This is a genomic window from Acinetobacter celticus (assembly GCF_001707755.1).
Classification (GTDB): Bacteria; Pseudomonadota; Gammaproteobacteria; order Pseudomonadales; family Moraxellaceae; genus Acinetobacter; species Acinetobacter celticus.
In genome coordinates this window covers 1-57671 of record NZ_MBDL01000011.1, presented here as the reverse complement: position 1 = coordinate 57671, position 57671 = coordinate 1, and the positions used below count along the sequence as shown (strand labels likewise).

Sequence of the window (57671 nt, the reverse complement as noted above, 5' to 3'; positions counted from 1 at the left end):
TTATGAGTGGAGCAATCTGTTTGCTAAACAACCTGAAATTCTCAATTATCTTGAAAAAGTTGTGCAGATATTTCAACTACAAGAAAAAATTCTTCTGAACCATGAATTACTCGATGCCACATGGCAAGAAAAGCAACAGTGTTGGAAGCTTCAGACATCTCAAGGGGATTTTTGGGCTAAAACCGTGGTGTTTGGCACTGGGCCAATTACTGAACCTTCAATGCCAAAACTCAAAGGTATTGAAAGCTTTCAGGGTGAAATATTTCATTCTGCACGTTGGAATCATGACTATGATTTAACAGGTAAGCGAGTGGCTGTCATTGGTACAGGTGCATCGGCAATTCAGTTTGTGCCACAAATTCAGCCCTTGGTAAAACAACTTTATGTCTTTCAGCGCACAGCACCGTGGGTGTTGCCAAAAGCAGATATGACACTCAACAGTTCAGCAAAAAGTTTGATTACGCAATTTCCACAGATTCAAAGGTTATGGCGCGGTACGGTCGCGCAAATATTGAATGGGATAAATTTCGGTTTACGTCATCCTCAGGCTTTAGCACCCATTAATTTCTTGGGGAAACAGCTTTTAAAACTACAGATTCAAGATCACGTATTACGTGAAGCGGTCACGCCCAATTTTGATATAGGTTGTAAGCGTTTATTATTTGCCAATAATTATTATCCTGCACTACAACAGTCAAATACAGACTTAATTCCACATGGTTTGGTGGAGGTACAGGGCAATACACTCATTGCATCGAATGGTCAGCAACATGAGGTGGATGTGATTATTTGGGGGACAGGCTTTGAAGTGTCGCATCCACCTATTGGTAAGCGAGTGCGTAATAACAAAGGACAGTTGCTGTCGGAGCTGTGGAAAAATAGTTCTCCAGAAGCTTATTTAGGGGCAAGTATTGCAGATGTGCCGAATGCATTTTTAATTTTGGGCCCGAGTATTTTGGTATACGATTCATTTATTGGAATTGCAGAAGCACAGGTCGACTATATTGTAAGTGGTCTTTTACAGATGAAAGAGTATCAATTTACCAAGTTTAATGTGAAACCCAAAGTCATCAAACAACACAATGAGCAAGTGCAAAAGCATTTACAGACCACAGTATTTAACAGTGGCGGTTGTAAAAGTTATTATTTAGATGAAAATGGCAAAAATTTTGCTGCTTGGCCATGGTCTTTAGCTACATTAAAAAGTCGCTTAAAACAACTCAATTTAAAAGATTATGATTTAGAGTTTTGATGAAAATTTGAGATATAAAAAAACCGCCATAAAGGCGGTTTTTTTATATCGGATCATTCTTTCGAATTAACGACCTTGGATATCGCGCTGCGTTTCGCCAGTGTAAAGCTGACGAGGACGGCCGATTTTGTAAGGACCGCTGTGCATTTCTAACCAGTGGCTGATCCAACCAACAGTACGTGCAAGCGCGAAAATAACAGTAAACATTTCTGTTGGGATACCAATCGCTTTAAGGATGATACCTGAGTAGAAGTCTACGTTAGGATATAGGTTACGTTTGATGAAGTATTCATCAGACAACGCAATGCGTTCAAGTTCCATTGCAAGCGCAAGTTGAGGATCGTTGATACCAAGCGCGCTAAGCACTTCGTCGCAAGTCTCTTTCATTACTTTTGCACGTGGATCGAAGTTTTTGTAAACACGATGACCGAAGCCCATCAGTTTAACTTCTTTAGTTTTCACTTTTTCCATGAAGCCAGCAACGTTTTCTACAGTGCCGATTTCATCAAGCATCTTAAGAACAGCTTCGTTCGCGCCACCGTGAGCAGGGCCCCAAAGTGCAGAGATACCAGCAGCGATACATGCATAAGGGTTAGCGCCAGTAGAACCAGCTAAACGTACTGTAGACGTTGACGCATTTTGTTCATGGTCAGCATGAAGCGTAAAGATACGATCCATTGCTTTTGCAAGAATAGGGTTAACTTTGTAGTCTTTGTCTGCAGGTGTAGCAAACATCATGTACAAGAAGTTTTCAGCGTAGCTTAAGTCGTTACGCGGATACATGAATGGTTGGCCAACAGTATATTTGTAGCTCCACGCAGCAAGCGTAGGAACTTTAGCAATTAAACGAATTGCTGTAATTTCACGGTGATCAACATTTTCAATGTCTAAGTTGTTGTGATAGAACGCAGAAAGCGCACCAACTACACCAACCATAATCGCCATTGGGTGAGCATCACGGCGGAAACCGTTGAAGAAACGGCTAACTTGATCGTGAACCATGGTGTGGTTACGAACTTTAGCATCAAACTCTTCTTTTTGTTCAGGAGTAGGAAGCTCGCCATTTAGCAATAAATAGCAAGTTTCTAAGTAATCTGCTTTAGTCGCTAACTGGTCAATTGGGTAACCACGGTGTAAAAGAACACCTTTGTTGCCGTCAATGAAAGTGATTTTAGACTCGCATGCTGCAGTAGCCATAAAACCAGGATCAAAAGTGAAGTGACCTGCGGCCAATACATCTTTAACGTCGATTACATCTGGGCCCAATGTGCCGCTGTAAATTGGTAAGTCAATTTCTTTGCCATCAAGCTGTAAAACGGCTTTCTTGCCAGTTGCTTCAGACATGCAATAGATCTCCTGTCCTGGTGAATGTTTTTCTGACTCGCAGTGCTAATCTTTTAATACACGAATCAGACGGATCAAAAATTTGCTCTAAGATTAGAGAGAACTGAAATTTTGTCAATTATACTTATGGATAAAGTGACTTTTACACAGATGTGGAGTCGAAAATTATTCCGGTAAAAACTGAATAAAATCACAGCACCGGATCAGTATAATAAGTTAAATTGTTCACTAGGTGCAGTAGGGGGATGCTTTGCTGCTTCAATTGTAAGCAATTTTTAATTGATAAAACCTATGAGTGCCTAGCAGATACTAAGAGGGTTTGTTGCTTAAATTGTTATAAATTTCGTAACTTACAGTGCTTTGGCTTTTGTGAGTGATGTATTCTTATTCATATTAAAAAGCGATAAGTCCCTGTTGTTTAAAAGTCTGTTTGGTTAAAAAATGACTCATTGAGGTGTGGGTTTTGATTGTTTTTTAATCTGTGTTGGTTGTTGAATGGTGATTTTTGCTGTTTATCTATGCAGGTTTTTCATGTTTAAGAAAGTTATGCACAAACTAAGTGTTTATTTCGCTTCATGATATTAAATAATTATTATTTTAAATAAATACTGAACATTTATTTTTTAAATAAGAGATTGGTAAATATTCTATGCGGTTATAAAATAAAAAGGGATTTAAAGGGTTGTCTTTGTTCATCTTTAGTCTAAATTTTAAAAAAACATTCTAATACGAAAAACCATTCAGCACATTTTAATTTAATATTGTAAAACCAATAACATAGTCTATTTTTGATAGAGTTTTTTTGTCTTGTGAAGCGCAATATTGTTGTTAATGATTCTTATTTAAGGCTTTTTTGTGATATTAAGCAAATGCCATTGTTTGTATTTTGATAGTTCACGTTTTATAATTCAGTGTCGTTAAACGTTTGACCACTATTTTTGGTATATATTGGTCGGACAATGCCAGCTTTCCTTCGAATTAATTCCAACAAACTCCGGATGGAGTTTTTACTTACAGGATGCCCGCTGTGAAAAGCAACAGACCTGTCAATTTGTCCATGGGTCAAGTTTTAGAAGTAAACTTAAAATCCCCTGTGGCTATTGCATCAATTCTACACCGTCTTTCTGGTGTCATCGTATTTTTACTCGTACCGGTACTTTTGTGGCTTTTAGACAAATCATTGTCTTCACCAGAAGGTTTTGCTCAAGTTCAAGCAATCCTTGGTGGCTTCATTGTGCGCTTTGTCGTATGGGTATTTGTAGCTGGCTTAATTTTCCACTTTATTGCAGGTATTAAGCATTTACTTGCTGACCAAGGGATTGCCGAAGAACTGCAAAGTGGCCGAGTAGCATCTACTATCGCATTAATTTTGTCTGCAATCGGTATTGTTGCAGCATTTGTATGGATCGTACTCTAATGAAAAGTGCTACTGGTTTTTCGGGTTCAGGTTCTCGCGATTGGTTTATCCAGCGTTTGAGTGCTGTGGTATTAGCTGTTTATACCGTTGTGGTATTTGGTTGGATCCTTTGTAATGGCGGATTTAACTTTGAACAGTGGTATGGCTTTATGATGACATTACCAATGAAGATTTTATCTTTGTTGGCAGTCTTATCTCTAGTTGCGCATGCATGGATCGGTATGTGGCAAGTTTTCACAGATTATGTGACGACTCGCGCAATGGGTCCTGTTGCTTCAGGTTTACGCTTGGTGCTGACTTCAGCAGTGATTATTGCTGTATTTGCATACGCAATCTGGGCGATCCAGATTTTTTGGGCAAATTGATAGGAAAATATCATGGGCGCTATATCCCCTAAAGAAGATTACACAAATATTCCGCACCAAACTTTCGATGCAGTTATCGTAGGTGGTGGTGGTTCAGGTATGCGTGCTTCGTACCAACTTGCTCAAGCTGGTTTGAAAGTTGCTGTTCTGACTAAAGTTTTCCCAACACGTTCACATACTGTTGCTGCGCAAGGTGGTATTGGTGCATCTCTTGGTAATATGCAAGAAGATAATTGGCACTACCATTTTTATGACACAGTTAAAGGTTCGGATTGGTTAGGTGACCAAGACGCGATTGAATTTATGTGTCGTGAAGCACCTCAAGTGGTTTATGAATTAGAACACTTGGGTATGCCTTTTGACCGTAACGCAGATGGTACGATTTACCAACGCCCATTCGGCGGTCACTCTGCAAACTACGGTGAAAAAGCGGTTCCACGTGCATGTGCTGCTGCTGACCGTACAGGTCACGCGCTTCTTCATACGCTTTATCAAAGTAACGTGAAAATGGGTACTCAATTCTTCGTAGAATGGATCGCACTTGATTTAATTCGTAACGAAGCAGGCGACGTGCTCGGTGTTACAGCAATTGACCAAGAAACGGGTAAAATTGCAGTATTCCAAGGTAAAGCGACATTGTTCGCAACAGGTGGTGCGGGTCGTGTTTACCGTGCATCTACCAATGCTTATATCAATACTGGTGACGGTCTTGGTATGGCTGCTCGTGCAGGTATTCCATTACAAGATATGGAATTCTGGCAGTTCCACCCAACGGGTGTAGCGGGCGCAGGCGTATTGTTAACCGAAGGTTGTCGTGGTGAAGGTGCAATCCTTCGTAACGATTCGGGTGAGCCGTTCATGGAACGCTATGCACCAACTTTGAAAGACTTGGCACCGCGTGACTTCGTATCACGTTCTATGGACCAAGAAATTAAAGAAGGTCGTGGTTGTGGTCCGAAAAAAGACTACATCTTGCTTGATATGACGCACTTAGGTGCCGAAACCATCATGAAGCGTTTACCATCTGTATTTGAAATTGGTAAAAAATTCGCAAACGTGGATATTACCAAAGAGCCAATTCCAGTAGTACCAACAATCCATTATCAAATGGGTGGTATTCCGACGAATATTCATGGCCAAGTTGTTGTTCCTGAAGGTGTTGCAGATACAAACTTTGAAGCGGGTTATAGCCCAGCGTCAGATGTTTATTCTACAAACGGTGGCGACCGCAACTATACCAAACCAATTAAAGGTTTTTATGCCATTGGTGAATGTTCTTGCGTGTCTGTACATGGTGCAAACCGTTTAGGTACAAACTCACTGCTTGACTTGGTTGTATTTGGTAAAGCTGCTGGCGAACACATCATCGACTATGTGACTAAACATCATGGTGATGAGTATCAACCGCTTCCAACAACTGTACTTGAAAGCACCTACAAGCGTGTTGCGTTACTAGATGACTCAACATCAGGTGAAAATGCACAAGAAGTTGCAGATGCAATCCGTGACATCGTTCAAGACCATGCTGGTGTATTCCGTACATCTGCGCTTCTTGATGAAGGTGTGAAACAGATTCTTGCAATCGAACCTCGCGTACGTAACATTCATTTGAAAGACAAATCTAAAGTGTTCAATACAGCACGTGTTGAAGCATTAGAAGTTGAAAACTTGTATGAAGTTGCAAAAGCAACGTTAATCTCTGCAGCAGCTCGTAAAGAATGTCGTGGTGCACATACAGTGGTAGATTTTGAATTACCACCTGATCACCCAACTTACTCTTACGGTCGTCGTGATGATGAGTGGATGAAACACACGTTATGGTTCTCTTCAGACAACCGTCTAGAGTATAAACCTGTGCGCTACAAACCGTTATCGGTTGATGCAATTCCACCTAAACCACGTACATTCTAATTGGGAGAAGTAAGATGAGTAGAGGCATTCGTACATTTAATATCTACCGCTACGATCCTGATAAGGATAAAGCACCATACATGCAAACGTTCAAGCTTGAATTGACGGATAAGCATCGTATGTTGCTTGATGCGCTTCTTGCGTTGAAAGTAGAGGATGAAACGTTAACGTTCCGTCGTTCATGCCGCGAAGGTATTTGTGGTTCTGATGGTGTAAACATCAATGGTAAAAATGGTTTAGCGTGTCTTTGGAACCTAAACGATTTACCTGAAGTGATTACAGTTCGTCCTTTACCTGGTTTACCTGTTGTAAAAGACTTAATTGTGGATATGAATCAGTTTTACGATCAGTATGACAAAATTCATCCATTCTTGATCAATAACCAACCAGCGCCAGCAAAAGAGCGTTTACAGTCTCCAGAAGAGCGTGAACACTTAGATGGTTTGTATGAATGTATCCTGTGTGCATGTTGTTCAACTGCATGCCCATCGTTCTGGTGGAATCCGGATAAATTCTTAGGTCCATCAGCATTGTTGAATGCATACCGTTTCATTATTGATTCGCGTGATACAGCAACTCAAGAGCGTTTGGCTCGTCTTGATGACCCATTCTCTTTGTTCCGTTGTAAAGGCATCATGAACTGTGTGTCTGTTTGCCCTAAAGGTTTGAACCCGACAAAAGCAATTGGTCACATCCGTAGTATGATGTTTGATCACGCAGGTTAATCTGCTTGACAGAAAAAAGCGCATCTTCGGGTGCGCTTTTTTTATATCTGATTCATTTTTAAGTGGGGCAGGTGGCTTGCCAAGTTTTTATAAGTAATGGTTGTTTCGCAGTGAGATGTGGTGGAGAAAATCAACTATTGAATGTTGTTTGGGTTTTTGATGGATGAATTAAGTATTAATTTTAAGAAATAGAAGTTGGCTGGTTAATAATTGTTGCAAGTTGACCTTTTGCCCTGTCAATAGACGGTGAAAATGTTATCATATAACGTCTGTTGGTTGTTAGAAAGAGAGAATGCTCTCTTTGGTGTAAAGGGTTTTTGTCAGTTTAGACCTTTGTCTAAATTGAAAGATACTTTTTTATACAGCACCATAGGTTAGAGGAAAATATTGATATTGTATTTCGCTAATTTATGGAAGGTATGTGTCAAAAAAATCAATTGAAAATAGCAGAACGTGTTAGCATTTACGGCATTCCTGTAGGTGAAATTTGGGTGATGAGAATGTACATATTTTCAACATTTAAGGTTTTCTAGGCAATCTATACATGTAATGAAAGTCGATTTAGACAAAGTAAGGCGCTTGAATTATTTTTTCTAAGACGATTTGCAAAAAATTGCCTGGTTTTGGCTAGGTATAATAATGAGTAATGGTGCCGCTGAGGGGCCTTATTGTTCATTGATCACATTGGGAAATCCTAATGTAGTGATAACGCGCCTCATGGCTGACGCCTAATGGGGACTAATGTCATATTACCAATTTGACGTTATTAATCATGGGTTCGCTTAAAAAGCATCCTGAAATGTTTTTGCAATAGGAAATGGGTCCACAAATGCAAGAAGTTGCTGACGCACTGCGTCTTGACACTGAACTTTCCGCTGACAGTGCAGCGTATATTGAAGAACTTTATGAGCAGTATTTGATAGCTCCAGACTCAGTAGAAGCTGACTGGTGTGCATACTTCGATAAATTCCCTAAAGGTGATCAACCACACAGCAATGTACGTGAGCAATTCCTATTATTGGGTCGTAATTCAAATCGTGTTCAAGCTGTTGTGCAAAGTGCAGTAAGTTCAGAGCACGGTCAACGTCAAATTGGCGTGTTACAACTCATTGCTGCTTACCGTAACCGTGGTCATCAAAAAGCAAAGCTTGATCCATTAGGTTTGGCTAAGCGTGAAATCGTGCCTGATTTAGATCTTGCAACGCATGGTTTAACGCAGTCTGATTTAGACACACCGTTTAATACAGGCAACTTGGCGATTGGTAAGTCTGAAGCTACATTAGGTGAAATGGTTAAGGCCATGGAAGAAATTTATTGTTCTTCTATTGGCGTTGAATACATGCACATTGTAGACACCAAAGAGAAACGTTGGATTCAGCAACGCCTTGAAGGTGCACGTGGTCAATTTGGTTTCAATGCAGAACAGAAAAAACATGTTTTAGAACGTTTGACTGCAGCTGAAGGCCTTGAGAAATATTTAGGTAATAAATTCGTTGGTGCAAAACGTTTTGGTGTAGAAGGTGGCGAATCATTCATTCCTATGGTGAATGAGCTTATTCAGCGCGCAGGTACTGTGGGCTGTAAAGAAGTTGTCATTGGTATGCCTCACCGTGGCCGTTTAAATTTACTTGTAAACATTATGGGTAAAAACCCTGCTGATTTATTTGGTGAGTTTGAAGGTAAATCAATTCATAAGAAAGGTTCTGGTGACGTTAAGTACCACCAAGGTTTTTCTTCAAATGTAATGACTCCAGGTGGCGAAGTTCACTTGGCATTGGCATTTAACCCATCGCATTTAGAAATTGTTGGGCCAGTTGTTGAAGGTTCTGTTCGTGCACGTCAAGTTCGTCGTAAAGATATCGGCGGTGATGACGTATTACCAGTGATTGTACATGGTGATGCTGCATTTTCGGGCCAAGGTGTAAACCAAGAAACCTTCCAAATGTCACAAACTCGCGGTTATACCGTGGGTGGTACTGTGCATATTGTGGTAAACAACCAAGTTGGTTTTACAACATCTGATCCACGCGATGCACGTTCTACAGAATACTGTACCGACATTGCAAAAATGATTCAGGCACCAATCTTCCATGTAAATGGTGATAATCCTGAAGCTGTGATGTTTATTGCTCAATTGGCACATGATTTCCGTCATACGTTCCGTAAAGACGTTGTGATTGACATGTTCTGTTACCGTCGTCGTGGCCATAACGAAGCAGATGAGCCAGCTGCAACACAACCAATGATGTATCAAGTGATTAACAAAAAAGCGACTACACGTACGCTTTATGCTGATCAATTGGTACAAGAGGGTGTGCTTGACCGTGCTGCTGCAGACCAAATGGTTGAACAGTACCGTTCAGACCTTGAAGCAGGCAAACATGTTGCAAATGCTTTAGTCCTTGAACCAAATACTAAAATGTTTGTAGATTGGGCACCGTATTTAGGTCATGACTATACAGACGATTGGGATACATCTTACCCAATTGAACGCTTGAAAGAACTTGGCGCAAAAATGCGCGAGCTTCCAGAAGGCTTTGTCATGCAACGTCAAGTTTCTAAAGTGATTGACGACCGTCTTAAAATGCAAACTGGCGAAATTCCATTAAACTGGGGTGCTGCTGAAACTTTAGCTTATGCAACTGTTTTGGATGAAGGTTACTTATTCCGTTTAACGGGTGAAGACGTTGGTCGTGGTACATTCTCACATCGTCATGCAAAACTGCATAACCAAGTTGATGGTTCAACTTACATTCCATTATGTAACTTGAAAGAAAATCAACCACGTACTGCAATTTATGACTCACTCTTGTCAGAAATGGCAGTGTTGGCCTTCGAATACGGTTATTCAACGACTTTACCGAAAAGCTTGATCATTTGGGAAGCACAATTTGGTGACTTCGCAAACTGTGCGCAAGTGGTGATTGACCAATTTATCTCATCGGGTGAAACCAAATGGGAACGTGTTTGTGGCTTAACATTATTGCTTCCACACGGTTATGAAGGTCAAGGTCCAGAGCATTCATCTGCACGTTTAGAGCGTTTCTTACAGCTTTGTGCAGAAGACAACATGCAAGTGATTACACCGACTACACCTGCACAGATTTACCATGCAATGCGTCGTCAAGCGGTTCGTCCAATTCGTAAACCAATGATTATCACTTCTCCGAAATCATTGCTTCGTCATAAGCTTGCAACGTCTACTTTGGAAGAACTCGCAACAGGTCGATTCCAAACTGTGATTGATGAAATTGATCAAATCAACAAAGCGGATGTAACACGTCTGGTGCTTTGTGGTGGTAAGGTTTACTACGATTTGCTTGAAAAACGTCGTGAGCAAGAATTAACGAACACTGCAATTGTGCGTATTGAACAATTGTATCCGTACCCAGAACAGCGTATTGCTGAAGTATTTGCTTCTTATCCAAACGTGACTGAAATTGTTTGGGCTCAAGAAGAACCGAAAAACCAAGGTGCTTGGTTATTCATCGCGCCTCGTTTATATGATGATGTGATGAAATTAGGTAAACAAGTACGTATTAGCTTCGCAGGCCGTCCAGCTTCAGCTGCGCCAGCGTGCGGTTCACCATATTTGCATGCAAAACAACAAGCTCAGCTCGTAAATGATGCTTTAGCGATCGTAGCTGAATAACAGGAGATTCTTAGTAATGGCAACCGAAATTAAAGCACCGGTATTCCCAGAGTCAGTTGCTGACGGAACAGTTGCAACTTGGCACAAACAACCTGGTGAAGCAGTATCACGTGATGAAGTGATTTGTGATATTGAAACTGACAAAGTTGTATTGGAAGTTGTAGCTCCTGCAGACGGTACGATTGTATCTATTGTTAAAAATGAAGGCGATACAGTGCTTTCTGCTGAAGTTATTGCTCAGTTTGCTGAAGGCGCACTTTCTGGTGCAGCTGCAACTCAAGCTGTTCAATCTGAAGCAAAAGTAGAGCAAGCGGCTGCGCAAACTGAAGCTGGCGCATCGCCAGTGGTAGAACGTGCTCAACCTGTTGCTGATCAAGCACCTGCGGTTCGTAAAGCATTAACTGAAACTGGTATTGCAGCTTCTGACGTATCTGGTACTGGCCGTGGCGGTCGCATCACGAAAGAAGATGTTGCGAACCATCAAGCTAAACCAGCTGTTGCACCTTTAAGTGTTGCTGTTGGCGAGCGTATCGAAAAACGTGTTCCTATGACGCGTTTACGTAAGCGTGTTGCTGAACGTTTACTTGCTGCAACGCAAGAAACAGCAATGTTGACAACGTTCAACGAAGTGAACATGAAACCAATCATGGACATGCGTAACCAATATAAAGATGCTTTTGAAAAGCGTCATGGTGCACGTTTAGGCTTTATGTCTTTCTTCGTAAAAGCAGCAACAGAAGCACTTAAGCGTTATCCTGCTGTAAATGCATCTATTGATGGCAACGACATCGTATATCACGGTTTCTATGACATTGGTGTGGCTGTTTCTTCTGAGCGTGGTCTAGTTGTTCCAGTTCTTCGTGATACTGACCGTATGAACTATGCTGAAGTTGAAAACGGTATTCGTGCATACGCTGGTAAAGCGCGTGACGGTAAATTAGGTATTGAAGATATGACTGGCGGTACATTCACTATTACTAATGGTGGTACTTTCGGTTCATTGCTTTCTACGCCAATTTTGAATACACCACAGACAGCAATCTTGGGTATGCATAAAATCCAAGAGCGTCCTATGGCTGTGAATGGTCAAGTTGAAATTTTACCAATGATGTATTTAGCGCTTTCTTATGATCACCGTTTAATCGATGGTAAAGAAGCTGTAGGTTTCCTTGTAACAATCAAAGAATTGTTAGAAGAGCCAGCTCGACTCATCCTTGATCTTTAATACTTCAGAATAAATCTATGGGCTTAGAGCGATCCTCTAAGCCTGTTTTTGGAGATACACATGTCTCAACAGTTTGATCTTGTTGTAATTGGTGGTGGCCCAGGCGGTTATGAAGCTGCTATCCGCGCTGCTCAGTTAGGCTTTAAAGTTGCCTGCATCGAAAAACGTATTCATAAGGGTAAACCTTCACTAGGCGGTACATGCCTAAACGTGGGTTGTATCCCTTCTAAAGCATTACTTGATTCTTCACATCGTTATGAAGATACAGTGCATCACTTAGATGATCACGGTATTACCACAGGTGACGTGAAGTTTGATCTTGCAAAATTACTTGCGCGTAAAGACAAAATCGTTGACCAATTAACGATGGGTATCGATGGCCTTTTAAAAGGTAACGGTATCGAGTGGTTAAAAGGTACGGGTAAGTTGCTTGCGGGTAAAAAAGTTGAGTTTGTATCTCACGAAGGTGAAACTCAAGTTTTAGAACCGAAATTTGTCATTCTTGCGACTGGTTCTGTACCAATCAATATTCCATCAGCACCTGTTGATCAAAATATCATTGTTGATTCAACGGGCGCACTTGAATTCCAAGAAGTACCTAAGCGTTTAGGTGTGATTGGTGCAGGTGTGATTGGTCTTGAACTTGGTTCAGTTTGGCGTCGTTTAGGTGCGGAAGTTGTTGTATTTGAAGCAATGGATGCATTCTTACCAATGGCTGATAAAGCCTTGGCAAAAGACTACCAAAAACTGTTGACTAAACAGGGTCTTGATATCCGTGTAGGCGCGAAAGTTGCTGGCACAGAAGTGAATGGCTCTGAAGTTACTGTTCAGTACACCCAAGGTGGCGAAGATAAAACTCAAACTTTCGATAAATTGATTGTTTGTGTGGGTCGTCGTGCATACGCTGAAGGTCTATTGGCTGATGATTGTGGTATCAAACTGACTGAACGTGGTTTGGTTGAAGTGAACGATTGGTGTGCAACTTCAGTTGAAGGCGTATATGCAATTGGTGACTTGGTACGTGGTCCAATGCTTGCACATAAAGCAATGGAAGAAGGCGTAATGGCTGTTGAACGTATGCACGGTCATGCAGCACAAGTGAACTACGACACAATCATTTCAGTAATTTACACACACCCAGAAGCGGCGTGGGTTGGTTTAACTGAACAGCAAGCTATTGATAAAGGCCATGAAGTGAAAACTGGTCAATTCGGTTTTGCTGCCAATGGTCGTGCCATGGCTGCTGGTGAAAATGCTGGTTTTGTGAAGTTTGTTGCTGATGCGAAAACAGATCGTTTACTCGGCATGCACGTGATTGGGCCTGCTGCGTCTGATATTGTACACCAAGGTATGATTGCGCTTGAGTTTGTATCTTCTGTAGAGGATTTACAATTGATGACTTTTGGTCATCCAACATTCTCTGAAGTGGTTCATGAAGCAGCACTTGCTGTCGATGGACGTGCGATTCACGCGATTCAGCGTAAACGCAAATAAGATGAAAAAAAGAGCGGCTAAGGTCGCTCTTTTTACATTTGATGGTTGTATTTATGGGAACAATCATCTAAAAATAAAGATAAGAAATATTTTGAGATTTAAAAAAGGTTAAAGCTGCTTTGACGGATGTCTGGGCTTTAATGGGTCATAACAAAGCGAAAAAACAGTAAAAAGGTAAAAAATGAACTTACACGAATATCAAGCGAAAGCGCTATTAAAAAAATATGGTATGCCTGTTCAAGAAGGTATCCTTGCAACCAATGCAGAAGAAACAGTCCAGGCTTTTGAACAACTTGGTGGTAAATTTGCAGTATTAAAAGCGCAAGTTCATGCAGGTGGTCGCGGTAAAGCGGGCGGTGTGAAAGTAGTTAAAACGGCTCAGGAAGCAGCCGACTATGCCAACAGTATTATTGGTACACGATTAGTCACATATCAAACAGATGCCAATGGTCAACCGGTTAACAGTATTTTGGTTGCAGAAGACGTTTATCCTGTAGAGCGCGAATTGTACTTGGGTGCAGTGGTGGATCGTTCAAGCCGTCGTGTCACTTTTATGGCGTCGACTGAGGGTGGTGTCGAAATTGAAAAAGTCGCTGAAGAAACCCCAGAAAAAATTATTAAAGTTGAAGTAGACCCATTGGTTGGTTTATTGCCATTTCAAGCACGTGAAGTTGCATTTCAGTTGAACTTAAAAGATGGGCAAGTCAATCAATTTGTAAAAATCATGTCTGCAGCCTATCAAGCGTTCATTGAAAATGACTTTGCTTTATTTGAAATCAACCCACTTTCTGTGCGTGAAAATGGCGATATTTTATGTGTCGATGCCAAAGTGGGAATTGACTCAAATGCGTTGTATCGCTTACCTGAAATTGCTGCACTACGTGACAAGTCACAAGAAAATGAACGTGAGCTCAAAGCCTCTGAATTTGATTTGAACTACGTTGCCCTTGAAGGCAATATTGGTTGTATGGTCAATGGTGCGGGTCTTGCAATGGCAACCATGGACATCATTAAACTGTATGGTGGTCAGCCTGCCAACTTCCTTGATGTTGGTGGCGGTGCAACCAAAGGCCGTGTGATTGAAGCCTTTAAAATTATTTTGGCAGATAGCTCTGTACAAGGTGTATTGATTAATATCTTCGGTGGAATTGTACGTTGTGACATGATTGCTGAAGCAATTATTGCAGCGGTTCAAGAAGTAAATGTGACCGTACCTGTGGTTGTGCGTTTGGAAGGAAATAATGCAGAACTGGGTGCTAAATTACTTGATGAATCAGGTCTAAAACTTATTTCTGCAAATGGTTTGTCAGATGCCGCAGAAAAAATTGTTGCTGCAGTAAAAGCGTAAGGAGTATCAATATGAGCGTATTAATTAATAAAGACACCAAAGTATTGGTACAAGGTTTTACAGGTAAAAATGGTACATTCCATTCAGCACAAGCACTGGATTATGGTACAAAAGTCGTCGGTGGTGTGACACCGGGTAAGGGGGGCACAACGCATCTAGATTTACCTGTATTTAACACTATGCAAGAAGCTGTGAATTCGACCGGTGCAGATGCGACAGTGATTTATGTACCTGCACCGTTTATATTGGATTCAATTATTGAAGCGGTAGATTCAGGTGTTGGGCTTATTGTGGTCATCACTGAAGGTGTACCAACTTTAGATATGCTTAAAGCCAAGCGTTACCTTGAAACCAATGGTAATGGTGCACGTCTGATTGGCCCAAACTGTCCAGGTATCATTACACCGGGTGAATGTAAGATTGGTATTATGCCAGGTCATATCCATCAAGCGGGTAAAATTGGGATTATTTCACGTTCAGGCACCTTGACCTATGAAGCGGTTGCACAAACCACCAAACTGGGTTTGGGTCAGTCAACGTGTATTGGTATTGGTGGTGACCCAATTCCGGGTATGAACCAAATTGATTGCTTGAAACTGTTCCAAGAAGATCCACAAACTGAAGCCATTATTATGATTGGTGAAATTGGTGGGACAGCAGAAGAAGAAGCTGCCGAATATATTCAATCCAACGTGACTAAGCCAGTTGTGGGTTATATTGCAGGTGTGACTGCCCCGAAAGGCAAGCGTATGGGGCATGCAGGCGCTATTATTTCTGGCGGTAAAGGAACCGCTGAGGAAAAGTTTTTAGCCTTTGAAAAAGCAGGTATGGCGTATACGCGTAGCCCTGCAGAGTTGGGATCGACGATGTTCCAGTTGCTCAAGGATAAAGGTTTGGCCTAAATTGTTATTTAGATAAAAAGAGGGAACCTTTGGGTTCTCTTTTTTTGCCTAATTTTAAGATGATTATTTACTAAATCATGCGAATATTTAGCATAATCATAAAGACAGTAGGTAATTATGTTTTGATGATGAGAGCAAAAAAGGCAACCTTCTGGTTGCCTTTTAATTTTTTTGGGATGGAATTAGTTGGGTGATTTTGGCTTTAAACTTTGTGTAAAGCCATTAATATCGCCACCATGAATACCTAACTCACTCATTAAGCTGTCAATTAATGGCGCTTGTGAGCGATAGCGCAGGGCACTATTTACCACTTGGTCAGACAACGCCACATTGTTGCTATCATGTTGTGCATCACCTTGGCACGATGCTGTATGGCTACCATGCAGGCCATTTACTTGCAGAATTTTAATATCGTCAATATTTTCCATTGGTTTTACGCTTTCACGGATAATTTCTGGCAAGTATTTCAACATGGCCAAGCGAATTTGCATTTCAATTTGTTCAGCTGAAAGAACATTATTGGCTTCATTGACGGCACGTGTACCTTCTGCATCAACTTGATATTGTTTTTCCATGGCTTGCGCTAGAAGTATTTTAGCATCAGCTTCACCTTTGGCTTTTAAGCGTGCTTGTTCAGCAGAGGCTTCAGCAGCAATACGGACAGCTTCTGCATCATCGGCAGCGGCTTGTTTACCTGCTTCGGCAGCGACTGTAATGGCAATTGCCTCTTTTTCAGCAGCTTGTTTAGCAGCTACTAGTTCAACGGCTTTTTGACGTTCTGCTTGCTGAATTTGACGCACGGTAATGACTTCTTCTTCGGCTTTTACAGCTTCTGCACGGGCACGGTCAGCCGATGCTTTGGCCTCGGATTCTTCACGTGATTTTTCTGCAACAGCAATGGCGCGAATTTGTTCAGCCAATTCAATGGTTTTTTTCTGTTCGACTTGCGCCTGTTCAATAATTTGTGCTTTTTGAATATTTTGATTTTCAACATCGCGGGCAGCAGTAATGCGTTTTAGGTCAACTTCACGTTCTGCTGCAATTTGTGCTTCTTCCGCTTCACGTTTTTTGGCTGCTTCTTGCGCTGCTATTTCTGCCAATTGCTCAGCACGACGAATGGAAATTTCACGCTCTTGCTGTAGCTTGGCATATTCTTCTTCGCGCACAATTTGCATACGTGCTTGTTCTGCCTGCAAGTTTTTGGTTCGAATGGCAAGATCAGCGTCTTGTTCAATTTCGTTGCGCTTACGACGACGGTCTTCAATTGTTTCAGTTAATTTTGTTAGACCTTCAGCATCAAAAGCATTTTGCGGGTTGAAGTATTTAAACCCTGTTTGGTCTAAACCTGTTAAAGAAACGGTTTCAAGTTCTAAGCCATTTTTATGTAAATCTTCAGAAACCACTTGCTGTACTTTTTGTACAAAGTCCACGCGCTTTTCATGTAATTCTTCCATGGCCATTTCGGCGGCGACAGCACGCAGAGAGTCGACAAACTTACCTTCCACCAAATTTTTGAGTTCATTGGGTGACATGGTTTTTTGGCCCAGTGTTTGTGCCGCGGTTGCAATAGATTCAGCTGTAGGCTTAACCCGAACATAGAATTCAGCCATGACATCTACGCGCATACGGTCGCGGGTAATTAAGGCTTGATCATCTGCGCGACGAACTTCAAGACGTAGGGTATTCATATTGACGGGGATAATTTCATGCAATACAGGTAGGACAATTGCACCGCCCCCTAAAATTACTTTTTCACCGCCAAAGCCAGTACGAACAAATGATATTTCTTTGCTAGAACGCTGGTATAAGCGAGCAAGGATAAAGCCAATAAAAATAAAAGCTGTGAAGATCACAGCAGTCGTGACCAAAATACCGCTTGGAATTATGTCTAACATTTTGTGGATTCTCTATATCTATAGTTGTATTTAATGTAAATCAAAAATTATAAATTTGGATTGGCTTGAAAACCAATCTTGGTTTTTTGTGTTAAGACAACAGATTGACCTTGTGTAAAGGTTTCGTTTTGCTCAGGTTCGACCAAAATATAATGGGTTTTGCCATACTGGTCTGAAACTTTAGCCTGAGCAGGATAATTTTGCTTTGCCTCACCCAAAACAATCACTGCAGTACGTCCAATTAACTCTTCACTATAAATAGCCATGGTTTCATCTTGCGGTAAAATTTTGGCAATCAGTTGTGCGCTGAAACGAACCAGTGGCATACAAAGAAAGAGGCAGGCAGGTGAGATGACCCAAATATTAAATAGCGTGTCAGTAAAATGTAGCGTAAAGGCTTGAATGATAAATCCAGTCAAGCTGTACACCGTTAAAAATATAATCAGCCATACAAAAAGTGGTACACGTCCTAAATACAGCCAATCTAGTGCTTTTGTTAAAAGGCTTTGGTCGGCATCAATACCTAAGTCCGTATTGTGTGTTACATCTTCAGGCAAAAACTGATCCAATAGCCCCTGAGATCCACCACCAATCAGCATAAGAAGCATTTCAAATATGCCGAAAAAAAACATCAAACAAAGACTGATGCTGAACACAATATTGGAAGGGTGTGTGAATAATTCCCACATTATATTTATCTCTATATTATGCTTATCAATAATGAGGAAAAATATGTCTAACAAAAATCCCCCGAATTAAAGATAGCATCGAATAAAACCAAAGTGTATAAAAAATAAAGTAAAAATACTCATGATAAGCTGAAGAATTATAACAATTGATGAAAAGGAAGGGGTTTGATCTCTATACTTTTAGTTGCTTATACAAAGGCTACATTTACTGGTTTTTAGCAGTATTGTTCCAGCAATTTCAGCCCTTTTAAGCTTTGAGTTATTTTCTTTTATAAGGATTATCAACAAACTTCTATATGATGAATATGAATATAAATATCATAAAACAAGCAATCGTTGAGATCGCTAAATCACTATAATGAATATAAATTTTAATATGTGTAATAAATACACGTTTTTGTGAGCTGGTGCTGTCAATGTCAATAAATGAGGAAAGACTTACTCATCTTAAACAGCTTGAAGCTGAGAGTATTCATATTATCCGTGAAGTGGCTGCCGAATTTGAAAATCCGGTCATGCTGTATTCCATTGGTAAGGATTCAGCGGTGATGCTACATCTTGCGATGAAAGCATTTTACCCTGCAAAGTTACCATTCCCATTGTTGCATGTTGATACAGGCTGGAAATTCAAAGACATGATCACGTTTCGAGATAACATGGCAAAAACCCATGGTTTCGACTTAATTGTGCATCAAAATAAAGAAGGCAAAGACGCTGGGATTAATCCATTTGATCACGGCAGTTCAAAATATACCGACATCATGAAAACCCAAGGCTTAAAACAAGCTTTGGATAAATACGGTTTTGATGCTGCTTTTGGTGGTGCGCGCCGTGACGAAGAAAAATCACGTGCTAAAGAACGAGTTTATTCATTCCGTGATTCAAAACACCGTTGGGATCCTAAAAATCAACGTCCTGAACTTTGGAATCTTTACAACGGTAAAGTGAACAAAGGCGAAAGTATCCGTGTGTTCCCATTATCCAACTGGACTGAGTTGGATATTTGGCAATATATTTACTTGGAAAGCATTCCATTAGTTCCACTTTATTTGGCTGCTGAACGTCCTGTGGTTGAACGTAGCGGTACACTCATCATGGTGGATGATGAACGTATGCCTTTAAAAGAAGGTGAAGTTCCACAAATGAAATCGGTACGTTTCCGTACTTTAGGCTGTTACCCGCTGACAGGTGCAGTTGAATCAACGGCCGATACCTTGCCAGAAATTATCCAAGAAATGCTACTTGCCACAAGCTCTGAACGTCAAGGTCGTATGATTGACCATGACGAAGCCGGCTCGATGGAAAAGAAAAAGCAAGAAGGCTATTTCTAATTTCCTGATGAAAGTCCTTCTTTATTAAAGAGGGATTTAGGGAGATTAAAAAACCGATTTCTAACGAATTTGTGGAGTTTGAGCAATGTCTCATCAATCTGAACTCATTAGCCAAGATATTTTGGGCTATTTAAAACAACATGAAAATAAAGACTTATTACGCTTTTTGACCTGCGGTAATGTCGATGATGGTAAATCTACCTTAATTGGTCGCCTGCTTTATGATTCAAAATTGATTTACGAAGATCAATTACAAGCTGTGACTCGTGACTCGAAAAAAGTCGGTACAACGGGTGATGCACCAGATTTGGCGCTCCTTGTTGATGGCTTACAAGCGGAACGTGAGCAGGGCATTACCATTGATGTCGCGTATCGTTATTTCTCCACTGAAAAACGTAAGTTCATCATTGCCGATACCCCAGGGCATGAGCAATATACCCGTAACATGGCAACAGGTGCGTCGACCTGTGACCTTGCGATTATTTTGATTGATGCGCGTTATGGCGTGCAAACTCAAACGCGTCGTCACACGTATATTGCAAGCTTGCTGGGTATTAAGAATATTATTGTTGCAATCAACAAAATGGATTTGGTTGAGTTTTCTGAAGCACGCTTCAATGAAATTCAAGCTGAATACGCAGGTTTTATTGCGCAATTGGGTGACCGTAAGCCAAACAACATTATCTTTACGCCAATTTCTGCATTGAATGGCGATAACGTGGTGAATGTTTCGGAAAATACGCCATGGTACAAGGGCGAAACCCTGATGGGTACGCTAGAGTCGGTTGAAATTAACCGTGATACAGCGAAACGTGATTTCCGTTTTCCTGTGCAATATGTGAACCGTCCGAACCTCGACTTCCGTGGTTTTGCAGGAACCATTGCACTGGGTGAAATTAACGTCGGTGATAAAGTTGTGGCTTTACCATCAGGTAAGTCTTCAACCGTGAAAGAAATCGTAACTTTTGATGGCAACCTTGAACATGCCTTTGCAGGTCAAGCGGTGACATTAACGCTCAATGATGAAATTGACGTATCACGCGGTAATATGTTGATCCGTGCGGATCAGGGTGTTCCTGCAATTTCACGTGCTGTAAAAGCGACTGTGGTATGGATGGCGGATCAACCGCTGGTACTGGGTAAGCTATACAACATTAAAATTGGTACGCAAACTGTCCCTGCCAAAGTAACGGGTATTAACTTCCGTACCAATGTGAACACGCTTGAGCAAATGCAAGTGGATCATCTTGATTTAAATGCCATTGCCAATGTGACGGTTGAATTTGATGCACCAGTGGTGTTTGACCGTTATCAAGACAGCCGTTATACAGGTTCGTTTATCTTCATTGATCGTTTGAATAACGTAACGATTGGTGCTGGTATGGTGGAAGAATCTGTTGAGTGGTCTGCGCATAGCAACCCTGTAACAGCCGAAGATCGTGCAGTGCGTTTAGGGCAAAAACCTGCGTCTATTACGGTATCGAACAAAGCTTTGGAAAATGCACAAGCCCTTGAGAGTTTATTATTGCAACAAGGTATTGTGGCAATTGCTAAAGCGGATTTAGATGCTGTGCAAGTTGCATTGCTTCGTGAAACAGGGATAGCGGTGATTACCTCTGTGACTGAAGGTACAGATGTGACATTCACCCAAGATGCGGTTGAAGAGTTGGCTGAAAAAATTGTGGAATTGGTTTCTTTATAAGACTGAGCTGATTTAAAAGGAACCCACCGTTAGGTGGGTTTTTGATTGTCCAAAACATAAGTGGCTTAATTTTAATCATTTAATTTGTTGTTGAATTTTCATGTAAATAACATCTCGCTACAATAGTGATATTGAGGGATGTTTATGAAAAAATTATTTATTTTTATGGGGTTGTGTTTGGCTTTCAGTGTCGAAGCTAAACAAAGTAGTCAAAATACCGATGCGATTAAAAAACAAATCATTAAGCAATCGATAGAAAGTTATCCGGGAAATTGCGCTTGTCCTTATCATTCGGCATCGAATGGGAGTCGTTGTGGTAAGCGCAGTGCATATCATCGAGCAGGTGGTTATACGCCAATTTGCTATCCTGAAGATGTGACAGCACAGATGATGAAAGAGCATAAAAGTCGGGGTTAGTATGAATAGGATGGACAGTGGTAAAGCCAGTTTTAGAAATTGATGGCTTCATAAAAGTAGATTATCACAATGCTTATCTACTATAGCCTCTAATTTTATAAGTCGCTGAAACATGGGTGATTCAATCTTTAGGGTTGAGTTATCGATGTTAAATCCAATGATGCTTTATTTTTCTTTTAACCAAGTCATATGAAATTCATCATGTTTTGTATGTTCATCCATACTTTTTTCTATCACTTGAAAACCATGCTTTTGGTAAAAATGAACAGATGCTGTGTTTTCAGCATAGACCTTTAAGTCCAATCTTGGATAGTGTTGTTTTAAAAATTCAATGAGTGATGAGCCATACCCTTGACCTTGATTTTTAGGATCAATGAATAAGGCGGCCAAAAGAGAATTGTCCTCTAGAACGGATGCAAAGCCAATCACAGTATTATACTTTTCGAGCACATAATTTTTAGAAGATGGTAGATAAATATTTCGCATATCATCCAATTGGTTTTGCCAAAAGGAGGTAGGAATAAAATGATGCGCTTTGACTGATGCCTCTAACCAAATTTTTAAAATACTTTCTAAATCTTGTGTCTTGGCTTTTCTAATTTGAACCATTAGGATTTTTACCCATTTAAAATTAAAACGATTACTTCATTCGAAACATAGTCTCAATTACGCCATTTTGATTATACATAAGTCCACTATTCTTCATTCTTGAATAACTTTATGTTCAAATACAATCAGAAATATTGAAATGTATTGTAAAAGGGAAACGCTCAAATGTCGCAAGAAATGCAACACGTTATTATTACCGAAGCTGGTGGCCCAGAAAAATTAGCCTATGAAACAGTTACTATTCCCACTGCGCAAGCAGATGAAATTTTAGTAAAAGTACATGCCTTTGGTATTAACCGTCCAGACATTTTGCAACGTCAAGGTTTATATCCAATGCCTAAAGGTGTAACACCTGTACCGGGCTTGGAAGTGGCAGGTGAAATTGTTGCAGTCGGTGCAAATGTCACTCAGTTTAAAGTGGGCGACAAAGTTTGTGGACTCACTAATGGCGGTGGTTATGCAGAATATTGCGTTGTGCCAGAAAGCCAAACCTTGAATATTCCTGAAAATGTCAGTTTTATTCAAGCTGCAGCGATTCCTGAAACCTTCTTTACGGTATGGGCAAACGTATTCCAAATGGGGAGAGCTCAAGCAGGCGAAACAGTACTTGTACATGGCGGAACCAGTGGCATTGGCACGACTGCACTGATGTTATGTAAAGCATTGGGGATTAAAACGTTTGCAACAGTAGGTACGGATGAGAAGGTTGCTGCTATTGCAGATTTAACCACTGCCATTAACTACAAAACTCAAGACTTCGAACAAGTAATTAATGAGAAAACCGACAATGGTGGTGTGGATGTCATTTTAGATATGGTCGGTGCACCCTATTTAGAACGTAACTTGAACTTGCTACGTCGTGATGGGCGTTTGGTCTATATCGCATTTTTGGCTGGGGCCAAAGCCAAAGATGTAAAACTCGGTCAAATTATGATGAAACGTTTGACCATTACTGGTTCAACGATGCGAGCGCGTACTACGGCTGAAAAAGCTGAAATTGCGCAAGGTTTAAAAGACACTGTTGAGCCACTTTGGGCAAAAGGTGAATGTTTGCCGATGATTTATAAAACATTTAAGTTTGACCAAATTCAAGATGCACATGCATGTATGGATACGGGCGAACATGTGGGTAAAGTAGTCGTAGAAATTATGTGAATATGACAATATAAAGAAGAAAAGCTGAGTCATACTCGGCTTTTTTTCGATTAAACGTGTAATAATTGCAGATAAATTCGAGCAGAATAGGTGACAGTATTTGGCTACGCCAGTTTTAGCTTGAATTGCGTAAGTGTTTAGAGAGAAGAAGGGGGCTAGATGCTCTCTTTTTTATTGTCTTGGATTATTTAGAAATTTTAGACATAAAAAAACCAGCATAAGCTGGAATTTTTATTGCACCATTTTAAAAAGTATTAAAATGGTGCCCGAGGCCAGACTCGAACTGGCACGCTTTGTGGGCGGGGGATTTTAAATCCCCTGTGTCTACCGATTTCACCACTCGGGCATTTTAACAAGATGGAGGCGGAGGTCGGAATCGAACCGGCGTACACGGAGTTGCAGTCCGCTGCATGACCATTCTGCCACCCCGCCATGTCTTGTTGATGCGTATATTAGCAAGCTCTGAAAAAAAAACAATACTATAAATAGTGTATATGCACATAAAATCAGCATATAGAATAAAATCATTCAAATAATGATGTATTATTTGCGAAATTGATTCATATCTACTCTGGAGATGTGCCGTGGCATTAGTTTTAGATGGTCGTGCATTGGCAAAAAAAATTGAAGCTGACTTGTTAACACGTGTAGAAGCGTTAAAAGCAAAAACAAGTCGTACCCCAATTCTTGCGACAATTTTGGTCGGTGATGATGGTGCATCTGCAACGTATGTACGCATGAAAGGCAACGCTTGTCGTCGTGTCGGTATGGATTCATTAAAAGTTGAATTAGGTAAAGAAACCACCACTGAACAACTTTTGGCAGAAATTGAAAAACTCAATGCTAATCCTGATGTTCACGGTATTTTGTTGCAACATCCAGTGCCTGCACAAATTGATGAACGTGCATGTTTCGATGCTATTTCACTTGCAAAAGATGTTGATGGTGTAACTTGCCTTGGTTTTGGTCGTATGGCGATGGGTGAGGCAGCCTATGGTTCTGCAACACCTGCAGGCATCATGACGATTCTAAAAGAAAATAATATTGAAATTTCGGGTAAACATGCGGTGGTTGTGGGCCGTTCTGCAATTTTGGGTAAACCAATGGCTGCAATGTTGCTTGAGGCCAATGCTACCGTGACCATTTGTCATTCGCGTACTCAGAATTTGGCTAACTTTGTGAAGCAAGCGGATATTATTGTTGGTGCTGTAGGTAAGGCTGAATTGATCCAAAAAGATTGGATTAAACAAGGCGCTGTAGTGGTTGATGCGGGTTTCCATCCACGTGATGGCGGCGGTGTGGGTGATATTCAATTGGTCGGTATTGAAGACGTTGCTTCTGCATATACACCTGTTCCGGGTGGTGTAGGGCCAATGACCATTACGACTTTGATTCGTCAAACCGTTGAAGCTGCTGAAAAAGCTTTAGGTTAATTTAAAATCTAAGTCATAAAAGCTGCATGGGTATATTACCTATGTGGCTTTTATTTTAAATTTTATTTGAAATATGAATGAAAAGTGGAATGGCGGAGTCTTTTCTTTTGGCTTTGAGTGTTCGGATTAACCTTCGGTTCGACCTACTTTTGTTTTGGCAAAAGTAGGCAAAACCATTGTCATCCATAAAACTCGTCAAATGTTTTCGAGTATTTGATTAATCGCGGAAACTTTACGCTTTATATGAAAGTCTGCCTCGGACAGTTGTGGATGACATTTACGTGTATCTGAATGCTGTGAATTAATTATTAAATAATGAATTAGGTTTTATTTGAATGACCTGTACTTTTCAACTTCCTCAAGTACCTGAACATCTACTAAAAGCTTTGCATGAAGTGATTCCAAACTGTGAATTACTTGCGCAGCAACTACCCGATACACCCATTTCTCTGTGGTTGATTCCACCTGTATTTCCAACTGATAAATTGGATGATGAAGTCATTCGTCGTATTTGGAATGATACGCCGTATTGGATTTTTTGCTGGGCTTCAGGGCTGGCAATGGCGCAGTGGTTGCTTGCAGAACCGCATCATGTCAAAGATAAAGTGGTGTTGGACTTTGGTGCAGGGTCGGGTGTGGTGGCGATTGCAGCGAAACTGGCAGGGGCAAAACGTGTCATCTGTTGTGATATCGACCCAATTAGTTTAGCTTCCTGTCGTGCTAATGCCGAGTTGAACGGTGTAGAGCTTGAATATTTAGAAGACTTATATCAGGCTGAACAAGTTGATGTGCTCTTGGCTGCCGATGTGCTGTATGACCAATGTAATCGCTTTTTCTTAGATGAATTTTTAAAATTTTCACCAGAAGTATGGGTCGCAGACAGTCGAGTAAAAAACTTTAGTCATCCTCAATATGAAAAATTAGATGAAAGAAGTGCAACGACATGGCCTGATTTAGATGAATCGTTAGAATTTAGAAATGTAAGCTTTTACAAGACGCTATAAATAGCGTCTTTTTAAATTTAGAAGATTAAGAACAAGTATATCGAACCACACGTAAAGTTGCAGGGCGTGTGTCTAGTGCCTGCTGAGCACCTAAGTTATCAGTATTACGAAGATCTGGTGTATTGGATAAACCAAACGTTGCACGCGTATTGCCAATTTGACGACCGAATTGTTCGCTTTGTGTGGCTGCAGGGTTAGCAATTTCGCTCATACTTAAAATCTGCAATTTATAGGTTTTATTTGTTCCCAGCACTTTTTGACAAGCACGCTGTAATTTATTTTCATCTGCTTGCTGGTTTTGGCGACCGGCAAGGGTATACGCTAAAGTCGCAGTATCTGTAGTTTTGCTTTCAATTTGATAACCCGATTGACCATTATATGCGCGTGGCGCACTTTGACAGGCCGTTAAAGTAATTGCCGTTAGACCCAAAGCTAAAAATTTATATGCCATTTTCATATTGATCTGCTCATGTTGTTATGCATTTTAGTATGCCATAAGCATTGATTTTTCTCGATCATCAATTCGCTTGATTTTTTAATTAGAAAGCTTTTTGCTGTATTTGATGAGAAGGCTTTTTGTGATACAGCTATTTTTAGTTAGATGGGTGAATGATCTGTAATTAGGCTGTTTTTTTTAGTATTTTTGATAAACATTAAGTGATTGAAGCTAAACCAATCTAGTAATAAAAATAGTTTTATCTCCAACACTCTTAAAGCATTGAGTTTTCATTAAACCACGATGAGGTGTTTATTTTGATGGAACTGTCATCTGATTGTTTTTAAATCAAGACATGTGAATGCATGAACGGGGCAGATCAGAAAAATGAGTCTTTGGGCGTAAAGAATTATTTCCGCTTTGCTGTAGTTTTTGTTATGTTGGAAGCATGATTAAAACAATAGCAATATTAGGATGAAAAATAAAAATATAGCCATTAAGGAGGCGCTTATGAGTGATCATCAAACTCTCTATGATCTTGTAGTGATTGGCGGTGGAATTAATGGTGTCGGTATTGCTACCGATGCTGCAGGGCGTGGATTGTCCGTATTTTTATGTGAAAAAGATGACTTGGCTTCACATACCTCTTCAGCCAGTTCCAAGCTGATTCATGGTGGCTTACGCTATTTGGAACATAAAGAATTTCGTCTAGTTCGCGAAGCGTTAGCAGAAAGAGAAGTTTTGCTGGCGAAGGCACCTCATATTATTCGTCCCATGCGTTTTATCATGCCACATCAGCCTCATTTACGACCTGCGTGGTTAATTCGTACTGGCTTATTTTTCTATGATCATTTGGGTAAAAGAGAAAAGTTGGCGGGGTCGAATCATATTAGGTTTCACCCGATAGATAGCCCGCTAAAAGATGATATTACTCATGGTTTTGAATATTCAGATTGTGCAGTAGATGATGCGCGTTTAGTGGTGTTAAATGCAATTCAAGCGCAGGAAATGGGGGCGAAAGTGGTGACGCGGACACGTTGTCTTTCTGCACAAAGGCAAAATGGGTTGTGGCGTGTTGAGTTGGAGAATGCACAAGGAATTTATCAGATTAAAGCCAAAGTTTTGGTTAATGCTGCGGGGCCTTGGGTTGCTCAATTTATTCAACAAGATTTACAGTTGAAATCACCGTATGGGGTTCGGCTGATACAAGGAAGTCATTTAATTGTGCCTCAGTTGTATGAAGGCAATAAAGCTTATATTATGCAAAATAATGATCAGCGGATTGTTTTTGCAATTCCATATTTAGGGAAATATACCTTAATTGGAACGACAGATAATGAATATTTGGGCAATCCAAACCACGTAGAAATTACAGAAAAAGAAATTGATTATTTACTGGATATATCAAATAAATATTTTAAAACACAACTAACGTCAGCACATATAGTTGCTACTTTTTCAGGGGTGCGCTCGTTATGTGATGATGAGTCTGATAATCCATCTGCAGTCACCCGAGATTATACTTTGGCTTTAAATCATGAGTTTGAAGATGAAGCACCCTTACTGTCTGTCTTTGGTGGCAAGTTAACCACTTATCGTAAGTTAGCGGAATCGGCATTGGATCTTCTCAGTCCATTTTTCGTTGAAATGAAAAAGTCGTGGACTGAAAAGGCTTTGTTGCCCGGTGCAGAAAATTTGAATTCAATTGAAGAGTTGGTGGCGCAACTTCAAGATAAGCTCAGTGGTATTTCACATGAGCTTGCAACACGTTGGGTGCATGCATATGGAACGCGTTTATGGTTGTTTTTAAATCAAGCAACTTCTGTACATGAGCTAGGGCAGGACTTTGGTCACGGGTTATATGCACAAGAAGTCGACTATTTGGTTGAGCATGAGTGGGCTGTGAGTACAGACGATATTTTGAAACGTCGTACCAAGTTATATTTAGAATTTTCTGAGAATGATGTTTTTACTTTGGATAATTATTTAATCGAAGTGCACGAACGAAGATTACAGCGAGATGTTGCTTAATTCCTGTAATTTTAAAAAAACGATGCTCTCTATCAAGAAAGTCGCAATTTATTTTGCGACTTTCTTTTTGCATGATCTTTAAACTGATGAAGAGATTAAATTTCAATACCGCCAAGTTGTTTACAGTCTGCAGGTGTTTTCCATTTTACAGCAGTTCCCCAAACGACTGGACGGACACGCGCCAAGGCCAAAAGCCAAAATGTTGGCTAGCATTGTAATTAATAACGACATTACCGCCGACTTGGTGGGCACGCTCTGCAAGGCGTAGATAAACTTCTACAATAATACTCCCTATAAGTGCCTTTAGTTGCGACAATACGGCTTAATAGGTGTGTTGGTCTGTATTAGGTTTTCCTTTAATGATACGAATTGAGCTAGAAGTTCTGCTGGCTTATGCAATATGAGAAAGCCTCAATAAGCCTATTGAAATGATTAAAATTTTAAACCTATTGATCTTCCCTTGTGAAGATCACGTTCTAAAGGGATTATAAATTTCTTAAATTATGGAATATAAAAAAGACCGCATAAAGCGGTCTTTTTTGACTTAATCTATAAAAAATTAAGCAGATTTAACAGCAGCAATTAACTCGGCTTGGCGAGCTTTTAGTGCTTCTGGTAAGCGACTACCGAGTTTATCAAATAACTCAGTATGGCTTTCAAGTTCTTTAATCCATTGATCTTTGTCTTGTGCGGTAACAAGATCAAATTGTTCTTTACTGAAGTCAGAACCAGTCCAGTTCAATTGTTCGTAAGTTGGTACACGACCAATTGGGGTATCTACAGCAGTAGCACGACCTTCACAGCGGTCAATAATCCACTCAAGAACACGCATGTTTTGACCGAAACCAGGCCATACGAAGTTGCCTTCAGCATCACGACGGAACCAGTTTACATTGTAAATACCAGGAAGTTTGTTGCCCGCAGCCGCCGCTTTCGCGCCAACTTGCTCACCCATTTCTAACCAATGCGTGAAGTAATCTGCCATGTTGTAACCCGCAAAAGGAAGCATTGCGAATGGGTCACGACGTACAATGCCTTGTTGACCAACCGCCGCTGCCGTTGTTTCAGAGCCCATAGTCGCAGCTTTGTAAACACCATCAACCCAGTCAAATGCTTCTGAAATTAGAGGCACAGTGTCTGCACGACGACCACCGAAGATGAATGCAGAGATTGGAACACCTGCTGGATTTTCCCAGTCGGCATCAATAGAAGGGCATTGACCAGCAGCAACAGTGAAGCGCGCATTTGGATGAGCCGCTTTTTCTGCGCCAGTGTGTGGTTGACCTTTCCAGTTCGTCAGGTTAGCCGGTGCTTCTTTGGTCAGACCTTCCCACCATACTTCACCGTTGTCTGTTACAGCAACGTTTGTATAGATCACATCTTTAGTCAATGTTGCCATACAGTTCGGGTTGGTTTTGATATTTGTACCAGGTGCAACACCGAAGAAGCCAGCTTCTGGATTGATTGCATATAAGCGACCATCTTCACCTGGTTTGATCCAAGCAATATCGTCACCTACAGTTTCAATTTTCCAACCTTCGTAGCCTGCTGGTGGAATAAGCATTGCGAAGTTGGTTTTACCACAAGCAGAAGGGAATGCTGCTGCGATGTAGTGTTTTTCACCTTGTGGGTTGGTTACACCAAGGATGAGCATGTGTTCAGCTAACCAACCTTGTTGACGACCCATATAAGAAGCAATACGTAAAGCTAGGCATTTTTTACCCAGCAATGCGTTACCACCGTAACCAGAACCGTAAGACCAAATCTCACGAGTTTCAGGATAATGCACGATGTATTTTTCAGGGTTGCAAGGCCATGCAACGTCTTTTTCGCCGTCAGCAAGTGGAGCAGCTACAGTATGTACGCAAGGAACATATTCACCGTCAGTACCAAGAACGTCATAAACAGCTTTACCCATACGAGCCATTTTAGACATGCTTACAGCAACGTAAGGAGAGTCAGTTAGTTCAATACCAATGTGTGCAATATGAGAGCCTAAAGGACCCATAGAGAAAGGAACAACGTACAAAGTACGGCCTTTCATTGAACCGTCAAATAAACCATTCAGACGAGTACGCATTTCAGCTGGAGCTTCCCAGTTGTTTGTTGCGCCTGCATCTTCTTTGTTTTCTGAACAGATATATGTACGACCTTCAACACGAGCAACGTCAGAAGGATCAGAATTCGCTAAATATGAACCAGGGTGTTTGTCTTGGTTCAATGCTTGCATGGTTCCGTTAGCGATCATCAAGTCAATATAACGTTGATTTTCTTCTTCGCTACCGTCACACCATTCAATTTTCGCTGGTTTCGTTAATTTTGCAATTTCTTCCACCCACGCAATAAGCTTAGGGTGACGAACGAATTCTGGTGCGTTCACTTGGGTCATGGTGAGGCCTATCTCAAATGTGTACAAGCTGTACAAAGTATAATCTGCGCAATGGAGTACATCGCACAGATGAAAGATGAAAAAAAGTGGCGCTATTAAAGCATAAAATCATAAAAAAAATAAGACTAAAGAGTGAGATGATTTATTTTGAAATATTTAGGTTGTTTTATTTTAAATATTAAAAATCAAATTCTTATGGTTTAAAATGGATATTCGTGTTGGTATTTATTATATTTATGGGGAATATTTATTATAATAATTTTATTTTATATCATATGCTTATGTAAAAAATATATTTGAGAATTATTATTGATTAAATAAATGGTGTTAATTCAAATTTTACATAAAGGGACTTTTATTTGTTGATAAATTCGACAAAATTAGAATAATAGCTTTAAGAAAGTATAAGAAATGTTAAATAAAACACAACCCTTATCTATTATTTATAATCAAAAATCGGGTTTTCATGCCAATAATAAAGACGGTGTGTATGAGGCGTTGGTTCGATTTTTAACAACATATGGTTATGAAATACAATCTTTTGAAATGAGTCAGGTCGCAAGTTTTAAGACGCTGATGCAACACGTCATACATCGACATCAAACCCCCAATAATTTAGGTATTGTCGTGGCTGCAGGGGGTGATGGAACATTAAATGCAGTGGCGCAGAGTTTAATACAGCATGATATTCCAATGGGTATTTTACCCTTAGGCACGTTTAATTATGTTGCACGGGCACTGAATATTCCTTTGGATATTTTAGACGCGGCTAAAGTGATTGCTGAAGGTGTTGAAAGACGCGTGCATGTTGCACACATTAATGATCAAATTTATTTAAATAATGCCAGTTTGGGTTTATATCCTTTATTTATTCAAAAACGCGAATTGTATAATCGGTATTTCGGGCGCTTTCCTTTTAATGCCTATACTTCGGGATTAGATGTTTTAATTCGTGATCGAAAGGAGTTGAAACTCAAAGTTGAAGTCGATGGAATTCAGTATCCAGTCAAAACGCCTCTGATTTTCTTTGGTAATAACCAATTACAACTGGCAGATTTAAATTTAAAAATTGCTGAAAGTGCTGCCAAGGGAAGGGTTGCAGGTGTGGTGGTTGCAAAAAGTGATAAGCTCACTTTATTTAAAATGCTTTGGCAACTCATTCAAGGCAATATTGAAAAAGCCCCAGATGTGTATAGTTTTGATGCCGAGCAGGTTGTGATTTACTCTGACCGTAAAAAATTGACGGTGGCTTTAGATGGTGAAATTGTGGAAATGAAGCCACCGTTGCATATTCGTGTACAAAAAAATGCTTTGAAAATAAAGGTGCCAAATGCTGTTGCATCTGTCTGATTTACATTTTGGAACGGAACAGCAAGCTTGTATTGAGGCCATTCAACAGTTTTGCGTCATACATTCGCCTGAAGCCGTTATTATTAGTGGTGATTTAACTCAACGCGCGCACTATAAACAGTTCTTTGCTTGTAGGCAGTTTTTAGACAGCTTGAAACTGCCGTATCTGACGGTTCCTGGGAATCATGATATTCCGCTTTATCATCTATGGAATCGGCTATTTAGTCCGTTTGCACGCTATCGGTTATTTTTTGGCGATTTAGAAGCCACGCTAGAAACACAACACTTTTATATTATTGGCGTCAACAGTATTCGGCGCCGTTACCATACGCGCGGACATATTTCTTTAGCACAAATTCAAGCGATTCAGCATCGTTTAAAACACGCACCCGTTAATAAAATAAAATTAATTGTCGCACATCAACCATTTTATACACCGCCAGATGACCCACATAGCATCAAGGATTGTCCTATGTTGGGACGATTGGCTTTAGACGTATGGAGCAAAAATGGTCTAAATGGTTTGCTACATGGACATCTACACCAATCTGCGGTTTACGATTTAAATCAAATTTATCATTTAGGCGCAAAGCACCCCGTTTTAGATATTCATGCAGGAACAGCAACGTCTTCTCGTTTACATCGTGGTTTAGCCAATAGTTTTAATACCATTCACACATCTGGCACAGTCGATCAGTATGTTTTTGATCAAGCCAGCCAGCTATTTCTACTGAACACGAATAGTACGTAAGTTGCCGAATAAGCTTATTTTGAGTGAAAAAGATACAAAAAGGGAATTATTTTTTAGTTTTCCCCTTGAAGCGTTTTTTTCCATCCCCACAAAAGTGTCATCGAAATTATTTTCTGATGATGACCCAAGGAATAATTAAGTTATCGTCAATTCACTTTATAAAGACCTGTTTTTACAATCAGGTAAATGGAGTTTCAAATGAGCAATATTCGTCCTTTACATGATAACGTTGTTATTCGCCGTGTTGAAAAAGAAACTAAAACTGCGGGCGGTTTAATCTTAAGTACTTCTGCTGCAGAACAACCAGCTCAAGGTGAAATTATTGCTGTAGGTAACGGTAAAGTGACCGATACTGGCGTACGTCCTTTAGATGTAAAAGTAGGCGATAATGTATTGTTTGGCGCATACGCTGGTACAAAAATTAAAGTTGATGGCGAAGAGCTTCTTGTGATGAAAGAATCTGACATTTTAGCGGTTCTTGAAGGTTAATTTAGCCCGCTCAATAAGATGTCGATTTAATATCGCAATAAAAAATTAAGTTTGTGAAATTAGATTGTTAAAAATTAAGAATATTTGGAGTTAAGCATGTCAGCTAAAGATGTAAAATTCGGTGATTCAGCACGTTCAAAAATGATTGCAGGCGTAAACGTACTTGCAGATGCTGTAAAAGTAACTTTAGGCCCTAAAGGTCGTAACGTTGTCATTGACCGTTCTTTTGGTGCCCCACACATCACTAAAGATGGTGTAACGGTTGCAAAAGAAATTACGCTAAAAGACAAATTTGAAAACATGGGCGCGCAATTGGTTCGTGAAGTATCTTCAAAAACCAATGACATCGCAGGTGACGGTACAACAACGGCAACTGTATTGGCTCAAGCTATTTTGAACGAAGGCATCAAGTCTGTAACTGCGGGTATGAACCCAATGGATTTGAAGCGCGGTATTGATCTTGCTGTTAAAGCACTTGTTGCAGAAATTAAAGCAACGTCAAAACCTGCTTCTGATACGAAAGCGATTGAACAAGTGGGTTCAATTTCTGCAAACTCTGATACCACTGTGGGTAAACTTATTGCTCAAGCAATGGAACGCGTGGGTAAAGAAGGCGTGATTACTGTTGAAGAAGGTTCAGGCTTTGAAGATTCGCTTGACGTTGTTGAAGGTATGCAGTTTGACCGTGGTTATATCAGCCCGTACTTTGCTAACAAACCAGAAACATTAACAGCTGAACTTGAAAATCCATTCATTCTTCTTGTTGATAAAAAAATTAGCAATATCCGTGAATTAATTTCAGTGTTAGAAGCTGTAGCGAAAACAGGTAAACCACTGCTTATTATTGCTGAAGATGTTGAAGGCGAAGCGTTGGCTACCCTTGTTGTAAACAACATGCGCGGTATTATTAAAGTATGTGCAGTAAAAGCCCCTGGTTTTGGTGACCGTCGTAAAGCAATGCTTCAAGACATCGCAATCTTGACTGGTGCAACTGTAATTTCTGAAGAAGTAGGTATGTCTTTAGAAACTGCGTCATTACAAGACTTAGGTACAGCACATAAAATTACTGTGTCTAAAGAAAACACTGTGATTGTTGATGGTGCAGGTAATACAGCTCAAATTTCTGAACGTGTTACTCAAATTCGTGCACAAATTGAAGAATCTACTTCAGAATATGACAAAGAAAAACTTCAAGAGCGCGTTGCTAAATTGGCAGGCGGTGTTGCTGTTATCAAAATTGGTGCAGCAACTGAAGTTGAAATGAAAGAGAAAAAAGACCGTGTAGATGATGCCCTTCACGCGACACGTGCTGCTGTTGAAGAAGGTGTTGTTGCAGGTGGTGGTGTTGCATTGGTACGCGCAGCATCAGTACTTGATGGCTTAGTCGGTGCAAACGATGACCAAAATGCAGGGATTAACATCTTACGCCGTGCAATTGAAGCTCCACTTCGTCAAATTGTTGCAAATGCGGGTGATGAGCCTTCAGTTGTGATTAATGCAGTGAAGAGCGGTGAAGGTAACTTCGGTTATAACGCAGCAACTTCTGAATATGGCGACATGTTGGAAATGGGTATTCTTGACCCAGCGAAAGTTACACGTTCAGCACTTGAGCATGCAGCGTCTGTGGCAGGTTTAATGTTAACGACTGAATGTATGATTACAGACATTCCAGAAGACAAAGCTGCTATGCCAGATATGGGTGGCATGGGTGGTATGGGCGGTATGATGTAAGTCATACGGATCCCACGATCTAAAAAATCCCTGCTTTTAGCAGGGATTTTTTTGTCTTTATTATGAGATAAATCCTATAATTTTGACTTTAAACATATTAAATGTATTCTTAAGAAATAATAATAAGTTTATTGGTGGCTGAAATGGATTTTGAGGCTGAAAATACAATTATCGGATCTGCTTATGATGCTGTAATAGATACCACACTATGGACAAATTTTATTCGCCAAATGCTTGAATATACGCATAGTACGGCAGCTATTTTAACGGTGATAGATCGGCGGAATCCAAGCGCTGATTTGATGCATAGCTTGAACATTTCTCCATTCAGTTTAAATGCATATCGTCATGAGAAAGTGAAAATCATTGATCTGAAACAAGCGATGCCATTATGGAAGCACGTTGAAATTGGTGGTGTGATAAATCATGATTTCAGTCATTACACAGAGACATATGAAGAAGAAGAATGCTTATTTTATGAAAGGTGCTTAAAGGCGACAGGCGCTTATTATATTGCAGGCGTGTTATTAGATCGGGGGGAAGACCGCTGGTCTAGTTTGGTCATTCAGCGTTCATCCAATCAAAAGGCCTTTCAACAAAGAGAGCTTGAATTTCTAAAACGAATTGGCACCCATATTCGTAAAGCCTTTCAAATCAATCAGCAACTGCGGTTTTTTTATCTTGAAAATCAAAATCTGTACCAAATAATGGATGCGATTAAAGTTGGTATTCTTTTAATAGATATCAATTTTAAGTTTCATTATGCAAATGAGTGCGCACAAAATTTAATGGATCAAAACAATTTTTTTGAATTTAATTCTGACGGAAAAATTCACTGTGCCAAGCAGTATCAACATAAATTTGAACAGTTAATTCGGAATATTCAGTTAGATCCATCAAGCCTTTCTGCAAAAAAAGATGGCGTCGTCTATATACACAATTTGCAGGCACAGCCCTTTATGCTCACAGCAAAGTTATTTAACAAGATCGGGCGGGGAGCGACGTCAAATACCTTACAACCGAATTATGTCATTTTATTTATTTCTGAAAAAGGGCAAAGTTACACACTGGCCAAGCCGTATTTAAAAGAAACATATGCACTTTCACAGCGCGAATGCGAAATATGCGAATTATTTTTGAATGGATTAAACCTAGAAAAAATTGCTGAACACTGTCATTTGACGATGAGTTCGGTACGGACTTATCTTAAAACTATCTTTAGCAAAATGCAGTGCAATTCACAGATGGAGCTATTGCATAAGTTGATGAATATGACCATTAGTTTTGAACATGTGTATTAAAGGATTTCATGCCCTTAAATTGAAAAGATGAATGTAATTCGTGTATTTTAAATCAAAAAATTATCTTTAAGTGGTGGATGATTCCTTTCAGTATTCAATTAAAGGTGCTTGGTTTTGGCACCTTTAATTTGACATAAATTATTGAATATCTTTGTTGAGTTTGTAATTAAGTTTACTGTCGATGGCTTTGCCTGTTTCAATGTCACGGGCTTCTGCAAAGTTTTCGCCAATGAAAAATTTACGATGATCTGCTACTTGATCTAAAGTAATGACAGACGGATTTTTTGCATCAAAGCTAAATGTTCCTTTGCTCTTAAACTCATTATCTTTTCCTTTACCTAAATATTTTTCAGATAGCTCATAGGTTTTATCGGCTTTAAGTTCAAGTTCCATTTTAATGCCTTCACAATCGGCGCAGGGGAATACACCTTTATATTCGCCTGCCCAATCTAATGAGGTTTCGGCTGTATCGCTAATCGGTAAGGCATTGACTTCGGTACTTTCACTTGCAGATGTTGTTGCTGTAGGAGTCGATACTTCTGGAGTAGAGGCTGTTGAAGAAGACTGATTTTCAGATTTAGAACATGCCGTTAAGACGAAACTTGAAAGCATAAGCACAAGAAATGTTTTTTTCACTAAATTGACCTTTTTTATCATTTGATAGATTTAAATTACTAAAAAGGCTGAAAAATGGCTAGTTTGTTCTTGTAATAGCTGGTTATTTTTTAACAGGATAATTCAAGATGATGAATTTATCAGAAGATAGGAATTTTCAAGCGAAGTGACTTTAAAACTATTTTATACAAATATACATTAATTGGTGGTTATTTGGGCAGTTTGCTCTATCTAATTTCTCTAGTGCAGTTAGAATCACCGCCAAATTAACGTGCATATATATGGTGCTTTTGTGTTAGAAAAATTTGCTGAACATAGTTTGACGATGATGGGATGGGAAATTGATAACCATTGGCCTCTAGATTTAGCTCAGTGTGTGATGATTGCTGCACCGCATACGAGTAATTGGGATGCCTTGTATGCACGTTTGGCGTTAAAAGCATTGGGCGTAAATGTCCGTATTACCATTAAAGACAGCTACATGAAATTGCCATTTGGCCCCTTTGTTCGTGCCATGGGCGGGATTGGAATTAACCGTCGCCCAAAAATTGAAGGCGAGCAACGTTTAAGTATGGTTGAACTAATGACCAACTTATTTAAAGAGCATGCCGAATTGGTGATGTTGGTTACTCCCGAAGGCACACGTGCTAAGCAAGAAAAATGGAAAACGGGTTTTTATCATGTTGCAGTAAATGCGGGTGTACCCATTGCATTGGCTTATATGGATTATGAGAAGAAAAAAACAGGTGTCGGTAAAATTGTTTATCCGACTGGAGACTATGAAAAAGATATGGCTGAAATTATGCAGTTTTATGCACAAATCAGCCCTAAATTTCCGAAAGATTTCAGTGTGGATCAGCGTTATTACGTGAAAGAATCTGTAACTCAAGACCAAAAATAATGATTTAAAAATGCCAGTCAGTTGAGAGATTGACTGGCATTTTATTTTTAAAATTCATCATAAATTTGGACACTGTAATAAATGTCTGATTCAAAATATGGTTTTTTTATGCTGATAAATCAATAAAGTAGTATTTAAATTTACATCGAAAAGAATTTTTCATCAATATTGATTTTACAAAGGTGGATTGTCGTGAATACCACCTAAGTTTTGGCAAGCTTCTTTATAAATACTATATTGTTGCTCAATGACCGTGCTGAGTGGAATTTCAAACAGCTTTTCACCATTTTTATAGCTTTCAATATAATTTTTCGCCTTTTGTTTGCTACTGTATAACACTTGTTCATGGTAGTTGGTAATGGGGCTATGTGCCATTTGCGAATTTTCAATTTTATTACATTGGAAATTGGCCAATAATTTTTCTGCTTTTTTTATGTCATGTGACATACCAAATGAGCATCCTGTAAAAAGGAGAGCGCCTGCCCATAGAGCGAGAGATTTCATAAATTAAAGATGGGGGGCTGGTCGAGGTACGCGATTGTATAAATTTTTATAATGTTCGATGTAATTTATTTCTACCAGATGATTAAAAAGTAGCTTTTTAAGCTTAAAGTGATGATGGATCAATAAATATTGAGGGTGCTCTGCATTAAATAAAGTTGATTTTAAATCGATAATTTCTTTTTATGGGATGATTCGTTAGAGAAATTATGTATATTTATTCAAGGTATCCAGAAGAATTAAACCACCTTGCTTGAATTATATAAGTGCTTACATCGGTCAATGAGATACTGACTATGATGATGTCACACAGAGAGGATGCGATGAGAGCATTGGTGATGTATATCATGTTAAGTTTATTTGCCAGTGGTACTATGGCACATGAGCAAGATGGCGTGATTGTGATGGATCCAGACTTAGAAAATATGTATGAAAATGAACAACGTGCATTAGCTTTAAAAACAATGAATGATGCGCAGGATTACGGAATCATCGAAAATTTATTTTATGAAAATGAGCATATCAAGATTTATAATTACACTGCTTATGAAGTAGATTCAGCACAAAGTAAGTTTCTACTGGGACAATCTGACCAAATTGGTGTGCAAGATTTTGGTCTCTCCTTTGGCTATGGTATCGCATTTCGTGTGCAAGATCGCCACAGTATTGGTTATGAATATCTATCCAATTTTCCTTATGACCGTGGGCAAATGATCCGTATTTTTTGGAATTATCTTTTTTAAAAGAGATTTTTAATATTGTCGCATAAATTATGTATAGCTTCGGGTTGTTGGAATGATACCGAAAATTACCTAGGCTTCAGAATATCTTCAAAATTTAAGACAACAATACAGTAAACTTTTTGAGTTGTTTGCTTATGTTTTTAAATCAGTTGAAAAAACCTTTTGCAGTGCTGTGTATTTTGTTGGCCAGTAGCAGCTATGCAGCGACTTTACCGACAGATATTGAGGTGGTGATCGCATCAAATGCACATGTTGAAGTATCTACAACAAATATTTATAAAATGAATAGAGTGACGAATGCTACTCAACAAGATGATTCAGATATTAAAGAAATAAGAGAAGAAGAACCGGCTATTCGAGAGGCAAGACCGTTAAAGTTGGCGAAACCACTGTAATGGTGGTGACAAGATTAAATTTGTGAGAAGTAGAGTAGCTCAGTTCCTGCAATAAATTACAGCCATCAGAATGATGAGTCTTGCTGAATGATATCTCGAAGAAAGTTGATGTTTTTCAATTAAAACAACTTTGCCAAAACAAATTTTGAATGTAAAGATACAAGAAACTGACATTATATTCGCTAGATCTACATTGCTCAGGAGGATACTAAGTGGAGCAAAATTGAAACTTATACTTCAAGGGCAAGAGGATTCAGATGATGAAAAAAATAATTGTACTTTCTGTATTCGCTTTAATGTTAACAGGCTGTGTGGTCGCACCGTATGATGAGCATTACCCACGTGATGGTCAATATCATTCGGGACAGTATGACCGTGATCATCGTTGGAATCATGACCGAGATGGTCGCCCAGATTGGCGCAATCAGAATCGGCAGGATGGTCATTATGATGGACACAGAGGCGAACGCAGAAATGATTAAGACCTTAGAGATGAGCAATCGAATATTATCTTGGTTCTAAAATAGATTTCTATGAAAATGGTCTTGGCTACGGTTGTATTTAGGTAATAAAATATTTAAAAACATGTACATTAGATAAAAAAAGGACGCGATTTTCGCATCCTTTTTTTTGCTCATATTTAGTTTTAAGCTTCAGGTATTTTCTGAAATAAGCCTGCACGAACAGTTCCTGCTTTGGTTTCTTTGATGAGCTTCCATGTCGCAGGTAGGGTTAGTTGTGCTAAATCTCGATCAGCTTCAACATAAATGAAGGCCTTGGTTTTAATCGATGAATCTGCTAAATCAGCCAATTGCTCCCAAAGATTTAAACTATAGGGAGGGTCTAAAAAGACCAAATCAAATTGTTCTTTTAAGGTGGGTAATACTTGCTGAGCGGTCGCAATTTTTAGTTTAGCGTGCTGAGAGCTGACCCGAAGCAATTGCAAATTATCTGTTAAAAACTTCGCTTGTGTACGGTCGGGTTCAATCATAACCACTTGAGATGCCCCACGAGATAAAGCTTCAAAACTTAATGCACCAGAGCCTGCACAAAGATCAAGAACCTGTGCATTTTGAATGTCCCACATTAACCAGTTAAAGAGTGTTTCGCGCACACGGTCTGGTGTTGGGCGTAATCCTTCAATACTGGCAAAGGGCAATTGGCGACGTTTCCAGTTGCCACCAATAATTCTAAGTTGATTTTTCATGCGTTTATTTTACTCATCTGCATCTGTATGTTGGGGCATTGCAGGTGCTGTTGTCGTATGCGATGCCGGAGCTTGAGGTGTTGCCGTCGTGGTACTTTGAATTGGAGTTTCACCACTTGGCAATTCGCTAGGTTTAATTCCCGCAGTCATTAATCCACCACTCACTGCTACTGAAGGACGAATTGGCGATTTATTGCGTTGCAGTAACCAATAGTCAAAAATTGGACGAGCCAACTGGGCTGCCGAACCACCGTGACGTCCATTCTCCCAAACGATGGCAATGGCAATTTCAGGCTTATCAGCAGGGGCAAAACCGACAAATAAACCATGGTCAAGTTGGCGTTCAGTCAAGATTGATTCATTGTAGCGTTTACCCTGAGCAATACTTTTAACTTGCGCCGTACCTGTTTTTCCTGCAATTTTATACATAGGGGTACGTATTCTACGACCAGTACCAGTTTCGACGACATCTACCATGGCATCGCGCATTTTTACCCAGTCTTCTGGTTGGCCATTAAACTCAATTTTTCCATCTGGGGCATTATTTACCGTATGAGGCTTGGTACCTTTACTTTCGCGTAAAACATGAGGAGTTACATGCAGACCTTCATTAGAGGTAATGGCCGTTGCCATAGCCAATTGCAATGGTGTGGCTGTAAATGCGCCTTGTCCAATACTGACCGAAATGGTTTCACCTTTTAGCCATTTTGACTTGCGTGTTCGTAATTTCCATTCTTGACTTGGGTAAAGGCCTGTACTTTCACTAGGTAAATCTACCCCAGTTTTTTCACCAAAGCCAAACTGGCGCATCCATGTGTTCATTTTTTCAATACCCATACGAAATGAAAGGATATAAAAATAAGTATCACATGAAACAACTTGCGCTTTATGCATGTTGACGGCACCATGCCCCGTTTTCTTGTGGTCACGGAAGCGGTGACTGTCACCAGGTAAGGTAAAGTAACCTGGGTCTGAAATAGCAGTCCCCCAATCGACCAAACCATAGTGTAAGCCACCTAAGCCAAACATAGGTTTGATGGTTGAGCCGGGTGGATAAGACCCTTGCACGGCACGGTTATATAAGGGCTGATCAAGGTCATCACGCAGTGCTGAATAGTCTTTGCTACTAATGCCTGTGACAAATAAGTTGGGATTGAAACTTGGGCTAGAAACTAAGGCTAAAATTTCCCCTGTACGTGGATCCATGGCAACAATTGCCCCACGACGGCCAGCCAGTTGCTCTGAAGCGACTGCTTGTAACCCATAATCTAAAGATAAATATAAATCATTGCCACGAACAGGGTCTTTACGTCCCAAATGACGCAGTACATTACCATGCGCATCGGCTTCTACAGACTCATTTCCCGGTAAGCCATGCAGTAAATTTTCGTAATGTTTTTCGACCCCAATTTTCCCAATCAGGTTGGTGCCCGCATATAAGTCTTTATCAATACTTTTTAATTCTTTGTCATTAATACGCCCGACATAGCCAATGACGTGGGCAAATAATTCCCCATGTGGATAATAGCGGGTCATTTGGGTTTCAATATTCACGCCCGGAAATTGAAACTTTACTTCACTGAAACGTGCAATTTCGGTTTCATTGAGATTTAACTTCAGCGCCACTCGTTCAGTTTTTTTAGAGGTTTTAATTCGATTCTTAAACTGAACGATATCTTCCTCAGTTAAATGCAGAATTGGAATTAGACGTTGAACGGTATCATCAATGTCATCAATATCGGCACGGCTCATGGTGGCAGAAAAAACCGGATAATTATCTGCTAATAAGACACCGTTACGGTCGTAAATATAACCACGCGCGGGAGGAAGCGGTTGCAAGCGAACACGGTTTTTCTCTGAGTCAGTCGCGAATTTATCGTAATTGCTAATTTGTAAGTAAGAATAACGTGAAACAAGCAACAATAAAAAGAACACCACAATCCCCAACGAAAAATAAATTCGATTGCGGAAAATACGTTTTTCTTGCTGTGCATTTTTTAAAGGAAAGTGCTGCTTCATACGCGATTGACTTAAGAGAAACGAAGGGGAAATTGAGCTGACTATTCTACCGCAAGTTCAAAAAATTTGATAAGTGAAAAAGAGTTTGCTGTGTAAGATTTACTTAAACTTTGACTTTGTAGACATTAAAAAAGCCAAGAGCTGTATATAAGTGTTCACATAATTCTGATAAAGTCAAAAACGAATAAAAATAGGGTCGTATTACAATTAAAAAAACCAAAAATTAAGGATAATGGTGAAAATAGTGAGTAAATTTTATTCTTTGTTAGCGCTTGTTTTCATAGCAAACGTAGCATATGCACAAGACAGTACTTTTTTGCCAGAAGCAAAATTAGCAGAAAGTACGGTCAAAGGTTGGAACGTCGGGGCAGGTTTTACACAAAAATTGATTCATTTAAATACTGAATGGGTAAATCCTTACGGTATTGCTTATGCCAAAGCGGGTGTTTTTCTCAATGGAGATAAAACCTTTGGTGGGCAGGTAGGTTTCCGTTATCCCGTACATTTTACGGGCAAAGAAAAAAATGGTTACTATCTTGGCGCTTACGCGGGCCATATTGAAAGTAAAGATATTGGCAATGAGTTTGAGAGTCGTTTAGGTGGTGGTGTTGATCTATCTTATGTCATGCTGAGCTCTGAACGTATCAGTACTTTGAGTGTTGGTATTGGTGCAGGTGAAAAAATGACTGACAAAAACGGAAATACTGTTGCAGAAACAGAACCGACACTACAATTTTCCTATACTCTAAGTATTGGTTTATAGTGAAAATATTCGACTTTATCGAATTTAACATTTCCTCAGATTAAAATTAAATATGGAAGTTATGCATGCTTGAGTACGTCAATGAGTTGTGGCAAACCTTTTTGAACCGCCCAGATTTTTGGGCAGTGCTCAGCATTATTCCTGTGACGGCATTTGTAACATGGGCGCACGTATGGATGGCGCTTAAGATGGTGTTCTATCCGATTAATTTTTGGGGTTTTCATATTGGCCCGCTACCCGTGGGCTGGCAGGGCATCGTACCGCGTAAAGCGGGACGTATTTCGGGTATTATTACTGATAATACTTTATCTAAACTCGGTTCTTTGCGTGAATTTTTGAATGCAATGGACCCTGAAGATATGGCACGTATCATTGGCGAACAGATCGGTTTTGAGCTGGAACATCTTATTGATGAGGTGATGCTTGACCGTAGTGCGGTACTTTGGGAAAACTTACCTTATTCAATAAAACGCCGTATTTATGCACAAGCCAATAAACAATTGCCGGGTGTCTTAAGAGAACTTGTGACCGAACTGACCATGAACGTCGAGTCACTTGTAGATATGCGTGAGATGGTTGTGAGCCAAATGGAAGGTGACCGCCGTCTGATGGTGCGAATGTTTTTGAAGGTGGGACAAAAAGAAATTAACTTTATTTGGCATATCAGCGCATTAATTGGAATGTTTTTTGGTATGTTCCAAATGATTGTTTGGTTCGTGGTTCCTTGGCATTGGACGGTGCCTTTTTGGGCTGCTGTATGGGGCTTTTTAACCAACTGGATTGCCATTTGGATGGTCTTCAACCCCCTTGAGCCACACTATGTAAAATATCCGCAATTCTTTGAATTAACAAAAGATCGTAAATTTCCATGGGTTAAACCAGTGATTCCGCGTATTGGTACATATAATGTGCAAGGCGCATTTATGAAACGCCAAGAAGAAGTGTCGGATGTCTTTGCAAGTGTAGTCACAGAAGACCTGATTACGTTAAAATCGATCATGACAGAAATGATGTACGGCAGTAAGAAAGACAAGACTCGCCGTATTGTCAAACGCCATATTAATGAAATTATGGAAACACCATTGGTCAGAACGTCTTTACAGCTTTCTTTAGGTCCAAGAGAGTATGCAAAATTAAAGACAGACTTGATTGATCGTTCAATTGAAATTACGATGGTGCCTGTATGCGACCCAGCGTTCAATGCGAGCCGTGCACAGAAAATCTATCAAATGTTTAGGGACCGTATTCGCGAGCTGACACCGAAAGAGTTTCAAAATCTATTACGTCCTGCATTTCAGGAAGACGAATGGATCTTGATTTTACTGGGTGGGGTAACAGGCTTTATTGCGGGTACAATACATTTGTTTGTGGCTTTCTTATAATTAGATGCTGAATATATGTTGAATTTTTTGACATGAACAAGGCGTCAAATACATTGTTTAAAATGAGGATGTTTTTTTATGCGCATTATATTACTCGGACCACCTGGAGCAGGTAAAGGTACACAAGCTCAGTTGATCTGTAAGCGCTACAATGTCCCACAAATTTCAACCGGTGATATGCTCCGTGCTGCAATTCGTGAAGGAACTGAACTAGGTCTACAAGCTAAAAGTGTGATGGACAATGGTGGCCTAGTCTCTGATGAGCTAATCATTGGTTTAGTGAAAGAACGCATTGCACAGCCAGATTGTGTAAACGGCTGCATTTTTGATGGTTTCCCGCGTACCATTCCTCAAGCAGAAGCGCTTGAGAATGAAGGGATTAATATCGATCATGTGATTGAAATTGATGTGCCAGATGAAGAGATCGTTCAACGCCTTTCTGGCCGCCGTCAACATCCAGCGTCGGGTCGTGTTTATCATATCGTTTATAATCCACCAAAAGTGGAAGGTAAAGATGATGAAACCGGGGAAGACCTTGTTCAGCGTCCAGATGACCTTGAAGCGACGATTCGTAAACGTTTAGGTTCATACCACACTGAAACTGAACAGCTTGTTGGTTTCTACCAATCGCGTGCAGCATCAGGTGAAAATGCACCAACTTATGATAAGTTAAATGGCTTACGTCCAATAGAACAAGTTCAAATCGATCTTTTTAGCATTTTAGATCAGTCTAAATAATTCAAATTTTGAGTTTTTGACTTTGAAAGAGTCCTAAGTCATATTAGGGCTCTTTTTTATTGCTTATTCTTGAGGGAGTCTCTGTGTCACATCTTGCAATTATTCTGGTTTTATTGGTCGCTGTGGTTGTTATTATTGCAATGCTGTACTTTAGTTTTAAACTTTTGCGTCAAACCCAGCAACAAGAAAAAAGTGAACGTCAGCCAAAAGCGGAATATCGTTTACATCCTCAATTGCAAAAAGAGCTTAAACCGCGTGAAAATGAGGCAAAAGTAGATTCAAACAAAGACGCATCCAATAAATAACTGTTAGAGATTCAGCATTAATCTTTTATGGTTCTGTCGATATTTAAGTTGCAATATTTTTGACTGCAATTGTACGTGGGGCGCCAAATTCAAAGCGATCTGGCCAGTTACACACATCCGACACAATGCACTCCCCACATTTAGGCTTACGGGCAATACAGCAGTAACGGCCGTGTAAAATCAACCAGTGATGAGAGTCAATGATAAACTCCTTGGGGATGACTTTAACGAGCCGATGCTCAACTTCAAGCACGTTTTTCCCTACAGCTAAGCCTGTCCGATTCCCTAAACGAAAAATATGAGTATCAACGGCCATGGTCGGCTGACCAAATGCAGTATTGAGCACGACATTGGCGGTTTTACGCCCAACACCAGGCAAGGCTTCTAAATCTGTACGGTTATTGGGAACAATACTGTGGTGTTTTTCGATTAAAATTTTACAGGTTTTAATCACATTTTCTGCTTTAGCGTTATATAGGCCAATGGTTTTAATATAGTTTTTTAAACCATCGACGCCTAAGGCATAAATTGCTTCGGGTGTGTTTGCAACAGGAAATAATTTATCAGTGGCTTTATTGACGCTAACATCGGTCGCTTGTGCAGAGAGTGTGACCGCTACCAATAATTCAAAGGGATTTGAATAGTTGAGTTCAGTTTTGGGATGAGGGCGTTGCTCACGAAGCCGTTCAAAAAAGATTTGAATCTGCTTTTTTGTCATATTCTTCACAGTCATGTTTATCCCCCTTGTAGTGTATTTAGCTGTTGGTTTAATGTGGCCAACAAAGCCTGTTTTTTGGCATCCTCACGTACGCTTAATTGCTTTTCCAATTTTTTAATTTGGGTGCGGATTTTAGCCAGTTCAATGGTGGTTTGAGCATCATAAACTAAGTTTTTTTGCTGTGTATTTTCAATAACTTCTATTTTTGATGTGTTATTGGTTTGATTGGCAAACTGAGCAAATAAAGTGGTGTCAATTTCCGCACGAACCACGGGGCCTTTGCGGTTGATTCTTTGTTTTTCTTCGCGCTGAATATGTGCATAGTAACGTGTGCGTAAATCATTTTGTTCAATGACATGATCGGCATCTGTTAGTAAGTTTTGGGTGTCTTCAATTAAGTCAATGCAGTCTACGGGGCAGGGTGGAATACACAATTCACAACCTGTACATAGATCGGTCAAAATACTGTGCATTAATTTGCCGGAACCAATAATGGCATCGACAGGGCAGGCACTAATGCATTTAGTGCAACCAATGCATTCATCTTCACGTATAACAGCTTTCATACGTTGTGGTCGTCCATCTTGCTGAACGGGCCAAACACTCTCTACAGCGGGCAATTGTGTGCGTTGTAGTAAGTTTGCTAAAGCATCTGCAACAGGTTGTCCACCCGGCACGCATTTATTGGCCTCTTCACCTTCGGCAATTGATTTGGCATAGGGTAAACAGCCATCGCGGTGCCCGCAGAGTCCGCATTGGGTTTGAGGAAGCAAAGCGTCAATTTTTTGGATTAGGATAATTTGAGAATTCATGAACAACCGAAAATACAGAGCAAGCAAAAAGAACAATTGCAAGGAATACAAATTTTACCATGTTTTTCTAAGTAACGCTGTGTGCAAATATAGCGCTATTCGTGCATTATATTTGAACACAAATGTCAGTTCAATCATGCTTAAAAGTTTATCAATTTATAAAATATAATTATATAAATTTTATTTAAATATTTGTTATTAAAATAAAATTAAACTTTTTGGAAAAAAGTATTGTAGATTAGAGGCAAAAGATATTTAATGTTTTGCGCCAAAATTTATCATTGATTTAAAATTTGACCAATTTTGATTCATTTTTCTGCTGAGGATTAAGCGTTGAAATATAACAGCCTTAACGAGTTCCTAGATTACGTTAAATCACGTGATTCACATCAACCAGAGTTTCTTCAAGCTGTTGAAGAAGTTATGACTAGCTTATGGCCATTCATTCAAAAAAACCCTGAATATGCTGACTATGCGCTACTTGAACGTTTGGTTGAACCTGAACGTGCGATTCAATTTCGTGTTTCTTGGGTCGATGACAAAGGCCAAGCTCAAGTCAATCGCGCATTCCGTGTACAGTATAATTCTGCAATTGGACCATTTAAGGGCGGGATGCGTTTCCATCCGTCGGTAAATCTTTCGATTCTTAAATTTTTAGGTTTTGAACAAACCTTTAAAAATGCATTAACCACATTGCCTATGGGTGGTGGTAAAGGCGGTTCAGACTTTGATCCGAAAGGAAAGTCTGAAGGCGAAATTATGCGTTTTTGCCAAGCCTTGATGATTGAACTTTATCGTTATCTTGGTTCAAATACTGATATTCCTGCTGGTGATATTGGTGTAGGTGGCCGTGAAGTCGGCTATATGGCGGGCATGATGAAGAAGCTCAGCAATGACACTTCTTGTGTATTTACTGGCAAAGGTTTAACTTTTGGTGGTTCATTGGCTCGTCCTGAAGCAACTGGTTTTGGTACTGTGTATTTCGCTGAGGAAATGCTCAAAACTCGCGGTGATAGCTTCAAAGATAAAATTGTGACGATTTCAGGTTCTGGTAACGTTGCGCAATATGCGGCTGAAAAAGCGATGTATTTGGGTGCGAAAGTGGTTTCACTTTCTGACTCTGCTGGTACGGTATTCGTGAAAAATGGCTTTACTGATGCATTACTTGCTGAAGTCATGGAACTGAAAAACGTGAAACGTGGCCGTATTTCTGAGTTCGCGTCAAAGCATGGTTTTGAGTACCTTGAGGGTAAACGCCCTTGGTCAATCAAATGCGATATCGCACTACCATGCGCCACTCAAAATGAATTAGATGCTGATGATGCGGCTGCATTACTTGCAAATGGTGTAATTTGCGTGGCTGAGGGTGCAAACATGCCTTCCACATTGGCTGCCGTAGAGAAATTTGTTGAAGCGAAAATTCTTTATGCACCAGGTAAAGCATCAAATGCGGGTGGTGTTGCCACTTCTGGTCTTGAAATGTCTCAAAATTCGATTCGTTTGGGATGGACTTTTGAAGAAGTCGATGAGCGCTTACATGCAATTATGAAAGAGATTCATCGTAACTGTGTGAAGTTTGGTACTGAAGAAGACGGCACAGTAAACTATGTCAATGGTGCAAACATTGCAGGCTTCGTAAAAGTGGCAGATGCTATGCTTGCTCAAGGCGTTTACTAAGTTATTTACTTTGACCAATAAAAAAACCGATGCTATGGCATCGGTTTTTTTATACTTAGATTATCATTTGAAATTTAGACTTAAAGAGAACCTTTTACGGCTTCGCGTTCAATAATCATGTCTTGAACATAAGCATATTTAGATTGGTCTGCTGCTGGGTTTTTAATTTCATAACGCTTAATACGGACAACTTGACGTTCTGTCGGGCTGTGAGTGTAACCTTCAATACCGCTATAGAATAAAGTCCAGTCTTTATCAACTTGTGTTTTTACACCGTTGTCTGCATATTTAATTTCACGAACTTGCAAACAAGTTTGTGGTGCTACACCTACACACTTTTTAGTTTCAGGTGAAATTTCAAGAAAAATCGTTTCAGCTTGAGTGTTATATTTCGTTTCAGGTGTCATTTTTCCTAAGAAGGTAACTTTTTCACCTGTTGGGCTCACCAATGTCAATGTTGGGTTTTCGACATCTGTTGTATTTAAAACAAAAGGTGTTTTACCTACTTGGAATAATGATGCACTGAACGCTTCTTGTTTCATTAGTGCAGGTGAACACATCATGTTGGTTGACATCATGTTGCCTGTCACCAAGATATTATTTTCAGCTTTCCAGCTACCACTTTGTGTATTACAACCCGTTGCGATACTTAAGCGTTGTTCATCAAAGTTTAATACGATTGGTGCAGATGAACCTGCAGGTAAGTAACTCCATTGATAAGAGCTTAAGGTCTTTGATGCATTTTGCTGTTGTAGAACGGACATTGCCACATCTCCAGCTTTTTGAATGTCACCTGACTGACAAGCAGCTAAGGCAAGAGGAAAAAGTGCGATTGCTAGATATTTTAATTTCATGTCTGCTCAATAAGTAACTGATTTAAATAACATGATTTATAATAACTGATTCATTTAGTAAAAAAATGGATACATTCAGACCTTTTACGTATCAAAATGTATCTATTCATATTTATTTGTTATTTTATAAGTAGTTTTTATATATTAATCAAAGCGATATATGTCCATTCCTAAGGAACCCATACTAAAGCTACTATGTACAATATTAAAGCGAGCCCCTGTGCCCATCGCAAAGAATAGTGGTACTAAGTGTTCAAGGGACGGGTGGTTTTGCTGTACATGTGGAAGACTTTGCCAGTCTAGTACCGCATCGTAATTATTGTGATGGAGTTGACTGACCACATAGTTACGGAATTCAGATGCCCACGTTGGGACAGCAGACGATTGTCCATTCCAAGCCAATTCACGTAAATTATGCGTAATACTGCCAGAGCCAATAATTAAAATTTGCTTTTCACGAAGTGATGCAAGGGTTTGACCTATTTTATAAATATCTTGAGCCGACATCTGAGTTGGTAATGAAATTTCTACCACAGGAATGTCTGCTTGAGGGTACATATGCAACAAAGGCATCCACACGCCATGATCACGCGGGCGGGTGCTATTGGCATGGGCTGAAAAACCAGCTTCAGCCAATAAGTGCAGTATATCTTCTGCTAATTCAGGGTTGCCGGGCGCGGGATAACGTATGTCGTAGAGTTCTTTTGGAAAACCTCGAAAGTCATGCCAAGTCTCTGGACGCACGCCTGTATTGACTTCTAAATCGCGACTTTCCCAATGCGCAGACATCACAATAATGGCTTTAGGTTGGGGTAAATTTAAACCGAGGCGTTCCAGCGCTGGCCCAACTTGCTCCGGATTAATAGCAAGCATTGGAGAGCCATGCGATATAAATAAGCCGGGTAAGGTTTGCAGATTCATGGCCATATGCCTAATTAAGTGTTCTGAAGCCAGTTTGACAAAAATACGGGTTGATTTAAACCGCGAATTACCAACAGATCGTTTCAAAATTGGAACGTCAGAACTGGTGGATTAACCCGCGCGATGATAAGGGTGATTATGGTTGATGGTCATGGCGCGATATAGCTGTTCAATCAGCATGACACGAACCATAGGATGGGGCAAGGTGAGTTTGGATAATGACCAGTGCCAAGCGGCAGCCTTACGTACAGCTTCGGAATGGCCATCTGGGCCACCAATGGCCAAGACCACATCTTGACCTTCTTGCATCCAACTTTGCATGGTTTCAGCCAGTTTTTCTGTACTGAATTCACGACCACCTACTTCTAAAGCAATGAGCACTTCATTTTGCTTTAACGCATTTAAAATACTGTCGCCTTCAATTTGACGGTATTTCAAAATATCAGCCTCTGAGTCATTTTTTCCGCGCTTCGCCATCGGCAATTCAATAATTTGCGTTTGAACAAAAGGCTGAATACGTTTGAAGTAATCTTCAAAACCTGTAAGCACCCAAGCAGGCATTTTTTGACCGATAGTGATAATGCGGATCTTCATAGCAACGAACAACAAAGTGAAAGCGCTATTATAGCGGTGAATGGCGACTTTGCTAACAGCCGACACAATTTGCAATTGAATTCGCCTCGCTATTGTTGCTTTAATATTCTGCTAGACAGTTCATGTTTGCAAAACCAACGGAATAATAACAATGAAACAGAAGATGAATAAATATTTGCAACTATGTAGCATCGTTTTTATTACTTTTAGTGGTCTGTCTGCTGTACAGGCGAATGCCATAAAACTCGCTGAACCACAGAATTTAACAGTCTATATGCAACAAGTTTTGGGTGGAGGAGATAACAGAAATTTTAAAGATGTGCAGGAACTGAATCGGGTTTCGGCATGGATTCGTGAGCAAATGCGCTTGTTTGGTATTCCGTGTCAATATCAAAACTATAAGGTCAATGATGAACCTTACCGTAACGTGGTGTGTTCTTTAAAAAATATAAATACCGATAAAGTCATTATTGGCGCACATTATGATGTCTTTGAAGATAAGTCGGGTGCTGACGATAATGCTTCTGGTGTGGCGGGAGTGATTGAAACAGCGAGAATTTTAGCATCTGAAAGAAAACGCTTAAAAGCCAGTGTAGATTTTGTCTTTTATACGTTGGAAGAGCCACCGTATGCAGGTACAGAACAAATGGGCAGTTTTATTCATGCCAAATCGCTTGAAAAACAAAAAGAGAATATTCAAGGTATTTATATTTTAGAAATGATTGGCTATTTCGATTCGAATTTAGTGCAAGAGTATCCAATGGGGCTGAAATGGTTGTATCCAAGTCATGGTAATTTCATTGCCACAGTGGGAAATTTACAATCACGTGAAATGACTGCCGATTATTGTAATGTGATGAAAAATTTAAACCAGTTACAATGTGAGCGTATTATTGCGCCATCATTTGTTCAGTCTATGGATTTTTCAGACCATCTTAATTATTGGAGTTTGGGTTATCCAGCAATGCTGATTACCGATACAGGTTCGTATCGAAATAAAAATTATCATACAGATCAGGACCGCATAGAAACACTGGATGTAGGGAAAATGGCGCAAGTGGTGAATGGTTTGGTCAATACGATTTTAAAAGAATAAAAAGGGATACATAAAAAACGCAGCCCTGAAAGCCTTTGGACTGCGATAAAAAGCCATCTACCTGGAGATGTAGATGACTATTTAGTACCTAGCTCAGTACTGAAGGAAAAAGAAACATACAGCACATATGTATCTATTTATAAAATGGCGACAAATGGTGAATTTTTCAAGCCTATTCATTTATAAAATATTTGAACGATATATTAGACAATTGAGGTGGTTTTCACATTGTTTAGGTACGACAAAACCAGTGACGCATTTAAAACATAAACTGACACTTGTTGATCTGGGTAGGTTAAATTATAAGCTCTCGAATAAAACTGTACGCTTAAATTGGTATTTTGGGAAGTTTATTGGCGTTTTATTATAAATTCCTTTTCGTACTCAAAGTGATCTTGAGTCGGCACAACGACCCATCAGGTTAATGTATTGTGTTGTTATTGTTCTTAAAATGAGGTGTGAATAAAATTTTCTGGAATAAAAAAAGAGCGCCGAAGCACTCTTTTTTACTGTTTAGAAATTAATGACGAGCCGCTTTTGCTTCACCTGTTGCTTTCACAATTGGCGCTTTGACCAATGGCGTTGGTTGTTCAACTAAAGCCAGTGGCAGAATCTCATCGATACTTTTCACGGCTTTAATTTCCAAACCTTCTTTCACATTGTCAGGAATCTCAGCCAAATCACGGACATTTTCTTGTGGAATGAATACTAATTTAATGCCACCACGGTGTGCGGCCAATAGTTTCTCTTTCAAGCCACCAATACGCATAGCACGACCACCAAGACTGGTTTCACCTGTCATGGCAATATCTGGTCGAATAGCGATGCCTGTGAAGGCTGACACAAGGGCAGTGGTTAATGCCAAACCAGCAGATGGGCCATCTTTCGGTGTTGCACCTTCAGGTAAATGAACGTGAACATCTGTTTCTTCAAAACGTGAAGATTCAATGCCCAATTCATCTGCACGGGTACGAACGACAGTCATGGCTGCGGTAATGGATTCTTTCATTACGTCGCCAAGCGAACCTGTGGTAATGAATTTTCCTTTACCTTTTACCGCTGCAACTTCAATCGTGAGCAATTCGCCACCAACAGAAGTCCATGCTAGGCCATTTACACGACCAATTTGAGCTTCTTCTTCCGCCATACCAAAGTCAAACTTATGTGGACCTAAGTAATCTGGAAGATTGGCAGAGTTCACTTCAACTTGAAGGCTCTTGGCTTTTTTGCTAACGGCTTCTTTCACCACTTTACGTGCAATTTTTGAAACTTCACGCTCTAAGCTACGAACACCTGCTTCACGAGTATAACGTTGTACGATATCGCGAATAGCTTCTTCGTGTACGGTTAATTCCTTGCCTCGAAGACCATTGTTCTTAATGGCTTTTGGAACCAAGTAACGTTCAGCAATATTAATTTTTTCGTCTTCGGTATAACCCGGCAGGCGAATCACTTCCATACGGTCAAGCAATGCTTCAGGAATATTCATACTGTTGGCAGTACAAATAAACATCACTTCAGATAGATCAAGATCAAGATCTAAGTAGTGATCATTGAACTTACTGTTTTGTGATGGGTCAAGAACTTCCAATAATGCAGAAGCTGGATCACCACGGTAGTCTTGTGCCATCTTGTCAATTTCGTCAAGCAAGAACAGTGGGTTCTTTACACCAACTTTTGTCAAAGACTGTACAATTTTACCCGGCATCGCACCAATATAGGTACGACGGTGACCGCGAATTTCTGCTTCATCACGTACGCCACCAAGTGCCATACGTACAAACTCACGACCTGTGGCTTTTGCAACAGACTCACCCAGTGAAGTTTTACCTACACCCGGAGGGCCAACCAAACAAAGAATTGGGCCTTTGAGTTTTTTCACGCGAGACTGAACAGCTAAATATTCCACAATGCGATCTTTGACGTCATCTAAGCCATAATGATCGGCATCTAAAATTTCTTGCGCTTTGCCTAAGTTAATACTAACTTTGCTGGCTTTATTCCAAGGTGTATCTAAAATCACCTCTAAATAATTACGAACGACAGCCGCTTCACTTGACGCAGGTTGCATGGCTTTTAGCTTACGGAATTCCGCTTCGGCTTTTTTACGCACATGTTCTGGCAAGTCTGCTTCAGCTAGACGTTTTTCAATTTCTGCAACATCATCTTCAGCACCACCATTCATGTCGGAAAGTTCACGCTGAATCACCTTCATTTTTTCATTCAGGAAGTATTCGCGTTGATTTTTTTCCATTTGGCGTTTTACTGAATCATGCAAAGTTTGTTCAATTTGCTGTTCTTCAGATTGTTGCAATAAATAGGTCATTAATTCTTGTAGATGCACTTCGAATTCATCGTGCTCTAAGAATTTTTGTTTCACATCAATATTCAAAGGCACGCGTGTAGCAACAAAGAACAAGAGTTGAAGCAAATCATCTATTTTATTGGCAGCTACAATTAATTCACGGGCATTACGTAACTTTGCTTCGGCATACTGGGCAAACATTGTGCGCAATTCTTCAAGACGCGCATCTTGTGCCTCAGTTTCGACAACAACAGTCATTGGACTTAAGTCATGTTCAGCAGAGAGGTATTCATCATTTTCGATGATTTTAACCAGCTTAGAACGATGCAAGCCTTCAATTAATACTTTTATACAGTTTTCATCATTTTCATGATTCACAACTTGAACAATTTTCGCGACAGTACCGTATTGATATAAGTTGTCGTGATCAATTTCTTCTGTAAGCGAATCTTTTTGTGCCACGACAAATACGAGATTATCACTGTTACGAGCCACGTCCACAGCATTGATCGATTTTTCACGACCGACAAATAACGCAATTTGCATGTGTGGATAGACCACGACATCACGTAACGCTAAAAGGGGTAATACACTTGGAACCTGAGGCTCTAAGGTTTCTTGATTCATAATAATTTCAGACATGAGCACTCCTAATGAGTGACAACGGTGTTGCCATATTTTTATAGTGATGGGTATTTTGAAAAATACAAGGGTGGGGCAAAACAAATTACATACTAAATAAGTAAATATGTGATTTTAAAGCAGTCCCGATTGTCAAAATGATTAGTTTAACGTTGGAACCTTAAAAAAGAATGCGGGGTTAATAGAGCATCTAAGGGTTGATCCCAACTTGCACGAGGTAAGCGTTGTTGTACCAATTGGAAATCATGAGCAAAACCAAGACGATAAGGTTTTTGTGGGGCAGTGGCTAAGGTTTTATCGTAAAAACCGCCTCCCATGCCAATACGTGTACCAAAAATATCACAGGCGACTAAAGGCATAATTAATAGATCTAATTTTGAAACATGTAAGCCCCGCGTCTGCATGGGTTCTTTCATACCTAATGGATGGTGTGAAAAGCGTTGATTACGATATTGATGCTGTGAAATATGTACCCAGACCAAGCGCTGATTCATATTGCAAATCATGGGTAAATAAACACTTTTTTGATGAGTGAAACAATATTCTAAAATTTTATGGGTATGAATTTCACCAAAGGCATGTAAGTAAAGACCAATTTTTTGAGCTTGCTGAAATTTAGATAGGCGAATTAAACGATTTAAAACTGTTTGTTCAGCTTTTTTTTGCTGAAATGAGCCGATTACACGACGTTGCTTACGTATGGTTGTTCTGAGATGGGTTAAATCTAGTGTCAGTTGAGTCATGCAAAAAAATAGTCATACAATTTAGTTGTAGGCACAGTTTAATACTTTGTTTATATTTTGGACATAGTCTTTAAATATAGAAATTCGGATGTACTCGAATATCTTAATTTTGGGTGGTTTAAAATAGTTATAATTTTTGTTAATAATAAAAAATGTTATATTTTAATATGTTATGTTTTAAATTATAAGTGATTGGCAAAAAGTATCATATAAAATAAAACCATAAAAATAATAAGGATTCTCCATTATTAAGATTAATTTTTGTGTTATGAAGGTTTTATTAACAATAGTAATTTTGTCGGGATTGAGTGTGAATTAATTATTATATTTTTATAATAGTGAGACTTGGGTCGCATTAATATTGAATTATACTGTATTTTCTCATTCAAATGTCGGGTGTTTATAAAAAGATACAATCTAATGAATAACCTTACGCCTATATATTCATAAATACATAATATTACATTTTAAAATTAATATATTATTAAAATAAAATTGTTTAATAACAATATGTTGTAATTTTTTTTGTATTTTAAATATTACTTTTGATAATTAAGTAACACTTGTACTTTTTTTGCAATTCAAAGTACATCTATAAATAGATGATGATAGAAAATTAATAAACATACGTCTCACGAAACTTATAACGAACAACACATAGCGGTTAAATAACATTCAGAGGGAATCTTTATATGACTAACATTCAGGTAGTTTCTAAGCAAAGCCATAAGGTTTTGGAGCAGACATTAGGGAATAAAATTCTCTTAACTGAAAATTCAGTTGTAAAAATTGAAGTCAGCAAAGAAATGGTAGAAAGCATCACCCGTGATGGTAATTCTGCTGTCGTTAAATTAAAAAATGGCGAGACTATTGTCATAGAAGGTTATTTTAATAACTCAGCCGGTTCTAATGATTTGGTATTTGAAGGAAGTGATGGTCTTTACTGGGTGCAATTTACAGATGCGACGGGTAATTTAACATCTACAATTACTTATAATCCGTTACAAGATATTGGCCCTTTGCTTTATAGCGAAACAGCATCGTCAATTTCACCATGGGCAATTGCCGCAGGGCTTGCTGCTGGTGCGGCTGCTATTGCGATAGCCGATGATTCATCCTCTAACAATAATGATAATACTGGCGGCACTGGCGGCACTGGCGGCACTGGCGGCACTGGCGGTACTGGTGAAACTGGTGGCACAGGCGAAACTGGCGGCACTGGTGGCACAGGCGAAACTGGCGGGACAGGCGAAACTGGCGGTACGGGTGGTACAGGCGAAACTGGCGGTACTGGTGAAACTGGCGGTACGGGTGGTACAGGCGAAACTGGTGGCACAGGCGAAACTGGCGAAACTGGCGGTACGGGTGGCACAGGCGAAACTGGTGGCACAG

The 57671-nt window shown here is 39.8% G+C and carries 50 protein-coding genes and 2 tRNA genes (1 of these 52 running past the window's edge); 33 read left to right on the top strand and 19 right to left on the bottom strand.

Annotated elements, in window-relative coordinates:
- A protein-coding gene (locus tag BBP83_RS11575) for a flavin-containing monooxygenase (RefSeq protein ID WP_068888707.1) crosses the window boundary here: on the top strand, positions 1 to 1252 show its 3' portion. 215 nt of this gene lie to the left of the window's left edge; 1252 of the gene's 1467 nt are visible here — the last part of the coding sequence; the start codon falls outside the window, past its left edge; it ends in the stop codon at positions 1250 to 1252.
- Between the two features lie 66 nt (positions 1253 to 1318).
- Here the strand turns inward: BBP83_RS11575 and gltA are convergent, their stop codons facing one another.
- The gene (gltA, locus tag BBP83_RS11570; RefSeq protein WP_068888705.1) at positions 1319 to 2596 is read right to left on the bottom strand and encodes a citrate synthase; all 1278 of its coding nucleotides are present in this window, start codon (positions 2594 to 2596) and stop codon (positions 1319 to 1321) included.
- A 1018-nt stretch (positions 2597 to 3614) separates the two neighbouring features.
- Here gltA and sdhC point away from each other — a divergent pair.
- The 9 genes from sdhC to sucD all read left to right on the top strand — a co-directional run bounded on the left by sdhC (position 3615) and on the right by sucD (position 15635).
- Positions 3615 to 4013, top strand: a complete 399-nt coding sequence (gene sdhC, locus BBP83_RS11565; RefSeq protein WP_078055440.1) for a succinate dehydrogenase, cytochrome b556 subunit — start codon at positions 3615 to 3617, stop codon at positions 4011 to 4013.
- Complete coding sequence (gene sdhD / locus BBP83_RS11560) at positions 4013 to 4378, top strand: succinate dehydrogenase, hydrophobic membrane anchor protein (RefSeq protein ID WP_068888701.1); 366 nt, start codon at positions 4013 to 4015, stop codon at positions 4376 to 4378. Before sdhC ends, sdhD begins: the two co-directional genes overlap by 1 nt.
- 12 nt (positions 4379 to 4390) lie before the next feature.
- On the top strand, positions 4391 to 6289 hold the full coding sequence (gene sdhA / locus BBP83_RS11555; protein ID WP_068888699.1) for a succinate dehydrogenase flavoprotein subunit: 1899 nt from the start codon (positions 4391 to 4393) through the stop codon (positions 6287 to 6289).
- 14 nt (positions 6290 to 6303) lie between these two features.
- Positions 6304 to 7014 (top strand): succinate dehydrogenase iron-sulfur subunit, encoded by a 711-nt coding sequence (locus tag BBP83_RS11550; RefSeq protein ID WP_068888697.1) that lies wholly within the window; start codon positions 6304 to 6306, stop codon positions 7012 to 7014.
- Positions 7015 to 7843: 829 nt separating this feature from the next.
- Positions 7844 to 10666 carry a 2-oxoglutarate dehydrogenase E1 component gene (locus BBP83_RS11545; protein ID WP_068889022.1) on the top strand — a complete coding sequence of 941 codons (2823 nt, stop codon included), beginning with the start codon at positions 7844 to 7846 and terminating at the stop codon, positions 10664 to 10666.
- Positions 10667 to 10682: 16 nt separating this feature from the next.
- Positions 10683 to 11891, top strand: a complete 1209-nt coding sequence (gene odhB / locus BBP83_RS11540) for a 2-oxoglutarate dehydrogenase complex dihydrolipoyllysine-residue succinyltransferase (protein WP_068888695.1) — start codon at positions 10683 to 10685, stop codon at positions 11889 to 11891.
- Between the two features lie 60 nt (positions 11892 to 11951).
- Positions 11952 to 13385 (top strand): dihydrolipoyl dehydrogenase, encoded by a 1434-nt coding sequence (lpdA, locus tag BBP83_RS11535; protein WP_068888693.1) that lies wholly within the window; start codon positions 11952 to 11954, stop codon positions 13383 to 13385.
- 181 nt (positions 13386 to 13566) lie between these two features.
- Complete coding sequence (gene sucC / locus BBP83_RS11530; protein ID WP_068888690.1) at positions 13567 to 14733, top strand: ADP-forming succinate--CoA ligase subunit beta; 1167 nt, start codon at positions 13567 to 13569, stop codon at positions 14731 to 14733.
- Positions 14734 to 14744: 11 nt separating this feature from the next.
- On the top strand, positions 14745 to 15635 hold the full coding sequence (gene sucD, locus BBP83_RS11525) for a succinate--CoA ligase subunit alpha (protein WP_068888688.1): 891 nt from the start codon (positions 14745 to 14747) through the stop codon (positions 15633 to 15635).
- A gap of 182 nt (positions 15636 to 15817) precedes the next feature.
- Here sucD and BBP83_RS11520 read toward each other — a convergent pair whose 3' ends face one another.
- Both BBP83_RS11520 and BBP83_RS11515 read right to left on the bottom strand, forming a co-directional pair.
- Positions 15818 to 17530 (bottom strand): flotillin family protein, encoded by a 1713-nt coding sequence (locus BBP83_RS11520; RefSeq protein WP_068888686.1) that lies wholly within the window; start codon positions 17528 to 17530, stop codon positions 15818 to 15820.
- A gap of 47 nt (positions 17531 to 17577) precedes the next feature.
- Positions 17578 to 18219 (bottom strand): YqiJ family protein, encoded by a 642-nt coding sequence (locus BBP83_RS11515; RefSeq protein WP_068888684.1) that lies wholly within the window; start codon positions 18217 to 18219, stop codon positions 17578 to 17580.
- 422 nt (positions 18220 to 18641) lie between these two features.
- Here BBP83_RS11515 and cysD point away from each other — a divergent pair, with 422 nt between their 5' ends.
- From cysD to BBP83_RS11500, 3 genes are all read left to right on the top strand, one after another.
- Positions 18642 to 19550: a sulfate adenylyltransferase subunit CysD gene (gene cysD / locus BBP83_RS11510; RefSeq protein ID WP_171258100.1), complete on the top strand. Its 909-nt coding sequence runs from the start codon at positions 18642 to 18644 to the stop codon at positions 19548 to 19550.
- Between the two features lie 85 nt (positions 19551 to 19635).
- Entirely contained in the window at positions 19636 to 21252 is a 1617-nt protein-coding gene (gene cysN, locus BBP83_RS11505; RefSeq protein WP_068888680.1) for a sulfate adenylyltransferase subunit CysN, read from the top strand.
- A gap of 144 nt (positions 21253 to 21396) precedes the next feature.
- Complete coding sequence (locus BBP83_RS11500) at positions 21397 to 21669, top strand: hypothetical protein (protein WP_068888678.1); 273 nt, start codon at positions 21397 to 21399, stop codon at positions 21667 to 21669.
- Positions 21670 to 21834: 165 nt separating this feature from the next.
- Here the strand turns inward: BBP83_RS11500 and BBP83_RS11495 are convergent, their stop codons facing one another.
- Positions 21835 to 22278: an N-acetyltransferase gene (locus BBP83_RS11495; RefSeq protein WP_068888676.1), complete on the bottom strand. Its 444-nt coding sequence runs from the start codon at positions 22276 to 22278 to the stop codon at positions 21835 to 21837.
- 165 nt (positions 22279 to 22443) lie between these two features.
- On the opposite strand from BBP83_RS11495, the gene BBP83_RS11490 reads away from it, so the two are divergent.
- Positions 22444 to 23433, top strand: coding sequence for an NAD(P)H-quinone oxidoreductase (locus BBP83_RS11490; RefSeq protein WP_068888674.1), 990 nt, complete (start codon positions 22444 to 22446; stop codon positions 23431 to 23433).
- A gap of 260 nt (positions 23434 to 23693) precedes the next feature.
- On the opposite strand, the gene BBP83_RS11485 is transcribed toward BBP83_RS11490, so the two are convergent.
- Both BBP83_RS11485 and BBP83_RS11480 read right to left on the bottom strand, forming a co-directional pair.
- Positions 23694 to 23779 (bottom strand) — tRNA-Leu (locus BBP83_RS11485).
- Positions 23780 to 23791: 12 nt separating this feature from the next.
- A tRNA-Cys gene (locus tag BBP83_RS11480) sits at positions 23792 to 23865 on the bottom strand.
- A 152-nt stretch (positions 23866 to 24017) separates the two neighbouring features.
- On the opposite strand from BBP83_RS11480, the gene folD reads away from it, so the two are divergent.
- The gene (gene folD, locus BBP83_RS11475) at positions 24018 to 24866 is read left to right on the top strand and encodes a bifunctional methylenetetrahydrofolate dehydrogenase/methenyltetrahydrofolate cyclohydrolase FolD (RefSeq protein WP_068888672.1); all 849 of its coding nucleotides are present in this window, start codon (positions 24018 to 24020) and stop codon (positions 24864 to 24866) included.
- Between the two features lie 335 nt (positions 24867 to 25201).
- Positions 25202 to 25870 carry a class I SAM-dependent methyltransferase gene (locus BBP83_RS11470; RefSeq protein WP_068888670.1) on the top strand — a complete coding sequence of 223 codons (669 nt, stop codon included), beginning with the start codon at positions 25202 to 25204 and terminating at the stop codon, positions 25868 to 25870.
- Between the two features lie 25 nt (positions 25871 to 25895).
- Here BBP83_RS11470 and BBP83_RS11465 read toward each other — a convergent pair whose 3' ends face one another.
- A complete protein-coding gene (locus tag BBP83_RS11465) occupies positions 25896 to 26321 on the bottom strand; it encodes a hypothetical protein (RefSeq protein WP_415502425.1) in 426 nt (141 codons plus the stop codon).
- A gap of 495 nt (positions 26322 to 26816) precedes the next feature.
- Between BBP83_RS11465 and glpD the strand changes: the two genes are divergently transcribed.
- Positions 26817 to 28337, top strand: coding sequence for a glycerol-3-phosphate dehydrogenase (gene glpD / locus BBP83_RS11460; RefSeq protein WP_068888666.1), 1521 nt, complete (start codon positions 26817 to 26819; stop codon positions 28335 to 28337).
- Positions 28338 to 28896: 559 nt separating this feature from the next.
- Here the strand turns inward: glpD and BBP83_RS11450 are convergent.
- Positions 28897 to 30726 (bottom strand): phosphoenolpyruvate carboxykinase (GTP), encoded by a 1830-nt coding sequence (locus tag BBP83_RS11450; protein WP_068888664.1) that lies wholly within the window; start codon positions 30724 to 30726, stop codon positions 28897 to 28899.
- A gap of 411 nt (positions 30727 to 31137) precedes the next feature.
- Here BBP83_RS11450 and BBP83_RS11445 point away from each other — a divergent pair, with 411 nt between their 5' ends.
- The 5 genes from BBP83_RS11445 to BBP83_RS11425 all read left to right on the top strand — a co-directional run bounded on the left by BBP83_RS11445 (position 31138) and on the right by BBP83_RS11425 (position 36348).
- Positions 31138 to 32076, top strand: coding sequence for a diacylglycerol/lipid kinase family protein (locus BBP83_RS11445; RefSeq protein ID WP_068888662.1), 939 nt, complete (start codon positions 31138 to 31140; stop codon positions 32074 to 32076).
- Positions 32057 to 32827, top strand: a complete 771-nt coding sequence (locus tag BBP83_RS11440) for a metallophosphoesterase family protein (protein ID WP_068888660.1) — start codon at positions 32057 to 32059, stop codon at positions 32825 to 32827. The genes BBP83_RS11445 and BBP83_RS11440 overlap by 20 nt, the downstream gene beginning before the upstream one ends.
- Before the next feature lie 198 nt (positions 32828 to 33025).
- Complete coding sequence (locus BBP83_RS11435) at positions 33026 to 33316, top strand: co-chaperone GroES (RefSeq protein ID WP_068888658.1); 291 nt, start codon at positions 33026 to 33028, stop codon at positions 33314 to 33316.
- A gap of 96 nt (positions 33317 to 33412) precedes the next feature.
- The gene (gene groL / locus BBP83_RS11430) at positions 33413 to 35047 is read left to right on the top strand and encodes a chaperonin GroEL (protein WP_068888656.1); all 1635 of its coding nucleotides are present in this window, start codon (positions 33413 to 33415) and stop codon (positions 35045 to 35047) included.
- 143 nt (positions 35048 to 35190) lie between these two features.
- On the top strand, positions 35191 to 36348 hold the full coding sequence (locus BBP83_RS11425; protein WP_068888654.1) for a helix-turn-helix transcriptional regulator: 1158 nt from the start codon (positions 35191 to 35193) through the stop codon (positions 36346 to 36348).
- A 138-nt stretch (positions 36349 to 36486) separates the two neighbouring features.
- Here the strand turns inward: BBP83_RS11425 and BBP83_RS11420 are convergent, their stop codons facing one another.
- On the bottom strand, positions 36487 to 36984 hold the full coding sequence (locus BBP83_RS11420) for a copper resistance protein NlpE (RefSeq protein ID WP_068888652.1): 498 nt from the start codon (positions 36982 to 36984) through the stop codon (positions 36487 to 36489).
- Positions 36985 to 37291: 307 nt separating this feature from the next.
- Between BBP83_RS11420 and BBP83_RS11415 the strand changes: the two genes are divergently transcribed.
- The gene (locus BBP83_RS11415) at positions 37292 to 37864 is read left to right on the top strand and encodes a 1-acyl-sn-glycerol-3-phosphate acyltransferase (RefSeq protein ID WP_068889020.1); all 573 of its coding nucleotides are present in this window, start codon (positions 37292 to 37294) and stop codon (positions 37862 to 37864) included.
- Positions 37865 to 38038: 174 nt separating this feature from the next.
- On the opposite strand, the gene BBP83_RS11410 is transcribed toward BBP83_RS11415, so the two are convergent.
- Complete coding sequence (locus BBP83_RS11410; protein ID WP_068888651.1) at positions 38039 to 38368, bottom strand: hypothetical protein; 330 nt, start codon at positions 38366 to 38368, stop codon at positions 38039 to 38041.
- Between the two features lie 344 nt (positions 38369 to 38712).
- Between BBP83_RS11410 and BBP83_RS11405 the strand changes: the two genes are divergently transcribed.
- The 3 genes from BBP83_RS11405 to BBP83_RS11395 all read left to right on the top strand — a co-directional run bounded on the left by BBP83_RS11405 (position 38713) and on the right by BBP83_RS11395 (position 39985).
- Positions 38713 to 39108, top strand: a complete 396-nt coding sequence (locus BBP83_RS11405; protein WP_245669747.1) for a hypothetical protein — start codon at positions 38713 to 38715, stop codon at positions 39106 to 39108.
- 134 nt (positions 39109 to 39242) lie between these two features.
- Entirely contained in the window at positions 39243 to 39503 is a 261-nt protein-coding gene (locus BBP83_RS11400) for a hypothetical protein (protein WP_068888649.1), read from the top strand.
- A 260-nt stretch (positions 39504 to 39763) separates the two neighbouring features.
- Positions 39764 to 39985, top strand: coding sequence for a membrane lipoprotein lipid attachment site-containing protein (locus BBP83_RS11395; RefSeq protein ID WP_141689981.1), 222 nt, complete (start codon positions 39764 to 39766; stop codon positions 39983 to 39985).
- A gap of 164 nt (positions 39986 to 40149) precedes the next feature.
- On the opposite strand, the gene rsmD is transcribed toward BBP83_RS11395, so the two are convergent.
- A complete protein-coding gene (gene rsmD, locus BBP83_RS11390) occupies positions 40150 to 40710 on the bottom strand; it encodes a 16S rRNA (guanine(966)-N(2))-methyltransferase RsmD (RefSeq protein WP_068888646.1) in 561 nt (186 codons plus the stop codon).
- Between the two features lie 9 nt (positions 40711 to 40719).
- A complete protein-coding gene (gene mrdA / locus BBP83_RS11385; RefSeq protein WP_068888644.1) occupies positions 40720 to 42729 on the bottom strand; it encodes a penicillin-binding protein 2 in 2010 nt (669 codons plus the stop codon).
- 244 nt (positions 42730 to 42973) lie between these two features.
- Between mrdA and BBP83_RS11380 the strand changes: the two genes are divergently transcribed.
- The 4 genes from BBP83_RS11380 (at position 42974) to BBP83_RS11365 (ending at position 45917) form a co-directional block, all read left to right on the top strand.
- Positions 42974 to 43492 (top strand): hypothetical protein, encoded by a 519-nt coding sequence (locus tag BBP83_RS11380; protein ID WP_068889017.1) that lies wholly within the window; start codon positions 42974 to 42976, stop codon positions 43490 to 43492.
- Positions 43493 to 43557: 65 nt separating this feature from the next.
- Positions 43558 to 44874 carry a DUF445 domain-containing protein gene (locus BBP83_RS11375; RefSeq protein WP_068888642.1) on the top strand — a complete coding sequence of 439 codons (1317 nt, stop codon included), beginning with the start codon at positions 43558 to 43560 and terminating at the stop codon, positions 44872 to 44874.
- 78 nt (positions 44875 to 44952) lie between these two features.
- Positions 44953 to 45612, top strand: coding sequence for an adenylate kinase (gene adk / locus BBP83_RS11370; protein WP_068888640.1), 660 nt, complete (start codon positions 44953 to 44955; stop codon positions 45610 to 45612).
- Between the two features lie 83 nt (positions 45613 to 45695).
- Complete coding sequence (locus BBP83_RS11365; protein ID WP_068888638.1) at positions 45696 to 45917, top strand: hypothetical protein; 222 nt, start codon at positions 45696 to 45698, stop codon at positions 45915 to 45917.
- 43 nt (positions 45918 to 45960) lie between these two features.
- Here the strand turns inward: BBP83_RS11365 and nth are convergent, their stop codons facing one another.
- Positions 45961 to 46650 (bottom strand): endonuclease III, encoded by a 690-nt coding sequence (gene nth / locus BBP83_RS11360; RefSeq protein ID WP_068888636.1) that lies wholly within the window; start codon positions 46648 to 46650, stop codon positions 45961 to 45963.
- A 2-nt stretch (positions 46651 to 46652) separates the two neighbouring features.
- A complete protein-coding gene (locus BBP83_RS11355; RefSeq protein WP_068888634.1) occupies positions 46653 to 47447 on the bottom strand; it encodes an RnfABCDGE type electron transport complex subunit B in 795 nt (264 codons plus the stop codon).
- 333 nt (positions 47448 to 47780) lie between these two features.
- Between BBP83_RS11355 and gdhA the strand changes: the two genes are divergently transcribed.
- Positions 47781 to 49124, top strand: a complete 1344-nt coding sequence (gene gdhA, locus BBP83_RS11350) for an NADP-specific glutamate dehydrogenase (protein ID WP_068888632.1) — start codon at positions 47781 to 47783, stop codon at positions 49122 to 49124.
- A gap of 80 nt (positions 49125 to 49204) precedes the next feature.
- Here the strand turns inward: gdhA and BBP83_RS11345 are convergent, their stop codons facing one another.
- From BBP83_RS11345 to rlmH, 3 genes are all read right to left on the bottom strand, one after another.
- Positions 49205 to 49978: a DUF4377 domain-containing protein gene (locus BBP83_RS11345; RefSeq protein ID WP_068888629.1), complete on the bottom strand. Its 774-nt coding sequence runs from the start codon at positions 49976 to 49978 to the stop codon at positions 49205 to 49207.
- A gap of 144 nt (positions 49979 to 50122) precedes the next feature.
- The gene (locus BBP83_RS11340) at positions 50123 to 50899 is read right to left on the bottom strand and encodes a DODA-type extradiol aromatic ring-opening family dioxygenase (RefSeq protein ID WP_068888627.1); all 777 of its coding nucleotides are present in this window, start codon (positions 50897 to 50899) and stop codon (positions 50123 to 50125) included.
- A 111-nt stretch (positions 50900 to 51010) separates the two neighbouring features.
- Positions 51011 to 51493 (bottom strand): 23S rRNA (pseudouridine(1915)-N(3))-methyltransferase RlmH, encoded by a 483-nt coding sequence (gene rlmH, locus BBP83_RS11335; RefSeq protein ID WP_068889015.1) that lies wholly within the window; start codon positions 51491 to 51493, stop codon positions 51011 to 51013.
- Positions 51494 to 51644: 151 nt separating this feature from the next.
- Between rlmH and BBP83_RS11330 the strand changes: the two genes are divergently transcribed.
- On the top strand, positions 51645 to 52589 hold the full coding sequence (locus BBP83_RS11330; RefSeq protein WP_068888625.1) for a M28 family peptidase: 945 nt from the start codon (positions 51645 to 51647) through the stop codon (positions 52587 to 52589).
- 520 nt (positions 52590 to 53109) lie between these two features.
- Here BBP83_RS11330 and lon read toward each other — a convergent pair.
- Positions 53110 to 55536, bottom strand: coding sequence for an endopeptidase La (gene lon / locus BBP83_RS11325; protein ID WP_068888623.1), 2427 nt, complete (start codon positions 55534 to 55536; stop codon positions 53110 to 53112).
- A gap of 146 nt (positions 55537 to 55682) precedes the next feature.
- Entirely contained in the window at positions 55683 to 56270 is a 588-nt protein-coding gene (locus BBP83_RS11320; RefSeq protein WP_068889014.1) for a 5-formyltetrahydrofolate cyclo-ligase, read from the bottom strand.
- A 701-nt stretch (positions 56271 to 56971) separates the two neighbouring features.
- Between BBP83_RS11320 and BBP83_RS15360 the strand changes: the two genes are divergently transcribed.
- A partial coding sequence (locus tag BBP83_RS15360) for a BapA/Bap/LapF family prefix-like domain-containing protein (protein ID WP_141689980.1) occupies positions 56972 to 57671 on the top strand: 700 nt, incomplete at its 3' end.

Bases quoted from the DNA above. Each gene is read 5' to 3' on its own strand.
- BBP83_RS11425 (WP_068888654.1), top strand. From the start codon at position 35,191: ATGGATTTTGAGGCTGAAAATACAATTATCGGATCTGCTTATGATGCT.
- sucD (WP_068888688.1), top strand. From the start codon at position 14,745: ATGAGCGTATTAATTAATAAAGACACCAAAGTATTGGTACAAGGTTTT.
- BBP83_RS11440 (WP_068888660.1), top strand. From the start codon at position 32,057: ATGCTGTTGCATCTGTCTGATTTACATTTTGGAACGGAACAGCAAGCT.
- BBP83_RS11410 (WP_068888651.1), bottom strand. From the start codon at position 38,368: ATGAAATCTCTCGCTCTATGGGCAGGCGCTCTCCTTTTTACAGGATGC.
- rlmH (WP_068889015.1), bottom strand. From the start codon at position 51,493: ATGAAGATCCGCATTATCACTATCGGTCAAAAAATGCCTGCTTGGGTG.
- BBP83_RS11395 (WP_141689981.1), top strand. From the start codon at position 39,764: ATGAAAAAAATAATTGTACTTTCTGTATTCGCTTTAATGTTAACAGGC.
- mrdA (WP_068888644.1), bottom strand. From the start codon at position 42,729: ATGAAGCAGCACTTTCCTTTAAAAAATGCACAGCAAGAAAAACGTATT.
- BBP83_RS11400 (WP_068888649.1), top strand. From the start codon at position 39,243: ATGTTTTTAAATCAGTTGAAAAAACCTTTTGCAGTGCTGTGTATTTTG.
- BBP83_RS11490 (WP_068888674.1), top strand. From the start codon at position 22,444: ATGTCGCAAGAAATGCAACACGTTATTATTACCGAAGCTGGTGGCCCA.
- BBP83_RS11495 (WP_068888676.1), bottom strand. From the start codon at position 22,278: ATGGTTCAAATTAGAAAAGCCAAGACACAAGATTTAGAAAGTATTTTA.
- adk (WP_068888640.1), top strand. From the start codon at position 44,953: ATGCGCATTATATTACTCGGACCACCTGGAGCAGGTAAAGGTACACAA.
- BBP83_RS11435 (WP_068888658.1), top strand. From the start codon at position 33,026: ATGAGCAATATTCGTCCTTTACATGATAACGTTGTTATTCGCCGTGTT.
- BBP83_RS11450 (WP_068888664.1), bottom strand. From the start codon at position 30,726: ATGACCCAAGTGAACGCACCAGAATTCGTTCGTCACCCTAAGCTTATT.
- nth (WP_068888636.1), bottom strand. From the start codon at position 46,650: ATGACTGTGAAGAATATGACAAAAAAGCAGATTCAAATCTTTTTTGAA.
- BBP83_RS11415 (WP_068889020.1), top strand. From the start codon at position 37,292: ATGGGATGGGAAATTGATAACCATTGGCCTCTAGATTTAGCTCAGTGT.
- lpdA (WP_068888693.1), top strand. From the start codon at position 11,952: ATGTCTCAACAGTTTGATCTTGTTGTAATTGGTGGTGGCCCAGGCGGT.
- BBP83_RS11470 (WP_068888670.1), top strand. From the start codon at position 25,202: ATGACCTGTACTTTTCAACTTCCTCAAGTACCTGAACATCTACTAAAA.
- BBP83_RS11375 (WP_068888642.1), top strand. From the start codon at position 43,558: ATGCTTGAGTACGTCAATGAGTTGTGGCAAACCTTTTTGAACCGCCCA.
- lon (WP_068888623.1), bottom strand. From the start codon at position 55,536: ATGTCTGAAATTATTATGAATCAAGAAACCTTAGAGCCTCAGGTTCCA.
- groL (WP_068888656.1), top strand. From the start codon at position 33,413: ATGTCAGCTAAAGATGTAAAATTCGGTGATTCAGCACGTTCAAAAATG.
- gltA (WP_068888705.1), bottom strand. From the start codon at position 2,596: ATGTCTGAAGCAACTGGCAAGAAAGCCGTTTTACAGCTTGATGGCAAA.
- sdhC (WP_078055440.1), top strand. From the start codon at position 3,615: ATGCCCGCTGTGAAAAGCAACAGACCTGTCAATTTGTCCATGGGTCAA.
- BBP83_RS11445 (WP_068888662.1), top strand. From the start codon at position 31,138: ATGTTAAATAAAACACAACCCTTATCTATTATTTATAATCAAAAATCG.
- BBP83_RS11515 (WP_068888684.1), bottom strand. From the start codon at position 18,219: ATGTGGGAATTATTCACACACCCTTCCAATATTGTGTTCAGCATCAGT.
- sucC (WP_068888690.1), top strand. From the start codon at position 13,567: ATGAACTTACACGAATATCAAGCGAAAGCGCTATTAAAAAAATATGGT.
- sdhD (WP_068888701.1), top strand. From the start codon at position 4,013: ATGAAAAGTGCTACTGGTTTTTCGGGTTCAGGTTCTCGCGATTGGTTT.
- BBP83_RS11330 (WP_068888625.1), top strand. From the start codon at position 51,645: ATGAAACAGAAGATGAATAAATATTTGCAACTATGTAGCATCGTTTTT.
- rsmD (WP_068888646.1), bottom strand. From the start codon at position 40,710: ATGAAAAATCAACTTAGAATTATTGGTGGCAACTGGAAACGTCGCCAA.
- BBP83_RS11550 (WP_068888697.1), top strand. From the start codon at position 6,304: ATGAGTAGAGGCATTCGTACATTTAATATCTACCGCTACGATCCTGAT.
- BBP83_RS11545 (WP_068889022.1), top strand. From the start codon at position 7,844: ATGCAAGAAGTTGCTGACGCACTGCGTCTTGACACTGAACTTTCCGCT.
- sdhA (WP_068888699.1), top strand. From the start codon at position 4,391: ATGGGCGCTATATCCCCTAAAGAAGATTACACAAATATTCCGCACCAA.
- BBP83_RS11355 (WP_068888634.1), bottom strand. From the start codon at position 47,447: ATGAATTCTCAAATTATCCTAATCCAAAAAATTGACGCTTTGCTTCCT.
- BBP83_RS11500 (WP_068888678.1), top strand. From the start codon at position 21,397: ATGAAAAAATTATTTATTTTTATGGGGTTGTGTTTGGCTTTCAGTGTC.
- glpD (WP_068888666.1), top strand. From the start codon at position 26,817: ATGAGTGATCATCAAACTCTCTATGATCTTGTAGTGATTGGCGGTGGA.
- BBP83_RS11405 (WP_245669747.1), top strand. From the start codon at position 38,713: ATGTTAAGTTTATTTGCCAGTGGTACTATGGCACATGAGCAAGATGGC.
- BBP83_RS11340 (WP_068888627.1), bottom strand. From the start codon at position 50,899: ATGAATCTGCAAACCTTACCCGGCTTATTTATATCGCATGGCTCTCCA.
- cysN (WP_068888680.1), top strand. From the start codon at position 19,636: ATGTCTCATCAATCTGAACTCATTAGCCAAGATATTTTGGGCTATTTA.
- odhB (WP_068888695.1), top strand. From the start codon at position 10,683: ATGGCAACCGAAATTAAAGCACCGGTATTCCCAGAGTCAGTTGCTGAC.
- BBP83_RS11465 (WP_415502425.1), bottom strand. From the start codon at position 26,321: ATGGCATATAAATTTTTAGCTTTGGGTCTAACGGCAATTACTTTAACG.
- BBP83_RS11520 (WP_068888686.1), bottom strand. From the start codon at position 17,530: ATGTTAGACATAATTCCAAGCGGTATTTTGGTCACGACTGCTGTGATC.
- BBP83_RS11345 (WP_068888629.1), bottom strand. From the start codon at position 49,978: ATGAAATTAAAATATCTAGCAATCGCACTTTTTCCTCTTGCCTTAGCT.